Consider the following 55,018-nt stretch of genomic DNA (forward strand, 5'->3'; position numbering starts at 1 on the left):
GACCACGCTCAGCGTGCCGGCGCTGACCGGCGCCATCATGACCATGGGCGTGGCCACCGCCAACTCGATCCTGATGGTGTCGTTCGCGCGGCAGCGCCTCAACGACGGCCTGCCGCCGCTGTCGGCCGCGCTGGAAGCGGGCGCCACGCGTATCCGGCCGGTGCTGATGACGGCGCTGGCCATGATCATCGGCATGGTGCCGATGGCGATCGGCATGGGCGAAGGCGCGGAGCAGAACGCGCCGCTGGGCCGCGCCGTCATCGGCGGACTGCTGTTCGCCACCGTCTCCACTTTGCTGTTCGTGCCTATCGTCTTTGCGGGCGTCCACCGCTATCTGGAACACCGTGCCGCGCGCCGGCTTCCGTCCACGCCTGCCGTCGCAGAAGGGAATACCTGACATGTCCGAAAAACGCCACGCCACGCTTGGCATCCATCACACGCCGGAGGATGGCGCGCACCACCACCCGCATCGCGGGCCTATCCTCAGGCGCGCCAAGCTGGCAGGCCTGATCGCCATCGTCTTGCTGCTGGCGGGCGGCGCCGCCACGCTGGTGCAGCGCGCCGTGCATGCGAACGCGCTGGCGACGGCCACCACCGAATTAAACCAGCAGTATGTACTCGTCACCAGCGCCAAGGCGGCGCCGGGCGGCGAGCCGCTATCCCTCCCCGGCACGCTACAGGGCATCATCGAATCGCCCATCTATGCGCGCAGCAGCGGCTATGTGCTGCGCTGGACCAGGGACATCGGCGCCCGCGTCAACAAGGGCGAGGTGCTCGCGGAGATCGATACGCCGGAAGTGGACCAGCAGCTGTCGCAAGCCGTGGCGGCGCGCCAGCAGGCGGCGGCCAGCCTGGAACTGGCCAAAAGCTCGGCCGAACGCTGGGAAGCCTTGCGCAGGAAGGACGCCGTCACGCAACAGGAGCTCAATGAACGCAACAGCGCCTACACACAGGCGCAGGCCAACCTGGCGGCTGCCGACGCCAATGTGCGCCGCTTGCAGAAAACGGGGGACTTCAAGCGCGTGGTCGCGCCGTTTTCCGGCGTGATCACCAGCCGCACCGTGGATGTCGGCGATTTGATCAACGGCGGCAACGGCGGCGCGGACCGGGCGCTGTTCCGGCTGGCGCAGGTCGATCCGCTGCGTGTGTACGTGTATGTACCGCAGGCCTACGCCCAGCGCATCAAGATCGGCGACCGCGTCACGGTCACGCAGGCCGAGCTGACCGGCCAGAAGTTCAGCGGCACGGTGGTGCGCACGGCGGGCGCCATCGACGCGGCCACGCGCACCATGCAGGTCGAGATCAACCTGCCGAACAAGGACAACGCGCTGCTGACCGGCTCCTACGTGCAGGTGGCCTTGCCGCTCAGCGGCAGTTCGAATGCGCTGCTGGTGCCGTCCAACGTGCTGTTGTTCCGGCCGGAGGGGCCGCGTGTGGCGATGGTCGGCGGCGACGGCAAGGTCAAGCTGCAGGCCATCACGCTTGGGCATGACCTCGGCAACAGGATGGAAGTGCTGGGCGGACTGACCACGGCCGAGCGGCTGGTGCTCAATCCGGCGGATTCGCTGGCCGACGGCGATGTGGTGCAGGTCAAGCAGGCCAAGGCCGATGCCGGCGCCGGCGCGGCCGGGAAAGCATCGCAATGAACCAGCGCCGCACACTCGGAGCGCTGACCGCCGCGCTGCTGCTGGCAGGCTGCGCCAGCGCGCCGGTCTACGAAAAGCCATCCATCGACCTGCCGGCCATGTGGCAATCATCCGCCCCCTTCCGCACCGCCATGCCCGACGACGCGGGATTGAAGGGCAACTGGTGGGAGGTTTTCGGCGATGCGCAGTTGAACCAGCTGGCGCAACAGGCGCTGGCGCATAACCAGGGCCTGGCCGGCGCTGCGGCGCGGCTGGCGCAGGCGCGTTCACAGGTGACGGTCAGTTCGGCCGGCCTGTTCCCGCAAGCCGGCCTGCAAGCCGGGGCGGCGCGCCAGAAGACGTCGGCCAACCGTCCGCTGGCCGCTTACAACGCCACCAGTCAATCGGTCGTGCAAGACAATTACCAGCTGGGTTTTGCCGTCAACTACGAAGCCGATTTGTTCGGCCGCGTGCACAGCGGCGTGCAAGGCGCGCGCGCCTCCGCCGAACAGGCGGCGGCCGACTTTGAGAACGTGCGGCTGGTGCTGACCTCCGAACTGGCGGCCGACTATTTCAACCTGCGCGAGCTGGATGCGGAAATCGATGTGCTCAAGCAAGGCATCGTCTTGCAGCAGAAGGCCTACGATTTCATCCAGGCCCGGCACGAACTGGGCGCGGCCACCGGCCTCGATCTGGCGCAACAACAGTCGCTGCTGGACGCCAGCCAGACCCAGCTGGAGCTGCTGCACAGCCAGCGCTCGCAGTACGAGCACGCCATCGCCACGCTGACCGGCACGCCGGCGCCCTCCTTCGCGCTGCCGTCCGCCGTGGTGGCGCTGAGGCCGCCGTCGCTGCCGGTCGGCCTGCCGTCGGACGTGCTGCAACGACGGCCGGACGTGGCCGCCGCCGAGCGCGCGGTGGCCGCCGCCAACGCCAACATCGGCGTCGCCCGCGCCGCCTGGTTCCCGTCCGTGACGCTGCAATCGAGCGGTGGCTGGGACAGCAACCAGATGAGCAGGCTGCTGCAAGCACCTAGTCTGCTATGGTCGCTCGGCGCGGCCGTCACCCAAACCCTGTTCGACGCCGGCAAGAGCGACGCCACCGTGGCCATCGCCCAGGCCGGCTATGCGGGGGCGGTCGCCAACTACCGGCAAAGCGTGCTGGTGGCGATGCAGGAAGTCGAGGACGGCATGTCCGCCCTGGCGGCGCTGGGCCGCGCCCTTGCGCTGTCCGAGGCCGGCGTGCGCAGCGCGCAGCGCGTGCTGGAGCTGGCCAACGACCGCTACACCGGCGGCGTTGAAACCTACTTCGACGTCATCACCGCCCAACAGACGCTGCTCAACAACCAGCGCTTGGCCATGCAGATACGCGGCAGGCAGATGGTTGCCTCCGTCTACCTGGTCAAGGCGCTGGGCGGCGGCTGGACTACCAACCGATATCCCTGAGCAGCGGGAAGCTAAGGTCGCGCGGCGGGCTCACCTCGTGCGTCAGGTCGCCGTTGATGGACGGCTCCATCAGCAGGTTGGGGAAGGCGCTGACATCGTAGTGCGACACGGACGATCCCGGCTGATTGGGATTGGGCGCGTACATCAGCACCCGGCCCGCCGCATCGGTGCCCGCGCGGATCGCCAAGTTCACGCCGAGATTGGCAAAGACGCCTGAATGCGTGCGCGAGCGCGTCGCCAGCGCAGCCTTGAGCCGAATGCCATCGTCCAGCGTGATGCGCACGGCAGGGATCACGATGCCGGGATCGGTGCCGCCCAAGCCGGGCGGCGGCGCACCGGCGGCGTTGTCGGCGATGATGACGCCGATGGCGCCGGCATCCTGCGCGTTCCTGACCTTGACCACGAAGGTGCAGCTGCCGCGATCGATCAGGGCGATCTTCCCGTGCACCGCCAACGCGTTGGACGGCGCCAGCGGTGTGCAGGCCAGTCCACGGTCGGGCGATGTGTCGACGACCGGCATCAGCTCGCCGGTCACGCCGGGGCTGGCCAGCGGCGGCCCGAAGCTGGCCGTGCCGACCTGGGTGATGCCGGCGATACCGGCCGGCGCCAGCACCGTCAGCACCGGCGTGCCCTGTTGCAGCACCGTCTGCGCGGCCTGCTTGACGATCGCCCCGTTCCACACCAGCTTGCCGGACTTGACGGCGGACGCCGCACGTTCGGCGTCGCTCATGTCCTTCCACAGCTTGCCGGTGCTGGTGTCCAGCAGGAAGTAGTCCCAGATGCTGGGGACACCGTCCAGTTGCTCGCCGGTTTCGTCGTCGGTGTAGGTCTGGAAGCCGAGGCCATGGCCGAACTCATGCAGCAGCACCGTCACCAGGTCGACCTCGGCGCCATGGCTGTCGTCCAGGCCGAGATAGAACGGCGCGCCGGTCAGGCAGCCCGGCTGGCCCAAGTTGACGTTGAAGCGGGCGCGGATGTCCGGCGTGGTGGGATCGGCGTCCACGCCGAGGTATTTATTGGTCTCCGCCTTGCTGAACCAGGCGTTGGCGACCGGCGCGCCGGGAAAGTCCCTGAATGCTTCCAGCGCGCCGGCCGAGCCCAGCACCGCGCCGCCGTCGTTGCACGGCAGCGCTTCCCAAGTCGCCAGGATGCGGATCGGCACCGTGCTGGTCAACGTGCCGCCCCACTTGCTGGCGGCGGCCTGGAAGGCGTTCAACCGTTGCGCGCCCAGCGTGGTGCCGGCGTTGCCGCCGACCGGAGCGACCGGCGTGGCGTCGTTGAAGCCGACGCCGGCCGGGTCGCCGTTGACGATGATGATGGTCGCGGCGGCCCAGGCCGACGAGGTGCACAGCAGCGCCACTGCTGTCATGAAGGCTGGCAAGATGCGCTTCATTTTTGCTCTCCTTGGGCGGCGGGATTCTTGTGCACCGAATACTGGGTATGCGCTTCATCGAGCACCACGCCGACGCCGCCGTGCGGCGGATGGATCGTCGCCGGTCGGCTGGAACGCGCTCTTGGCCCTGCCGCGCTGGCGCGGATTGCCTTGTCCAGCTCGGCGGCCTGGTCCTGGCTGGGGTCGCCCAGCTTGCCGGTGGCGGGATCTTTGTAGGCCTTGAGCCCGCCGGCGGCGGCTGCCGCCTGCTGTGGTGGCGCCAGCTGCGTGACAACATTCACATGCGGGAACGTCATCAGGCCATTGTCCGGCGCGGCCTGCGCTGCTGTTGCCGCCAACGCCAGGCCGCATATGGCCAACCGTTCCACCGGCCGCCGCGCCCGCAACGCGCCCGCCAGCCCGCACATGCCCAGTGCGATCAACGCCACGGTGCCGGGAACGGGTAGCGCGGTCGCATTCACGCTGACGGAATCGATGCCGATGTAGTCGCCGTGGATGCTGGTGTCATCGACCACGTAACGGAAGGCAAACCGGCCGCTGGCTGGCGCCGTCAAGGCGCCGACCGTGATGGCATGGTCGATCCAGCCGGTATCGGTGGCCGAGTCGAAGCTGCCCAGCAGATTGAAGCCGCCCAGGTTGGTGCTGGCGCCGCCCGTGCTCAGGTACACCTGGACCGTGTCCAGAAAACCTTCCCCCAGCAGGCGCAAAGCGAAGTTCAGCGACTCGCCATTGGACAAGGCCAGCTCCGGCGTCAGCAGCCAATTGCTGACCGCGCCGCCGAAGCCGGCGTTGTTGAGATTGGCCGCGACATAGGCATTGGCCGGGCCGGCGGCCGCCGCGAAGATCGCGGGATCGCCCTGGAACCAGGACGTGCCGCCGGGCGGAGAGCTGTCGTTCACGAATACCCAGCCGTTGGCGGCCAAGGCCGTGATGTCGTTGAAGCTTTCGCTGAGCAAGGGCGCAGCGGAGGCGGAGACGGTACAACCAGCGGCGACTGCAAGCAGTCCCGCCCAGCGTTTAATCAAGTCCATGTCTATCCTCATGATGAGAAGGTGGAATCGGAAACCCCATTGGTACGGCTCAACTTGCCTTGATTAGATCGATTCAATACTCATCAGTTCCCGCCTCGGCAAAAAAAATCCGGCGCGGTGGCCGGATAATTTGGGGAATCTTTTCGTTCAGATGGTCGCGGCAACTCCGTACTTTTTCCGCACTTTCGGCTGCCATTAGAAAAAAGGCCCGCGTCAATTGACGCAGGCCTTTGATTTTCTTGATAAATTCTGGTGGGAAGTGCAAGTTTCGAACTTGCGCCCCTGCAGTGTAAAGGCTCAAATACGAGACAGCGGGAGCCTTCCAAAGCCCGTATTCATAGCGAACACCCGCGTTAGCTGGCTCCCGCCAGCTCTCGGAAACTTCCGCAGGACTCCGTACCGACTCCGTACTCAGCCTCCAAATTTTTGTTGGCAAAGCCTTGATTGTTGCCGCTGACCGGAACTTGACACACCGGGGGTCAATATTCGATCAGCGCCAACAGGCCCTGCTCAGCGCGCCTTTCTGACCGCGTCGAAATAGAATCCATCCCAATGGACGACGATGCGGCCGGGGGCTTTGAGATAGACGCGGGTGCAGCCGGCATCGATGGACGTCACAGGATCGGGCAGCCCCATGTTCACCGAGCTGACATGGCCCTCCTCCCGGAAGGACTTGGCGAGGTCGTCCACGCTACGCTCGTAGGATGGCCCATCGCATGTCCGTTTTCCGATTTTGAAGCGGTCCTTGGCGATCAGCACCTCCTCGCCGAGCATGGCCTTGGCTTGGCGGTCCGACATCGCGGCGATGTCGGCCGAGTCGAGCACCTTCGCGAGGCGCCATCGCCCGTAGATGTCCGCGTTGTCCTGGTCGGGCCGCCCCGCCGCGTCGGCGGACCACGCCCCCGCCGGCCCGAGCAGCAGCGCCGCCAACGCGAGACGGCCAGCGGCTTGGCGCGCGTTCAAAAACAAGTCGGAGAATCGCATGTCGATCCCTTCATTGGCTGGATGGTTGGGGAGCAGCCGCGCACGCGGCCGCTCGGGCAAGGCTACTGCGAAGGCGCCCGGAACGGCGCGCTCTCCTCGGCGCGCCGTCCGATGAGGCCATGGGCGACGACCTTCTTCCGGCCCTTCTTCGTCCGCACCGTCATGTAGATCGTTCGGGAGATCGCGCTCGCGGCGCCTTTGAAATCGCCATGGTCGACCAGCCAGAGCGCGTTGTCGGCGCCGCTCACGCCCGCGTTGTAGACGAAGCTGACCAGCGCGTCGAACTGCTCCTGGCTCAGCGCCTGGTGGGACACTTTCCGGTGGACGACCCTCTCCGCATCGGCGATCCGAGACGCAAAGGCCGCCTCGACCTCGGCCGGCCCCACCTTCGTCTTGAGCTCGGCATCGGAGCAAGGCCCCTTGTGCGCGAGCGTGCCGGCGCCCCAAGTGCAATTGCCGCGACCGGGCCTTCCGCCATCGTCGTAGTAATAGTATTTGGGGTCTTCGGTCTTGCGCAGGCGCGCCTTGCCGGCGGAGCTCATCCGCAGCTTGGAGTTGTCGGCTTTGGGGGGATTCGAGGCGTCCGGCATGGCTTCCTCACTGGTGGTTGGCGGGTCGTTTGAATCGGCTAGGCCGCCTTCCAAGGCCGCCTAGCCAAACTCTACGCTCGCCAAGCCGCGCCTGCCCTGACGCCGCTCAAGGGTCCGCGCGGCGCCTCGCCAGCCCCTCGGGCGGGCCGCCGCGCGGGACACCGGCGCGCAGGCTTGGCCCGCCGCGAGGAGGTCCTTTGAGCGACCTCAACGGCGGCCGCCCTGGGAGGCGAATAATGGCATGGCGCTCGGCGCCGCCGCGCGCGCACCGACCAGGAGAAGGCCATGGCGATCGACGTCTATCTGCGCATCGACGGCATCAAGGGCGAGTCCAACGACGACCGCCACAAGGATTGGATCGAGTGCAAGTCCGTCCGCTGGGAGCTCTCGCAGCCCAAGTCGGCGACGGCTTCGACCGGCGGCGGGCACACGGCCGAGCGGAGCGAGCACGGCGACATCGTGGTCTGCAAGCTCTCGGACCTCTCCACGCCATTGCTCTTGCAGACCTGCTCGTCGGGCAAGACTATTCCGAAGGCCACCATCGAGTTCATGCGCGCCGACGCGATGGGCGAGCGGGTCATGTATTTCGAGATCGCATTGGAGAACGTGCTGATCGGCGGGGTGTCGCCGGCAATCCGGGAGGGCGACATCCTCGGGGAGCACGTCGCGTTGAAATATTCAAAGATCAAGTGGCGCTACACGCGGCAGACCATCTCCGGCGGATCGGCCGGCAACACAGCCGGGGGCTGGGATCTTTCGACCAATCGAATCGCTTGACTAGCTTGCCATAACGCGCCCAGCTAAGATCGCCGAAGCGCAGGGTAGCCGACGCAAGCCGGAGCTGCACTGTTCACGTCCCGCTTAGAGGGGGGCATCTCGCGCCCATGTCGAGGTCAGCGACACCGCTTGGCCTTCGCCGATGCCCAGAGCGCGCCTCAAGAATTGGTGGGGAGGCCAAGCGTCAAGCAGGCGTGGCCGACAAAGTGACAAGCCTTTTCACGAGGCGCAAACGAGCCATCTGTTGGTCGATCGTCCCCAAATCCGTCGCGGTGGACATGAAATCCCTCCACTCGCTCGCCTTGGAAAATTTGAAGTGATTGATGATGATGAAGCCGAGCAGAGCTTCAACGAATACGCACATTTGAAAATTCTTGACATCGATCCCGCCGGGCTTCACCCCCGCATGAACGTGGGAATTCCTAGCTGCCCTCAGCGACCGCAACTGAGCCTTGGCGACATCGCCCTCCGCGAAAAAAAACGCGGTCCGCCTGATGATTTCCTTCGCGTCGTCCGCTCCGGTTATCAGTTCCAAGCAAAGCCACAGGGCCACAAAGCGCGCCTCTTGGTCCACCTTGTCTATGGCGGCGACATAGCTGAGGAGCGCCTTTCCGCAAAAATTGTGATATTGATTCGTCGCCTTGTTGAGCTTGGCGATCAATGCTCCAACCTTTTTTTCAATCACGTCAAAGCCCTTGATTTCAATGGGCTTCTCATGATTCGACGCGTCCTCGTGCCAATGCGCGCTCCTGGTCATGCTTCCATCGGGAAGGTGAACCGTGTGGATGTTGCCAACCTTCACGACCGCCCCGGAGCTGTGCGTCTCATCCGATATCATCGAAAACAACGCGATTTTCTTCTGAATGTGAAGCTGCCAGAGGCCTCGATAGATCGACAAAGAGTCCATGGCCTCGGTGAAGGCCGTGAGGTCATTGATCGCCCGGACCCGAATGACCACACTGGCGGACGCGCAGGCGCTGAGGGCGGGGTACTTGAGATGGCAGGCGGCCATGTCCGGCCGCATATGGAATATCCGGAGTTCGATTGTATTCGTGCGAATGTCAGGTGATGAACTGGTGGCCGCCTTGCCTGATGGCCGTCAAGTATGTCATACGGGTGCCGACGAGCTGGCCAACATGTTGCTGGCCGAAGGCGTCGCGGCTGAGGATGTTCGAATGCCAGACTGGCACGAGGGAGGGATTGCACTATCCACCGTACAAAAGCTGGCAATCTGGAGCCGGATGCGCGCTGCGGGGCAAAGGTGAAGGTTTATGGGGGCGACCGGATAGGTTGCATGTGTACCATGACAAAAGGCGTGTTGGCCCCCTTTGGCATGGCATCATAACTTGAACGAGCTCTAGGCGCGCCAAGCGACGCGGCCACCATTTAGCGAGGTGGCCATGCAGCCCACGATGTGAGTGACACACTTAGGTGGCGACCAGCTCGGCGATTTTTGCCGCAACTACCGCCATTGAGTCTTCCGCAGTGCTCAAGCCGCTCCGTGAGGCGAGCATAGGACTGACATTGAGGAGAGCGTCATACGTCGTGTTGTGCACGATTGGGACGAGTTGATTGCGCATCAGCAGTACTGCAAGCTCTTTGTCGGCGACGCCCTCTCTCGGAAGGCTGGCCAGCAACTCAGGGGTCACCAGCACAAGTCCGATTCGCGAGTTCGCTAAGCCCTTGTCGATGGCGCGCATCATCGGCACCCCAAGCGCGAGGTCATTCTCGCTGAACCAAACTTTTACGCCGGCTGCCACGAGCAAGTCTCGCAGCTCCTTGGCCGCCCCTTGTCGGCCCACGCGTGGCACAGGAAGACGTCACGAAGGTCAGGTTGCTGCGCTGCGCGCGTTTCAACTGTTTCGCGGATTGGTGTAAGTGACTGCACTTGGGCAGTCGTGTATGACAAGGACGAACCCGCCCCCGACCAGCGCGGCCTTGAGCTGCTGGATCTACCGCCGCCGCTGCTGCTGCCATAACTGGACCCGCTGCTGCTCGGCGAGGAATAGGGCGAGCTGTAGCCGCTATAGCCATAGCTACTGCGGTAACGGCACGCAGGGCACTGGGCAGCCGCGGCCGCTGAGCTATGACCGCGAACTGGTGCTGTGCATCTAGCCATGTCGTAATCCTTCCATTTGTAATCACTACTTTAAGTTGAGGTTAAGCAGCCGCCGACGATAGCGGGCAGTCGAAATGGTTCAGCGTACGAACCAGCTGATTTTTAGCCGGACAGTGATTCGCTATGCTCTTGGCCGCGTTGTTTCTATTAGAGTCCACGATCTTCATCTTCAAGATCCAGCGGAATGGTCTTTCCAAAGCGCGGATGAATCCGATTCATCTTAGAAATAAAATCTGGATAGTCATTCGACAATTTCATGGCGGTGACAACCGACGCCAAATGCTCTTTCAGCTTTGGGTGACCGACCTCTGCGGTAAGACGACGGTGCAGATGCGCCTTTTTTTCATCTTTTTTCGCCTGCTTCTTCAGCTCATCGAGAAGGCCTGGAGCCAAACGCTCGTAGACGATATCGTTGGTCAGTAAGCCAAAATACTTCGGGCGGAATTTTGGGTTTTCCGGCGGATATGGAAGACCACGCAGACGGAACATTTGTTCGTAGAAGTCAGCAGGGAACGTTTGCATATACGGCTGAAGCGCCTTCGCAACAAAGGCTTCCAAAATCTTGGCCAACGAATCTTTTGCACGGTCACGCTGATATCCCGTTGCTTCGTCAACCAGCGCGATGATGCCAACCCTGGCAAAACCACGCACCAGTATCTCTGCCTGGTCGGCAATATGCATTTGGTGTGGGCGTAAAGCGCCAGCCTTTCGGGCCTCTAGAACTGCATCGCAGATCTCAGGCAGCACGTCAGCTTCGTAGCCAGTTGCCGCAGTACCTCCATGGGGAGCCTGGAAGCGAATCGACGTTGACATCCTGTTCAAAAGCTCAGGAGATATGAACGGACTAATGTACTTCCCGTTCACAAATTGGACTAGTCGATCTCCTTCGCCACCGCCTGCGCCACCAATCGACATTCCCATTGCACGGACCATCCCGCCCAGGGAAAGTACACGACGTCCATCATCAAGAACGTAGCATGAAATCTCCAGATCACCGATTCGAAGGGGATGATCAGCTGAGCCGTGCGTCGCTTTGGGCAAAGATGCCAGCTCTTTTTTCGCGGCGTTCGCTTTTGCGGATATTTCTTTTCGTTGTTCCGGCGTAAGTGCCGACGCGCGAGCCTTCCCGCCCGCAGCTTTACCCTTCGGTGGTGCGACCTCCGATTGCGCAAACAAGTCGGACGTAGCAGTTTTCGGTTTTTTCGTGGCTGCCATGATGGCTCCCAGGGAATTAATGTATCTGCATAAAATATGCCCCTAGAACAAAATGCAAGGAACTCCTTGCATTTATATGAAAATTTAGCTTTTTCGTTAAAAACCACAATCGCGATATCAATGCAAGGTATCTCCCGTCATGCGCATCCTGCTGGCGGGATTGCACTGCAATTAGAAAACGGATTCGCGGCACCTTCCCCTGATCGCGCCTCGCGGCCGTAGAAAGCCGGTGCCGGCGATTTGAGTCAGGGCGAAGGCCCTGATGCCCGAAGGGCACCGGCACGCGTCATGGGCGCATGTAGGAGCGTTTTGGCCGGTCGTCCCGGCCAGCGACGATGCGATCCAGTCACATGCGGGGGCGCACCTGGTGCTGATCGTCGCGCCCCAGCTCCTCAAGGTGACGCTGCAGTCGTCCCCATGCTGCAGGTAAGTACGATTGATTCAAGGGCGCAAGGAATAGCGGACCATCCATCCAAGACGCTACGCCGTCAGCATCCCACCCTGACTCGAATAATCTGAAATCCAAGTCCTCACCGATGCCCTTTTCGTCAATGAGTTCGGAATATGAATCGAGGTTGTAAAATGAAACGTCATCTGCCGGGCAACCGTACAACGCTCCAATCAGGCGCGAAATCTTGACCGCAGCACTTTGGCGATCACTAGCTTCAACAAACACGGCCGTCTCGTATGGCCAGAAGCAATAGGCTCGGAAAAGCGAGGTCTTATTCATTTACTCACCCCAGCTTCCGAGCCAGGTCCTTGGCGCGCGGATGGTAATATCGCTTCAGCATGGACAATGTCTTGTGCCCGGTGACTGCGGAGAGCTCAAGCACATTGTCGAGCTTCTCAGCCAAACGGCTAGTCCCCTCGTGCCGAAGGTCGTGAAAATGCAGGTTCTTGATTTCTGCTCGTTCCGCAGCACGCACGAATGACTTTTTGACGGCGTCGGCAGTGGTGGGAAATACCTGGCCTGAGATATGACGCGGAAGGGACTGCAGGATGCCGTGCGCCTTGGTGGTGAGCGGCACATCACGCGACTCGCCGTTTTTCGTGTCATGCAGCCGCACGTAGCGGTCAGCGAGAAACACGTCGCCCCCACCGCAGCGACAATATTTCACTTCGGCGCATCGCGGTCTCGATCGCCAACACGACAAGCGGATAGATCCAGGGATTTCGGGTTCCGCCTTCGTCGTAGTAGCCCTTAACCGTGCGGACGCTCGGCATCAGCTCCGCTAACAGCCGCTGAACTTCATCGGGCGACAAGCGACGGTTCCGCCCTCTGCTCTCTGGTGGACGTCGAATCATCGCCACAGGATTTTCGATGTGGATTCCCCACTCTTTCCGAGCGACGTTTATCACATGGGAGATCAGGCCTAGGTCTCGGTTAGTGGTCGAGCCCGAAACCTCCTTGAGCCGACGGTCACGCCATTCGGCCAAGACTTTGCCCGACAGCCCAGCGACCTTGTACTGGGCGATTGGGTCACGCTGCAAGGACGCAATTCGATAGCGCTCAGAGTTCGCACCCTTCTTGCTCTCGGATACCTCAATAAGGTATCGGCCGAGTAGATCGCCCAGGGTATTTTTCTCAGCCTCGCTGCGGTCGATAAAAATTCCGCGCACCATCTCGGATTCGATGACCGAAACCCAAGCGCGAGCTGCAGCTTTATCAGGGAATGTTTTAGAGAGTTTAGGCCAGCCCTTACGTCGGATCTGGACCTCAAATTGACTACCACGTTGACGAATCGTTGCCACCACTAGCTCCTTGCCACTAAGTTGTGGCAATTTTGTGGCAAGTGGTCCGATTCAACGGAGGACAGATATTGAGGGTGTTTAGAAAAACACTTTGAAATCAATACCTTGAAACTGGTGGGAAGTGCAAGTTTCGAACTTGCGACCCCTGCAGTGTGAATGCTCAACCGAGAGACCGCCGGAGCTTCCCGAAGACAGTTTTCATAGGAAACGCCTGCATTTGACGGCTCCTCGCGACTCCCGAAAAGCCCGACCGGACTCCGTACTGACTCCGTACTCGCCCTCCGAATTTACTTTGGCAAGGCGCATACCACCCTCGGCCATACTGAGCAGCAGCGGCTGTCACATCACTCCAATCGACTATATCTCGCCCCTTGGCTTACCAAGTTCAACGAAAGCGCGTTGGCCTTCGCCTCAGGAAGGCGGAAATGCCATCAATGAAATCTTCGCATTGGGTCGCAACGGCGAATACGGCGTGGCTGTCGCTGGTTTCGCGCGAACGGCGTCCCTACCCGAGTTTGCCCAATATCTTTTTCGAGCGCTGCAAGTTGACCTACACACCAGCTTGGCCTCCGCATCATGTACTGGCTGCCGGGCTGGCGCTACGCGAAGGGTATCTAACGTGACAGGTCGCCACTACTGGCTGCGTATCGAATAAATGAAGCGCTAACTCGCAGCCTCACAAAACTTCGTCTACGCATTCATCGAGCTGTATCATTAGCACTTCCCCGGCCACCAAGCAATAATGCAAGTCATAGTGTGAGCATCCATGTTCGACAAACACGATCTTCGTGTACCCATCCCCTTCCTCTGGCTGCGGCCCTGGTAAAGCATGGCGCAACGAAAACCGTAGCACTGTTTCCCTGAGAATGGATTAATTCGGCCGCGCGTCTCCATCAGCCTCGGCCGGACCCACTGCTCATACCACGCCGCGTAGCGGCTACCCTTCGCGACGCCATCGGGTGCCCCCAGCCCGCCCGCGATATCTGGAATGGTCAATGCGCTCATCAGCGCCAAGTAGTACAGCTCGGAATCAACAGCTTTTCGTGTCTGGGCAATAAGTGTACGCATGTCAGTCGGCGATCAGCGTCTGAATGATCGGGCAGCCGTCGTTACGTTCTTCGCTGCCGCACCGAGCGACCATTCCTTCGAGCGCGATTTTCATCGCCTGCAGATCGGTTAGTTTTGACTCCACCATCGCACGCTTCCTGGCCGCCAGGTCGCGCGTGCTGCTACAGGCCAGCGAACCTTCCAGCCTAAGCAAACTCGAAATTTCGTCGAGCGCAAATCCCAGTAGCTGTGCCCGTTTGATGAACCGGATCCTGCGGATATCTCCGTCACTATAGGTGCGGTAGCCGCCATGCGGACGTATTGGTTCGTCGATCAGCCCGCTGCGTTGGTAGAACCTGACCGTCTCCACATTCACCTTGGCGGCGGCGGCCAGACGCCCGATCGTCATTTTTTCATCCATTCGCTTGACTCCGTATATATGTACGGAGTTTATCCTATTCTTGTTTCAAACCAATGGGGAGTCGGTATGGCAATAGGAACGAAAAGCACCTTGGCCGCAGGGATATTGACGGCCCTTGGCGCGTCGGCTTGCTGCGCCGGCCCGCTCGTTCTTCTGCTGCTCGGCGTCGGCGGCGGTTGGGCAGCGCTCCTGATGGCATTCGAACCTTATAGTTCCCATTTGACAGGGTTGACGCTGCTTTTGCTCGGGACGGCTTTCTACAATTTATACGTGCGCCGTCGCGCTTGCGCGCCGGGAGACGCGTGTGCGTCCGATCGCGTCATCAGGAACCAGCGCATCGCGTTCTGGCTTGTTACCTTGCCGGTGTTACTACTGCTGGCATTTCCCTTGTATGCCTCGTTGTTCTATTGAAAAGGATGTCCTCATGCGTATTTACTCATTCCTCGTCGGGGTTCTGCTGGCTGGATCGGCCTTTGCAGGTGTGCCACAGACCATTACCCTCAACGTGCAAAACATGACCTGTCCGGCGTGCCCGATCACCGTCAAGAAAGCGCTGGAACAGCTCCCCGGTGTAAGCGATGTGAAGGTGGATTTCGAGCACAAGACCGCGACGGTGCGTCTTGATATGGACCGCGCAACTATCGCCTCACTGACCAAAGCGACCGCCGATGCAGGCTTCCCATCGACGCAAGGGAAGTAACGCGATGGCCGAGGCGATTCTAGAATCCACGCTGACCTGCCCACATTGCGGGTTGAGCAAACAGGAGCGCATGCCGACGGACGCGTGCCAGTTTTATTACGAGTGCACCGGTTGTGCCGTCGTGCTACGGCCAAAGGCGGGCGACTGCTGCGTGTTCTGCTCCTACGGGACAGTGAAGTGCCCGCCGATCCAGCTGCAGCGCGGATGCTGCGGCTAAAAGCGGCACAGGAATCTCCTTGAGAGCGGACCAAGATCGACGTAGCTCACGCAAAAACAGTTATTTGGACTCAAAAACGATTACAAATCTGCTTTTGTGATATCAGGCAAGGAATGGTCACTTGCCTGCCTGGGGAGCGGTAGACGTAGCTGCGATCTTGTCGAGATAAGCCCAAAACTGCTCTCCAATTTGCTCCTTTGCCTGCACCTTCGCGTTAGCCTGGGCCAGCAAGAGCTCCGACTCACGGACCTGTGCCTTGATCGGCGCGATCTGGTCGTTGGTATCCTTCAGCTGTTCGGTCAGTAGTTCAGTTTCGGCGATTTTACTGATCAGTTGGCGCTCGGTATCCGAGGCGCGCACCTGCAGCCGTTTGCCAACGTCGTCATCCATCCGATTTCTCTAGTTAAATTCCGGAAGCGCGAACAGTGATCTGGTGCCTTGGTGCGGCCACGAGGCCACGGCGATGACCTCATTACCACGTGCATTAGTACCAATCACCACGTTAGGGCCGAGGACAGTTTCACCGGCCACATGAAAAAGCGTGCCTACCTGTTCGCCATCGCGTAGCTTTCCAACAACCGTCTCAACAGGCACTATTTGCTCGGGACCAATCCAAGTTGGCTGCGGTACGGCCGTATTGTCAGGCACCGCCACCACGCCCGGCACGCTGAGCGCCAACATCGCCCAGCAGCAGTGGTTCGCTGACCTGTTCAGCAAAGTTGCCCAATCATTCAGGCGCTGATCGACGACTGACACACCCCTTCTCCGGACAGGTCTGCGACTTACTATCCGATGCTATTCAAGCTTGCAGTAACAGTAAACAAATTGCTGCGTGGTGCCGAACGGCGTCTGATGCGTTTCCCGTTGACTTTCGATCAGATGAAAACTTGCCCCGAACTGATCGTGGAGGGATGCGGCGTCATATCGAACTACCTCAAGCCCACTGCATTGCTCAGGCCCCTCGGGCGCGAAGGTAGCGACGATCACGTGCCCGCCCGGCTTGACAGCCTTCGCCACCTGGCGCACGTACATGGCACGCTGTTCAGGTTGTGTAAGGAAGTGGAAAACGGCGCGGTCATGCCACACATCGTAGCGATGAACGGGCATGTCGGCCCGCGTGATGTCGCCCGCGCCCCATTGGACGGCATTGGACAAGGCCCCCAGCCTTTGCTGAGTAACGTGAAGGGCCGTGGCCGATAGATCAAACACGGTGAGGTCCCGGTAACCCAAACTTAACAGGTCATCAACCAGGGTCGATTCGCCGCCGCCGACATCGATGATCGCGGCCTGCTTGTCGCTGGTGGCTTTCTGAATCAATGCCAGAGACCTGTCCAGATGGGCGCTATACCAGCTTACCGCATCCGGCTCTTTCGTCTGATAGACCCGTTCCCAATGACTCTGGTTAGCATTCATACTTCCCTCATTTTTTGCGTAGTCTTTATGATTTATTGCTTACTTCAAGCCGGATTCGGATTTAGACGTAACGCGCTTTAGCTGCTCAAGTTTAATCGCGACCGGCTTTGTGATCGGAACTACCGGATCCGGCTCTCGCAGCGCCACAAACGCCTGTTTCAGGATATCTATTGCAGAACTAAGAAATAGCCCTGCAATGATTAAGCCCACAACAATGTCTGGCCAGTGCGACTCCAGAAAGTAGCTGCCGCCGACGGCCAGCAGGACTCCAATGTTGGCCATCAAGTCATTGCGCGAGCAAAGCCAAGTAGAGCTCATATTCAGGTTGTCGCCACGATGCGAGAAAAGTAAAACAAAGCATAGCAGGTTGGCGGCCAAGGCAATCATGCCGATTGCGCCCATCGTGACAAGAGTTGGCATACTCGGATGCACGATTTTGTATCCGGCCTCACCCAGCACGGCCACGCCAAACACCAGCATGAAACCACCTTTAACAGCGGCGGCACGGGCATGCCACCGCGCCGACTTCGCCAACACAAATAGACTGAACCCGTAGACTAACGCGTCGCCCAGCATATCGAGTGAATCGGCCAGCAGCGAGGTCGAGTTGGCCACCATTCCACCCACGCCCTCCACGCAAAACATCAACGCATTGACTACAAGAACTATCCATAGCACCATGCCGTGACGCTCTCGCATCGCGTCGATCTCACAAATTTTATCTTCACAACAGTTAGCCATTTCGTTACTGTCTCCGTGTTGACAACCGGCTGGTCTCTTGCGTTTGGGCGCGATGGCGCGTGCAGGCACAATTGGGTAGCATCTTCCATCGATTCTACACGCCGTTCTCGATCAGGTGCCCTCTCCCACGATCATAGCAAATAGGTTTCGAGCGAATTGCAACTCAAGTCACACCAGATATGACGGCGGCGTGGCGGTGGGCGCGACGCATGCGGCATGGTTCCCACCCACCGCTGGACCGCCTTAAACATTTGAAGCCAGGTTAAATTGTCGCCAGCAGATTATCTATTGGCGTTCGGGGATGACTTCGCGGCATCTACCTTGGCCTGCTGTTCGGCATGCAGCAGGCGTTGCTGGTTCTGCCATGGCGTCGCTTGCGCGCGGGGGCCATGATCCAGCGGGAGCGCGGTATGTTTCGTCACGCCAGTACTGGCGCAGGCGGTCAGCGCTAGGGCGGTGCCCATGGTCGCCAGTGTGGTTAAGAGCTCGTTCATGATGAATTCCTCAAAAAAGTGATTGATGCTTGGCGCCATCGTTAGGCGCCGTTTGCAAAATTGGATAGCCGTGTTTAGCCAGCTGCCGGCAGCAGATGCCGTGGGCAGAAAGGCGATCTTCATTTCGTTACCGACGATCAAACGTCTTGGCGCCAGCGGGTATCGAAGGTTTTTCAGATGTTCACGGCACAACCGGCAATCCATCTGTCATCGGATCACGCGGGTGCGTACATCGGTCTAGTTGCGCCAGCAGCAGTGCAGCACGCGTAGCGCCACCGTCGGCGGTGATGTCGCCCGCGATGAGGATGGGACAGAACCGTCGGCGGCATCGCGCCGCCAGGCGCACGCCACGCACGTCGGTTCCGGGCCCTCCGGTGTGCTGAATGCGCGCACCGGAACCGGTGGCGCAAGGCAGCAGAAGGCAAAGGTCTGGCAGTCTAAGTCAGGAGTATTGCGCGGTGCCGCAGCCATCGGACGTGCAGCCAGCATCTCCATTTGCAGCGGCAAGTCCTGAGCGGAACTGGATAATGGCACTCCACCCAGCAAGAGCAGCCACTGGAGATACAACACCAGATGTCTTACGCGGCGGGACGTAGCGATGCGCCTCATGGCCGATCGCCCCCTGACGTGGGTGCAACTGCAGAGCGGATTGACCTGCGCCGTATCAGCAGATACACCGCCGGCACGACGAACATCGATAGCAGCGGCGCTGTGATCATGCCGCCGACCATCGGCGCCGCGATACGTTGCATGACCTCGGAGCCTGTGCCTGATCCGATCATGACCGGTACCAGGCCGGCGATGATCACGGCAACCGTCATTGCCTTCGGTCGTACACGCAGCACGGCGCCCTCGCGGATGGCGTCAAGCAGGTCGGCCTCGCCCGAAGTACCTTTCACCAGCCGGGCTTCCCACGCGTGCTTCAGGTACAACAGCATGATGACGCCGAATTCTGCCGACACACCCGCCAGGGCAATAAAGCCGACACCGCTCGCGACCGACAGATTGTGCCCCAGTGCCCACAGTAGCCAGATGCCCCCGGCCAGCGCAAACGGCAACGTTGCCATGATCAGAGCCGCTTCGTCGATGCGCTTGAAGGTCAGATACAGCAGAACGAAGATGATGAGCAAAGTCATCGGTACGACGACCTTGAGCTTGGCTGTCGCGCGCTCAAGGTATTCGAATTGCCCAGACCAGGACACCGAGTAGCCCGCTGGAAGTATTACCTCCTTGGCGACGAGCTGCTGCATCTCATGCACCGCTGAGCTGAGATCACGGCCCCTGATATCGACGTATACCCAGCCCGACAGGCGTGCGTTCTCGCTCTTGAGCATCGGCGGACCGTCGTTGATACGGATCGTTGCAACGTCGCCGAGCCGTATCTGCGCGCCACGCTCGGTCAGCATTGGCAGCTCGCGCAATTTCTCGACAGAGTCGCGCACCTCGCGCGGATAGCGCACATTGATCGGAAAACGCTGCAAGCCCTCGACCGTTTCGCCGATATTGTCACCGCCGATGGCGCTCGACACGACGCTCTGCACGTCGGAGATGTTCAGGCCATAGCGCGCGGCTGCCTCGCGGTCGATATGGATATCGACGTAGCGACCGCCGTTGAGCCGCTCCGCCAAGGCCGACGATACGCCCGGTATGCCCTTGACGACCCGTTCAATTTCCGCAGTGATACGGTCGATCTCCTGCAAGCTCGCGCCGGCTACCTTGACGCCGACCGGGCTCTTGATCCCTGTGGCCAGCATATCAATGCGATTGCGGATCGGCGGGACCCAGATATTGGACAGCCCCGGCACTTTGACAATATGGTCAAGTTCATCGACCAGCTTGTCGGTGGTCATGCCAGGCCGCCATTGGTCACGGGGCTTGAACTGGATCGTCGTCTCGAACATCTCCAGCGGCGCAGGGTCGGTGGCGGACTCGGCCCGGCCGGCCTTGCCGAACACGGTTTGGACTTCCGGCACGGTCTTGATCAGGCGGTCGGTCTGCTGCAGCAGCTGTGCGACTTTGCCGGCGCCGATACCAGGCAGGGCCGACGGCATGTACAGCAGGTCGCCCTCATCCAACGGCGGCATGAATTCACCGCCCAGGCGCGACATCGGCCAGATCGTCACAAACGCAATCAGGCCTGCCACCACCAGCGTGGTTTTTGGACGGCGCAGCACGATTTCCAGCAACGGCCGGTAGAGCGCGATCAGCCACCGGTTCAGCGGGTTTTTCTGTTCGTCCGGGATACGTCCACGAATCAGGTAGCCCATCAAGACAGGGATCAATGTCACGGCCAGGCCAGCCGCTGCCGCCATCGCGTAGGTCTTCGTAAAGGCTAGCGGCGCGAACAACCGTCCCTCTTGTGCTTCCAGCGTAAATACCGGAATGAAAGACAGTACGATGATCAGCAGCGAGAAGAAGAGTGCCGGGCCGACTTCAGCCGCCGCATCGGCGATCACCGTCCAATGGGCGTTGCCGGCTAGCTTTTGGCCCGGGTGGCTGTGATTCCACGTCTCGATATGCTTGTGGGCGTTCTCGATCATCACCACCGCCGCATCGACCATGGCGCCGATGGCGATCGCGATGCCGCCCAACGACATGATGTTGGCATTCACCCCTTGGTAAGACATGACGATGTAGGCGATCAGTATGCCCAGCGGCAGCGACACGATTGCCACCAGCGCCGAGCGGATATGGAACAGGAAGATCGCGCAGACTACCGCGACGACGATGAGTTCCTCGATCAGTTTGTGCTCCAGATTGTCGACCGCGCGTTTGATCAAGTTGGAGCGGTCATACACCGGAACGATTTCAACGCCCGCCGGCAGGCTCGATTTCAGTTTCGCGAGCTTAGCCTTGACGGCTTCGATGGTTTCCAGCGCATTCTTCCCGGAGCGCATGACAATCACGCCGCCGGCGACTTCGCCTTGGCCATCGAGGTCGGCGATTCCTCGCCGCATCTCCGGCCCCAGTTCTATGCGCGCCACGTCGCCCAACCTTACCGAGACCCCCGCGTCCGTCGTCATCAGCGGGATTTTCCGGAAGTCGTCAAGCGACTGCAAATAACCGGACGCGCGCACCATGTACTCAGCCTCACCCAACTCCATGACGGAGCCGCCACTTTCTTGATTGGCTCGCTGTACGGCCTCGATCACCTTACCGTGCGGGATGGAATAGGCACGCAGCTTGCCAGGATCAAGCACGATCTGGTATTGACGCACCATGCCGCCTACGCTGGCCACCTCGGACACATTCGGCACAGATTTTAGCTCGAATTTCAGGAACCAATCCTGGAAGGCGCGCAGCTGCGACAGGTCGAGCTTGCCGCTGCGGTCGACCAGCGCGTACTCGTAGATCCAGCCCACGCCGGTTGCGTCCGGCCCGAGCGCAGTCTTCGCCTGCGCCGGCAGGCGCGATTGCACCTGGTTCAGGTATTCCAGCACGCGGGACCTGGCCCAGTAGGGATCAGTACCGTCCTCGAACAGGATATAAACGAAGGAGTCACCGAAGAACGAATAGCCGCGCACCGTCTTGGCACCGGGTACCGAGAGCATGGTGGTGGTCAGCGGATAGGTCACCTGGTTCTCGACGATTTGTGGCGCCTGACCCGGATAGGTCGTGCGGATGATCACCTGCACATCGGATAAGTCCGGGATCGCGTCGAGCGGCGTGCGCGCCAGCGACCATACTCCCCAACCGGCGATGAACACAGTGGCCAGCAAGACCAGAAATCGGTTGGTGATCGACCAGCGGATCAGTTTTGCGATCATTTCTTCGCTCCCGTCGGCACCGCAGGCATCTTCATGCCGCCCATGGCCTTGTCGTTGACGACGGGCGCGTCCGCGACTGGCGAAATCGCGACGATCTCGAAGGTGCCGTCCTGGCGCGGCTTGATGTCAAACGCTACGCGGTCGCCCACGTCGACGTTGCGCGGCAGGCCCGCCGGTGGCGTCTTGAACCCCATGGTCATCGCTCTCCACTGCAGGGTGGCGATCGGGCCATGGGAAATCGTGACCTCGTCCTTGTCGATCCGTTCGACCTTGCCTTGACCGTGATGAAGTGGCGCGTCCTGGGGCGATCCGGATGACTGGGCGTCGCCCATACGGGTCGTCGTTCCCTTCAGACTGGCCTCGGAATCGAGCAGGAACTGGCCCGACAGGACAATTTTTTGCCCGGCAGTCAGGCCCTTGCGGATTTCGGTCAGGCCATTGCCTTCACCACCGACCTCGACATCGATCGGCTGGAACTTTCCGCCATCCTGCGCCAGGACGACAACGCTACGCGTTCCGGTCTGGATCACAGCCTCCGACGGCACCAGCAGAACGTCGGTGTCTCGGCTGGACGTGAAGGTGATTGTGGCGAACATGCCGGGGACCAGTTGTCCGCCAGTGTTCGCTAGTTCAATCCGTGCTTTGAGCGTTCGCGTCGCGGCGCTTACCTCCGGCAGAACCGCGCCGACCTTGCCCTTGAAGACGCTACCCGGCAGCGCTGGCGACCGCGCCTCGACGGCGTCGCCAGGGTGCACTTTGGCCGCCACGTTCTCTGGCACGTCCGCGTTCACCCAGACAGTGGAGAGGCCGTTGAGGCGAAACAGCTGTGCGCCCGACGCCACAGTCATGCCTTCGCGGGCGCCAAGCTCCGCGACCACGCCACTGACGGGGGCCGAGATAGTGATGCGCGGATGCACCTTACCGCTCGATTCGACCAGCCGGATCTGCCCATCAGTCATCCCAGCTAAGCGCATACGCTGGCGGGCGCCGTCGACCAGCGATGCGGTGTCGCCACCCTGCATGCGGCGAGCCGCCAGGAATTCCTCTTGCGCCGCGATCCAGTCGGGCACATACAATTCGGCCAGCGGCTGTCCCTGCTTGACGGTATCGAGCGCAGCGCGGACATACAGGCGTTCGATAAACCCGTTGCTGCGGGCCTGCACCAGCGCGACGTCGCGGTCGTTGTACGCGACGCTGCCAACCGTGACGACACCGGATGGCAACCTGCCGGCAGTCACAATGGCAGTGCGGATGCCCAGGTTCTGCTGGACACGCGGGCTGACGATGACGGAGCCGTCGTCGCTGTCCGCGCCAGCGTAGACCGGCACCAGCTGCATGTCCATGAACGGTGACTTACCGGGTTTATCAAACTTCTGGCCGGGCACCATCGGGTCGTGCCAGTAGAGCGGCTGCCTGCCGTTGCCGGCGGCGACCGGCGGGGCGTCGCCGCCGGCTGGCATGGTCTGCATGCCCTGGTGTACACCAAGCCGATAGACGCCGTTTCCGCCAGCCGCGATGGCAATGGCGGCGATCGCAGCGAAAGTGTTCTTGTTCTTCATTGGGATTCCTGATGGCTGTTGGCGGCGGAGTGTTGGTTGGTTCCACCGTCGGGAAAGAGGAAGTTCAGTTGTGCCCATAGGCGTGCGGTGTCCAGTTCGATCTCCAGCGCCTGAAGGCGGAGCTCTACCTCACCGCGCCGCGTGGCCAGTACGTCGGCTAGCGTGCCTTTTCCGCCGCGGTAGGCGGCCAGCATCGCCTGGCTGCGCTCAGCCGCCAGCGGCAACGATTCGCGGGTGTAGCGGGCAATCCGCTCCCGGCCGCTATGCCAGGCGATGATCATGGTGCGGGTCTGCGCGACATGCTCGCGCAGCATCTCATCGCGCTCGGCCTTCGTCTGTTCGACCAGGGCAAGCTTGGCGGTGAGCTCACGGTCCTGCCGGTTTTTCCGGTCCCACTGCAGCGGCACCGAAATCCCGATCGACACCATGTTCGAATAGGCAGAGCCGCGCTGCTGGAACGCGACATCGACGCTCCAGTCGATGTGCTGATTTGCCCGTGCCAAATTGGCGTCGGCTTGCGCGATGTCCTCCTGCTTGTTCAAGACCGCAATCTCCGGGTGATGGGCGAGATCGGTATCGAGGGTGGCTGGGTCCAGGCGAATACGCTCGATATCCGGCGCACCGGTCACCGAGGTCTCTTCGCCCGTCCACCGCGCCAGCATGGTGCTGGCGGCGCGCTGGCGGCGCTGGACCTCGCTGGTGCGGTCATCAAGCGCGAGGAGCGCGGACTTGGCCGCCAGGATATCGGCCGAGCTGCCGCGCCCACCACGGTAGGCCGCCTCGGCGGCTTCGATTTCCTGGTGCGACACAGCTGCCTGCGCGGAGACTGCGCCCGCCATTTCGCCCGTGTAGAAAACCTCAAGCCAGGCGATGGCGGTGTCGCGCTGGATAGCGGCCAGCGCCACATCCTTTTGCGCCATCGCCTTGTCGCCTTCGATCTGGTAGCGTGCGGAACGCCAATGCAGCTTGTCAGCGCGCGTCAGCTCCTGCGACAGCCCAATCCGGCGCATGGTCATGAAGTCATTGCCCAGGCTAAGGCGATCGGAACCACTTACGGGAAGATTGTCGATACCAATCTTCAGCACCGGATCGGGGCGTTGGCCGGCGGCGACCGCCATCTCATTGGCGGCCGTGATGGCCTGGTCTTGGGCGCTAAGCTGGCGCGAGCGGGCTGCGGCCCGCTGCTGCGCCTCGCCAAGTGTCAGCGACTGTGGCGCCGCCAGTGCGCTATGGATGGCGGCGAGGAGCGAGAGCGCGAACGCCGCCTTCGGTGCGATTCGAAGACGGGAAGCGCGCGCATTAAATTGCACGGAAAACGGGGATGACATGGTATCTCCAGAATGCGATAGACAACACCGCGCGCCGGGGTGACGACGCGGTGGCGGACTAGGCGGCCTGGAGGGTTAAATGCGGAAACAGCAGTGGCGTATTGCTATTGGGGGAGCTGTGGCATGCGTCAGCGCCACGGGGACGTGGGGGGCGTTGGCAGAAGCGGCAGCGATATTAGAGAGCTGCAAACTCAAAACCAGCGTCGCCGGCACAAAAGGTGGCACGTCCGGCATCGGTGTCTTGTCGAGCGACTGCTTGGAGGTGGCATCATGTCCATGGAGGTGGCAAAGCGCAGGCTGGGTCGCGTCCATGCCTTGGCAGTTGGGCATATCGATCGCCATTGCGCCTGCAGATGCGGTATCACGGAGACCGTCCATCGGCTGGCCCGGACACACGTAGGACGCGACAGCGAACTGCATATACAGCAGGCTGAGTATCGCGACGATGACCGTCAGAAAGCGCGAGAAACGGGAGGTCTTCATTGATAAAAAGCTACTAATCGGATAATTATTTACTTTATGGGTCGGTTCAAGGTACCAATCCTTACAAACAATATAAAGCTTACCACGGGCGGAAGGTCAATGCTTTTTTGAGGTGTATTTGATTGACTGCTTCCGCTTTTTTTGACCTACATAGGCTCATGTGTGATCTTCGGCGGGTCAGATTTGATCTGTATTGGGGTCATGTGTTCTGGCGTACGCATCAATCGGGCAATCGCATAGAAATAGTTATTCGTCAGTTGTTTCTGCATATAAAATTGTCTACGTTTTAAGTTCTGCATTGCTGTGTCTGTACAGCCGCGTCACGACTGTCGCCCGCATGCTGCTGGGCGTGCATAGTGTACGTGGCGCAACCCCATAGGAGCCTGAGCCTTGAGCAGCATTCATGAAACTGCGTACTGCCCCGTATCAAGGGAGTCCGAGAACACAGCGGCACTTATTTCAAGGCCCCGCCACTTGCCGTGCTCTACCCCGTCGAAGCTTACTTGGCATGGATCGAGCTGGCCGCCCTGACTACGCTGCGCTCGATCTTTCAGCAAGCCGGTGTTGCGTTCGTTGAGCAATACAGCAAGCACTCCCTGCGACGAGGTTTTACCAACTTGGCCGCTTCAAATGGCTGGAACATCAAGAATGGAGTATGTCGGATGGAAGGACCTCCGTTCGGCCGTGCGCTATCTTGAGGCGATCGACCCGTTCCTTACTTATCGGGCGGGGAACTTAGAATCTGTTAATAAATTGATCAGGAAGGCATAAACGTCATGCGCCCCTTGCCGCAGCGAATGTTTGATTTTTTCGCGCTATCCCGTTTCCGTGGATTGGCGTTCGGAAATCGGCCGCCGATCGGCGCCTACGTTAGCGACGATGGCCTAGCCTTTGGTGTCCTTACGCGGTGCGACCGTTCTGGCTTCTTTGGTGTGGAATGCATGCGCCGACGAACAGATAACGTGTGGGCCCTGACCAAGTCGGACATCCGTCTGATGCACCACGCCGAAGCGATGGAGATGCTGAAGCGGGAACTGGCCCCGAACCAATCCCCCCTGCCGGTGCCGTCCGGGGAGCCCGTGCGACCGAACCTTGCGAAACTCGGCCGCTCAGGTGCCTGCGAAGCCTTTCGCTTGTTGAGTAGCCGGTCGCACCATCCTGCGGCTTGGGCGTTGAACCAACTTTATCTCGCCTTCCCCCGACCGGATAATAACTGGGCGAGCGATTGCCAGACCAGTAATTTTCATACCCGCCTATGGGAAGCTTATTTGCTAGCCTGCTTTCGCGAGCAGGGCTGCATGGTGAAGCAGGATGTCGTGTCGCCAGATTTTTGGATCGAACGGAAAAATGGCATGGGGGCATGGATTGAAGCAGTCACTGCTAACGATATCCCTTACGAGCATGTGTCTCACGGCCCTCATGGCCTGCCGAAAGAGCCACCCGACGCGGTTGAGCGACAGACGGGGCCAGCTGCGGTGCGATTCGCAAAGACGATAAGAAGCAAATTACAAAAGAACTACACCGACATGGATCATGTCCGTGGAAAGCCATTTGCGATTGGCATTGCCGACTTTCACGCGCACGGCTCCATGATGTGGACCCGCGCGAAGCGTTGCTAGCTTACCTATATGGCGTCTACGGCACCATCGAAGAGAGGGATGGAGAGAAAGTTGGCGTTTTGAACAGCATCACGGAACTGATGGGCGCGGAAAAAATCCCAGCGGGCTTGTTCCGTTCGCCCGAGAGTGCAAAGTTATCTGCGATAGTATTCTCCAATGCAGCGACCATCGCCAAATTCAACCGAATGGGTTATCTGGCCGGGATTCGTCCGGAAGGTCTTCGAATGATACGTGCGGGGGCCATCTTTGATCGCCGTCCAGGAATGCTTGCGCCCATTCCCTTCGCGTTGGATATCGCAAGCGAAGATTACGCGTCGCTTTGGCCCGGAGTCGGCGAAACCTGGTCGCTTGAGCTCGAGATTTTTCACAATCCGCTGGCGGATCATCCGTTGCCGTTTGAATTGCTGCCGGAATGCTCGCATTGGTTCGTTGATGAAAATGGCGACATCAGTACGAAAGCATGTCATAAGAACAATATCATGTCGTCACATACCCAAGTATATGGTGAAGGCGACGGCGACTTTGTGTAGTTATGCGGTGGGTGAAATCTGGCATAGGCGCCGTAGCGCAAGGTGCAGCAGCCCAGGCTCTTGAATGCGCGCCAAACCCGCATGCGGGCCGTCGCGCTGTTGATTGGTAGGCTGACAATCAAGGCCAGCCAGGTGGGAATAGGAGTCTTCATGCGCTTAGCATAGTGCTAAGTCGCGCTTGCTACAAAATTTATCGCTATCTCTGCAAAATTATAGTTTAGTGCTTGTGGCGATGGTGAATGTCCGGATAGTGAGGGTGGCTGTGTCTGAGTGGCGCGTGCTGGTGTGCATGCGCGTGCGGTTCGACACCGTCCCAGTCGAAGTCGTGTTCATGCTGGTGGTGCTCGTCGTGGCTGTGTTTATGCGCGTGCGACATGGGCAGATGTTCGTGCTCGTGCGCATGGGACTCTGTCAGGTGCAGCCAAATGCCACCGCCCATCAGTGCCGCCGCCACCCAGAACAACGCGCCTGGAACCTCCCCCAGCATCAGCAACGACAGCGCGGCGCCGGCAAATGGCGCCGCCGAGAAGTAAGCGCCGGTGCGGGCCGTACCCAGATGGCGTAACGCCAGCACAAACAGCACCAAGCTCAGGCCATAGCCGCAAAAGCCGACGACTCCCGCCAGCAGTATCGTAGGCGCTGCCGGCATGCTCGCTCCCAGCGCCAGTCCGATCGTCAGGTTGACCGATCCGGCCACCAAGCCCTTGGTGCCGGCGATCTGCAGCGGGTCGCTGGCCGATACCTTACGGGTAAGATTGTTGTCGATACCCCAGCACAGGCAGGCGCCGATAATGGCGATAGCCCCCCAAGGCAGCCCGGCGGCTGGCGTTTGATCCCACGACAGCAGGACGCCTGCCGCAACAATGAGCAGCATGCCGATGAAGACGCGCCGGTCGAAGTTTTCTTTGAACACAAACCAGGCCAGCATCGAGGTCAGCACGCCCTCCATGTTGAGCAGCAGCGACGCCGCAGACGCGGAGATACTACTCAGCCCCACCATCAATAACAGCGGTCCCGCGACGCCGCCGGCGGCGATCGCGCCGGCAAACCAGGGCAAATCATGGCAGGTCAGCGCGACCGGCTGGTCTTGGCTGTTGCGCTGGACAACCGCACGCACGGCGTAGCAGACCAGCAGGCCGATGCCGCTGCCAAGGTAAAGCACGCCAGCCAGCGCCACTGGCGGCATCTGCCCCACCAGGGTCTTGGCGAAAGGAGTACTGGCGCCGAACAGGACGGCGGCCAGCAATGCGTAAATCACACCGATATGCATAAGATGATCCAGAACTTGGGAAAATGATATTGTAGGGTCTGCCCAAGGACAGGCCCTGTGCCGTTTATTTATTTTACGGCGACGTCGCCGATGAAGACGCTCTTGTCAGCAAAGGTGATGCTGGCCTGCAGCCTACTGCCTGCGGGCGGCTTGGCACCCTTCGCTTCCATGGCGTTGTCGCGGGTTGGCTGCAATGGGGCTTCACCCTTGGCCGCGCTGCTAAACCAGACCAGCTTGCCAGTCGCGCCTGCAGTGGGGACTTTCGCACCTTTATCCGTCAGGTACACGACTACACCGCTGGCGGAGCTGCTCGCATTCAGTTTGATCGTTTGCTGTGGCTCATCGTCATGGTCGGGATGCGCGAACGCGCCGGTTGACACGCTCAACATCACGGCCAGTACTGCCCTTACAAATTTCATAGGTTTCTCCTTGATGGCGGCGATTGGATATCGGGCTCGCCGCCCTTGGCCCGGGCGCCTGCCTTATTTTCGGAAAATGTCGCTGTAGAAGCCACTGGCCTGGAGCACGATAGTGACCGGCTCCCCGCTCAGGTTCTTCCAATACCAGCCGTGCACGCCGGTGAACGGCGCGATCAGCGAACCCCGCGATTCGCTGATGCCCTTGCTCAGGATGAAACTTTCAAATTCATCCTTGCCGGCGTCAACCGGCTCGCCATGGAAATCTTGATTCACCATCTCGCCGTTCTTGGTTTTCCAGGAGTAGATCAAGGTGGCCCCCTTGGCCAGGTGGGTTTTTACCTCCAGCCCCTTGTTGGGCGGCAGCACGATCTCCATGACGTCGGTACGGTAGGCGGTTTCCTGTGCCGATGCGATCGTCATCTGCCGCACTTCGTCTTTGGCGGGGACGGTCGAGCCTTTAGTCGCCCCTTGCAGGTCCGGCACGGCGGGAGCGACGGCGGCGACAGGCGAAGCGGGCCGATGCAGCTGCGTCAAGCCCAGCGCTTTGCCTGCGCCGGTGGGGTCGATGCCGTATTCGGCCGGCAGCACCGTCGTCACCAGCAGCAGGCCGGCCACACCGGTGGCGATCAGCACGCCGCGCAACAGTTCTTTTTTAGGGGCGACAATGGCGCCGTTCAATGGTTGAGTCATGGTGTTTCCTTATTTGGTTAAGAAGCCGGTAAATTGGAAACCCGCCAGAAGCAGGCCCAGCGTCATCAGTACGAAGTCGCCCTGGACGGCATGTCGCGCGAAGCTGACGGTGCTGCGCCAGTAGCGCATGGCGATCAGGATCATGCTCAGGGCCAGCAACTGGCCGACTTCCACGCCGACATTGAAGGCGACCATATTGGGAATCAGGCCGTCCGGCGACAATGCGAAGTCCTGTAGCTTGGTGGCCAGGCCCAGGCCGTGGAAGAAGCCGAAGATCAGCACCGCCGCCTTCTTGTTTGGCCGCACCCCGAACACCGTGCGGAACCCGCCCAGGTTGTCGAAGGCGCGATACACGATGGACAGACCGATGATCGCATCGACCAGATAGGTGTTGATATGCCAACCGTTGAGCACGCCCATCAGCAGCGTGGTGCTGTGGCCGGCGGCGAACAGCGTCACGTACACGCCGACATCCTTCAGCCGGTACAGGAAGAAGATCACGCCGCACAGGAACAGCAGGTGGTCATAGCCAGTCACCATGTGCTTCGCCCCCAGATACAGGAACGGCAGGATCTGCACCCCACTGCTCCCTTGCAGGAAGCCTTTGTCCGATTCCGATACGCCATGTGCCAGTGCGGCTGCGGCCGCCACGCTCAGCACGGCGCCCATCAGCCAGGAGCGCCAGGCGGTACCCCGTTTAAAAAACGTCATACAAAACTCCTCAAGTTGATAATGGATTGCGGGCCGCCTTGCGGCGGCGCAGCACCATGCCGGTGATCGCCGGGAGGACGAACAGCGTCAGGATGGTGGACGTGACCAGGCCGCCGATGACGACGGTGGCCAGCGGCTTCTGTACCTCGGCGCCGGTGCCGCTGCCGATCGCCATCGGCACGAAGCCCAGCGAGGCAACCAGCGCGGTCATCAGCACCGGACGCAGGCGTTCCATGGCACCCTCGACGACGGCCGTGGCCGCCTCGACGCCGTCAGCCAGACGTTTGTTGATGGCCGAGATCAGCACCAGGCCATTGAGCACCGCAACGCCGGACACGGCGATGAAACCCACCGCCGCCGAGATCGAGAACGGCATACCGCACAGTATCAGCGCGAACACGCCGCCCGCCAAGGCCAGCGGCACGGCGGTGAGCACGGTCGCGGTCAACATCACATTGCCGATCGCCATATACAGCGCGGCAGAAATCAGCACCAGACACACCGGCACGATCAGCGCCAGGCGCGCGGTGGCGGCTCGCAGGTTCTGGAATTGGCCACCCCACTCCATCCAGGAACCCGGCGTCAGTTTGACTTCCTTGGCCAGGCGGGCCTGGGCCTCGTCGACATAGCCGCCCAGGTCGCGGCCGACCACGTTGGCCTCGACGTAGATGCGGCGCTTGCCGTTGTCACGACTGACTTCGTTCAGGCCTTGGGTGAAGCGGAACTGCACCAACTGGCGCAGCGGTACCGAAGCGCGCTGCTGTTCGCCGGTGGCAAGCAACATCACCGGCAAGGAACCCAATACATCCAGGTTGTCGCGCAGCGCGCCGGGCAGGCGCACCACGATGTCGAAACGACGGTCGCCTTCGAAGATCTGGCCGGCCGAACGTCCCGCCAGCGCGGTCGACACCATGTCGGCCACTTCCTTTACCGTCAAACCGTAGCGTGCGATGGCGGCACGGTCGAAGGCGATATCGAAGGTCGGGAAACCTTCCGTTTGCGCCACCCGCACGTCGGCCGCCCCGGGTGTCTTGCGCAGCACTTCGGCCACGCGCCTGGCGCTGTCGGCCAACTGGTCCAGGTCGTCGCCATAGATCTTGACGGCGACATCGCTGCGCACGCCGCCGATCAACTCGTTGAAGCGCATTTCGATCGGTTGGGTGACGTCATAGTTGTTGCCGACGATCGGTTTGGTTTTCTCGCGGATACGCTCGATCACCTGTTCCTTGGTGGTGACGCCAGCCGGCCATTCATCCTTCGGCTTCAGGATGATGTAGTTGTCCGACGCGTTGGGCGGCATTGGATCGGCCGCCAGGCTTGCGGTACCTGCCTTGGAATACACCGTCTTTACTTCCGGCAGCGTCAACACCGCGCGCTCCAGGGGCAGGTCGAGCGCCAGCGACTGGTCGATGCTCGTTGACGGGATGCGCACCGAGGACAGGTTCAAGTTTTGCTCATCGAGCGTCGGCATGAATTCGCGGCCTACGAAGGAGAAGGCGACTCCCGCAAGTGCCAGCACCGCCAGACCCGCGGCGATAAACGGCAGCGGGCGCTCGACCGCGCGGCGCAACCATGGCAAGTAGCGCGTCTTGCTGACGGCGATGAGCTTGACTTCCCGCTCCGCCACCGGTCCGTTCATCAGCACGGCGATCATGGCCGGCACGAATGTCAACGACAGCACGAAGGCGGACGCCAGGGCCAGCATCAGGGTAATGACCATCGGCGAGAACATCTTGCCCTCCACGCCCTGGAAAGTCAGGCACGGCAGGAACACCAGGAAGATCACCAGCTGGCCATAGACGGTCGGGCGCAGCATCTCGCGCGACGACGCCACCACCTCCTCCAGCCGCTCCTTGAGCAGCAGCAGGCGCCCCTCCGTGTGCTGGCGTTCGGCCAGCCGCCGCAATGTGTTTTCCACGATGATGACGGCGCCGTCGATGATCAGGCCGAAGTCCAGCGCACCCAGGCTCATCAGATTGCCGGAGATGCCGAGCGAATTCATACCGATTGCGCTCATCAGCAGCGACAGAGGAATGACCAGCGCCGCGATCAGCGCCGCGCGCCAGTTGCCCAGCAGCCCGAACAGGATGGCGATCACCAGCAACGCCCCTTCGGCCAGGTTCTTGGCCACGGTGGTGATGGTGGCCACCACCAGCTGCGAACGGTCCAGCGTCGGCACGATCGCGATCCCCTCCGGCAGCGTCTTGGACACTTCCTTCAGCTTTGCGCCCACCGCGTGCGCCACCGTGCGGCTGTTCGCACCGACCAGCATCAGCGCACTGCCGACCACCGTTTCGTAGCCGTCGCGGCTGGCCGCCCCGGTGCGCAGTTCACCGCCCACGTTCACCTTTGCCACCTGGTCGACCGTGACCGGCACACCTTTGTGGGTGGCCACCACCGCGCGGGCAATTTCGTCCTGGTTGCGGATGCGGCCATCGGCACGCACCAGATAAGATTCGCCCGAACGGCGGATGTAGTTGGCGCCGACCGACACGTTGGCGTCCTCCAGCGTACGCGCCAGCTCGGCCAGCGCCACCCCATGCGCGGCCATCTTGGCGGAGTCGGGCTCGACCACGTATTGCTTGACATAGCCGCCCAGCGAGTCGACGTCGGCCACGCCTGGCGTGGTGCGCAGTTGCGGCCGGATGATCCAGTCCTGCACCGTGCGCAGATAGGCTTGTCGAGACACATTGTCGGCCAGGTGCTCGCCCTGCTCGGTCAGGAAGCTGCCATCGGACTGCCAGCCTGGCTTGCCGTCATTGCGTGGCGCGCCCTTGCCGTCGGGATGGCTGTACTCGACGCTGTAGTGGAACACCTCGCCCAGGCCGGTGGAAACCGGTCCCATTTGCGGCGAGGCGCCTTCCGGGAGATCCGGTCTGGCCCGCGCGAGGCGTTCGGATACTTGTTGGCGCATGAAATACAAGTCCGCGCTTTCCTTGAACACCGCGGTGACCTGGCTGAAGCCGTTGCGCGAGAACGAACGCACGCTTTCAACGCCGTTCAGGCCGGCCAGTGCGGTCTCGATCGGGAACGTCACGCGTTTCTCGATTTCGACCGGGCTCAGGGTCGGCACCACGGTGTTGATCTGCACCTGCTTGTTGGTGATGTCCGGCGTGACGTCGATCGGCAGCAGGTTCAGCTGCCAGGCGCCGGCCAGCGCGACGACCAGAGTCAGGAACAGGATCAGCCAGCGCGCACGGACCGAACCGGTCAGTATGGAATCAATCATCATTCGTCCTTGGCGCTCTTGATCATGTCGGCCTTGACCAGGAAGGCATTGCGGGTGGCCACCTGCTGCCCGGCGGCAACGCCGGACACGATCTGCGCCACGCCACCGCTGCGGGTGCCCACCAGCACCGGCTGCGCACGGAAACCATCCTTGGTCCGCACGAACAGCACGTCATGGCCGTTCACGTTCTGCACCGCGTCCTCGGGCACGACCAGGCCGGCGGCGCCGTTCTTGACGTGCAGGCGGGCCTGCACGCCCTCTCCCACCACCAGCGCGCGCACCGGCCCGACCGGCGTCAGCACCACGGTCGCGGCGCGCGTGCTTCCGCTGACGGTCGGCGTGACCGAGCGCACGGTCGCTTCCACCGGTGCGCCGCTGGAGGCCACGATGGTGGCCCTGTCGCCGACGGCGACGCGGCCGATATCGGCGACCGGCAGCGAAGCTTCTACCTGCACCTGGCCATCGCCTGCCACCCGGAACAGCTCGGTTTGCGGCTGGACGAAGCCGCCCAGGGTTGCCATCTGGGCGGTGATCTTGCCGTTGATGGGGCTGACCACCGACACCGATTTTCCGTCGGCGGCAACGTGGGCAGCCTTGGCCACGAAGGCAGAGCGCTGCAGCTCAGTCTCGGCCACGGCCAGCTCCGATTGCGCCGCTTCCATTTCCTGGCGTGGCGTCACGCCTTGCGCGAACAGGCTGGACTCCCGCGCGTAGTTTTTGCGGGCCAGTTCGGCCTTGGCGTTGGCCACGCTGCGCTCGGCCGCCATGGTGGCAGCTTCCAGCGAAGCGACCTGGGCCAAGGTGTCGCCGGCACGTATGGTGTCACCCAATTGCCGGTTGACACGCGAGATAGTGCCGGAGGCACGCGCCACGATCACCGCTTCACTGTTCGGTGGCGCAGCCACAGTGCCGGCGGTAAGGATCTCGGCTTGCAGCCCGCCATTACCTACCGGTTCCACGGCGATCTTAGCGATCGCAAGGTATTCGGACGGAATCTTGACCTCGACGCCGTTGTCGGTTGGGGCGGCGGCCGCCGGCGCTGCGGCGCCGCTTGTGCTGGCGGCGGGGGCCACCGGCGCATTACGTGATGCCAGCCAGTGTGAAGCGCCGAAGCCAAGCGCGGCGGCGAGCGCCACCAAACCCGCGACAAGAGGCCTGCTCAGCGGTTCGCGTTGTTGTTCCATCATGGTGTTTCTCCAAATACGTTGCGGCCTTCGGCCAGAGAGAGGGTGGCAAGCGCGCGCACCCGGGCCAGGCGGGCTTCGATGGTGAGCGAGGTCGCTTCGGACAGGGCGCGGCGTATGGCCAGCAGCTCGACCAGCGCGGTCTTGCCGGCGTCGTAGCCGACCCGTCCCAGACGATAGGCTTCGGTAGCGGCGGCCTCCCCTTGCTGGGCGGCCACCAAACGGCGTTCGGCGGCCTGTACCTGGGCCGAGGCTGAACGGTGCGACGAGACGGCGTCGAGGCGGGCCGCTTCCAGCCGCATGCTCGCGCTGGTGGCGCGTTCCCTGGCGGCGTCGATGCCCGCCTGGTTGCGGTCGAACAGCGGAATGTTGGCGGTCAGCGCCACAGTCGCGGCCTTGTCGTCGGACCAGCCGAACTTGCGCATGCCGACGCTCACGCCCAAGTCCGGTAGCCAGCGCTTTTGCTCCACTTGCACCTGTGCCGCGACGGCGTCGCGTTCGGCGGCGGCACTGGCGAGGGCCGGCGCGTCCTCCGGGGTCCATTCCGGCCGGGTGGGCCGCGTCGCGAGCGAGGCCAGGAATGACTGGCCAATGCTGGTGTAGGGCTCCGCAGCGCCGGCCAGTGCCGATAGCCGCTCCAGTGCCTCGATGGCGTCGGCCGATGCCGATTGCACGGCGGCCTGCGCGGCGGCGACGCCGGCTCGCGCCAGCGCCAGGCGAAGCTCGGCCTCGCGGCCTGCCTTGACCAGTGCCTGCGCCGCGCGCAGGTCGTCGTCGGCCCGCCCCAGTTCGGCGTCGGCCACCTGCCTGCGCTGCTGCATTGCTTCGGCCGTGGCATAGGCCACCGCCAGTTCGCCGGCGAACGCCAGCCGGACTTGCCGCTCGCGTGCCCCGGCAGCTGCGAACTTGCGCTGTTCGGCTTCGACGCGCGCCCCGCGTTTGCCGCCAAGTTCAAACACTTGCGTAACGGTATAGGTGTCTTGGCGCTGGGATACACCGCCGGAGCGTGGTGCGCCCAGATTCTCAGCGGTGGCGCTGATGGTCGGATTGAGCCAGGCGCCGGCTTGGCGGGCGTCGGCGCCCGCAGCGCGCACATTGGCCGCCTGCTCCAGCAATTGCGGCGCGCTGGCCTGCGACTGCTGGAGCAACATGGCGAAAGATGGCGCCTCTGCCGCCTGACTCAGCGAAGCGGCCGTGCCCAAGACGAAAGATAAAACGGTTCGGCGGACGACGAAGTCCGCCGAACGGCCACGCGCCAACGCGCGTGAGCGTACAGATATTTTTTGCATGAAAAGCCCCTGCTGGATTGAACTGGATGCAGTCAAGCGGGCGGGGTCTGGCAGCGGCCGTCAAAAGCCGTGCATAGGAACGCCCGCGCTCAGGCGAGCGCGCGAGGAGGTCGAAGTAGCGGTATGGTGGTGCGATCAGAGAAGCCGTCAGAACGGAATATCGGCACAACGCGCGGTGTCACCGGCAAACACGGTTCATCGAAAGCGGAAAGCAGGATGTTCATGCCGCAGCCTTGCTCATAGTCGGCAAGATGCTGAATGGATTTATGGGAACTGTCGACGTGAATGCCGCCATCATCAGCATCGTCATCATCATCGTGATGGTGCAAGACGTGTTCAGCATGCTCTGCCATATGTTGGGCAATAAACGCCAGACCTTGTCCACTGCCGCTGCCCAATACGTGCGTAAGATTGCGCTCCGCCGCTGCAATCGCTTGCAGAGGAAGGACCAGCATCAGCAGTATCAAGAGGGCATTTTTCATTTCCGGGCGATTATAGCAGCCGCTGACTATTCCACACCGCACCAGGCACGAAAAGCGTTGACGATGGGGGAGTTGAGAAACGACCGAATAATCTCTTGGATTATCTACAGAACGCCAAAGTATTCAGAGCGGAAAAATCATCCAGACTCCGTACTTCCCCAGAAAAAAAGCCTGCGTCAGATTGACGCAGGCCTTTGATTTCAAACGTATTCTGGTGGGAAGTGCAAGTTTCGAACTTGCGACCCCTGCAGTGTGAATGCTCTCGGACGAGACTAGGGGAGTTCCCCGAAGACAGCCTTCATAGGGGGCGCCGCCGAGTGATGGCTCCCGCCGGCTCCCGGAAAATCCCTCAGGACTCCGTACTGCCTCCGTACCCGCTCTCCGTATTTTCTTTGGCCACGCGCTGGAAAGTGGAAATGCTCTACAAGTCTGCCAGCGGTATGTCAGCGCCTGCGGTGCCCGCTTCAAGCGCCGCAATCAGGATGCTCAAATCGTGCTCCATACGCACCAAAGTCCGCGCGTCCAACGTCGCCAACGCATCGGGCAATACACCGGCAAAGGGTCCGGGGGCGCTGCCCAGACGTACCTCCCCCGCAGGCAGCAAGGTAACGGTGGCGGCGCGCCGATCGCTGCCGTTCCTGTCCAAGGCAATCAATCCCTGGGCCGCCAGGCTCTTGAGCAGATTGCTGGCCGTGGTCTGGTGCACGTCCAGCGCGCGGGCCAGTTCGCCGACGCCGATGCCGGGCCGTTGCTGGACCACGCTGAGCGCCCACAACTGCGAGCCGCCGATGCCGGCGGCTTTCTCGACATTGCGGAAATGGGTTTTGACGGCGTTGAAGACGACCCGAAACTGCCTCAGTACTCTGGTGGGCGATGGCAGTTCAGCGGCGCCGGCGTGGCCGGCAATTTTATTTTCGGTTGGATTGGTCGATGACATGCCGGAATGATAGTCGAAAACCGCCCATCCGCCATCCCGCACGGTGAAGTATGGCTCAATCGCCGGCACCGCGCTGCGGCCAGTTTTTTTCCAGAATGGCCCACAGGATGAGGCCATAGGAAAGCAGCCGCACCAGATAATGGTAAGGCGAATCCTCGTTCACTGCGCCATCCCAGGCCGAATAGATCCGGTGCGCGCCCTCCACCAGGAACGAGAGGGCGAAATACAGGAAAAAACGTTGCCCGGAACTGCGCCAGAAACGCAAGAAGAACAAGGCAATCACACAGGAGGCCATGGCGATGGCGCCGGTCAGGAAATTGATCATGCTTGCCTCACTTGTCTTCGTAGATTAGGCCATACAGCAACAACAACAGCGCCACCAGGGCGCTGGCCAGACGCAAGGGCAGCAGGTCCACCTGCGGGAACACCAGCTTGTCGAGCACCAGCAACACATTGTTGACCGACATGCCGATGAAGCACAGGCCGCTCCAGAACAGCAGGCGCACGCCGTTGCGCCGGTACCTGGTGAGCAACATCCATGCGCAGGCCAGCGAGGTGAGCGTGCAAAGTCCATAAATGGTCTGCGCCATGTCAAACGTCCTTTCGCCAGGTGAAGGCATCGGCAAATTGCTGTGCTTGCCTATCGGTTTTGGAGTGTATCAGCCCCGCGATGGCGACCAGGTTCGACGCGTAGGCCTGCGCCAGGAGGTCGATCATGGCTGCCAGCTCGGGGTGGCGCGGCCAGTAACGATACGTGACACGCTGGTGCGTCCTGCTGCCGGCCAGGGCGCCCATGGTGCACAGTTCCTCCAGCAGCCGGCGCGCCGCCCGCTCGGCAACGTAGAGCCGCTGGGCGACGGCGGCGCTGTCCCACTCTTGCTCGGGCCAGGAACGCAGCAGCAGCAAGGCCTCCAGGTGCGGCACCGACGCCACGCTGGTCAGGATGAAACGCCGCAGATCGTCCGGCAGCGGCGGCGACGTCATCGGCCGGCTCCCGGGAAGCCGTGCAAAGCCGTCGCCTTCTGACTGAACAGCTCGCTCGCATGACGGGCCAGGTCGTTCATCCCATAGCCGGCGGCCAGTTGCCGCGTCAGCCAGCGCGCCTGACCGCCGTCGCGCAGCAGCTGCTCGATCTGGGCGCGCGCGCGGCCGAAGCCGGGATCGTCGGACTTGGGCGCCAGCCGGGACATGTCGGCGTTGATCACGTCGGCGATGGAGCAGGAACGCCCGCTCTCCGGATCGATCCACACGCCGTCGATGCCGTCGCGCGCGGCGCTGAAGCGGTTCCAGGTGTACAGCTCGGGGCCGTCGTCGGCCGGCCAGCGGCCCGGCTGGCGGTAGGCCTCGATGCACAGCGCGCGCGCGTAGCAGGCCAGCGCGGCCGCGTAGGCCGGATGCAGCGGCGTGTCCAGCACGCGCAGCTCGATGGTGCCGAATTCCGGCTTGGGCCGCACGTCCCAATAGAAGTCCTTGATGCTGCCGACGATGCCCAGCCCGGCCAGGCGGGCGAAGTGCTGCTCGAACTGGCCCCAGCTGCGGATGTGGGCCGGCATGGTGCCGCTCATCGGAAAGGCCCCGACCACGTTGCTGCGGGCGCTGCAAAAGCCGGAATTCTCGCCCTGCCAGCACGGCGAATTGGCCGACAGCGCGATGAACAGCGGCGCGCGCTGGGTCAGCCAGGCGCACAGGCGCACCGCCTCGTCGCCGCTCGGCACGCCGACATGGACATGCATGCCGAACACGGTAAACAGCTTGGCCAGGTAACCGAACTTCCGGGCCGAGGCGCGATAGCGGTCCTTCGGGTAGATGCGCTGGTCGCTCCAGCGCTGGAACGGATGGGCGCCGCCGCCGGCGATCACCGCGCCGACCGCGAACGCGGCCCGTTCCACGCTGCGGCGGATTTCCTCGAGTTCGGTCTCGGCCTGCTGGTAGTTTTCCAGCACCGAGCTGGCCACCTCCAGCATCGAGGTGGTGATTTCCGGCGTGGCGATCCAGCGCTTGTCCTGCAGGTCCAGCAGGCGCAGGATATCCGGCGCCGCCGGCAGCAGGTCGAACGTCAGGCGGTCGAGCACCATCAGCTCGAGCTCGATGCCCATCGTGCCCAGGCGCGAGTGGGCGAACGGCGGCAGATAGGCCGGCCCCTGCCCCGCCACCGCCGCCGCCTGCGCGTCGGCCATTGCCCGATCAGTCATGCCCGTCCTCCTCGTGGTGTTCGCCGGCCAGCCGCAGCCCATACCAGGTCAGCGCCGGCGCGACCAGCACGTTGAGCGCCAACAGCGCCGCCATGATCTGGTTGGCGCCCTCGCTCAAGCCGGGGTAGCCGGTCATCGAATTGTCCACCATCAGGGCGCCGAAACTCACCAGCGAACCCATCGATAGCGCCAGGGCGTTCTTCTTCGACCGGCTCCAGGCCAGCGCCGGCGCCAGCGCGACGCGGGTCGCCGCGATACGCGCGGCGAACAGCAGCAGCGCCACGCCCAGCGCCTGCCAGTGCAACAGCTGCTGCAGCTGCACCAGCGACGACGACATCATGAACAACAGCGCGTAGCCGATGTCCTGGCCGGTGCGCAGCTCGGCCTGGAACACATTGTCGCGCTTTTCTGCGTTGCGCAGCAACACCCCCATCAACAACAGCGACAGCAGCGCGCTGGCCGCGCTGACCGAGCACAGGCCCAGGTCCATCAGCAGCGCGGCCAGCAGCATGCCGGGCCGCATGCGCGCGCGCGCCCTGCTGAGCCGCGTCGCCAGCGCGTACAGCCCGTAGCACAACAGCGCGATCGCCAGTCCGCCGCCGAGACGGCCCAGCTGCTGCATCAGTTCGGCGCCGTAGCCGGTCAGGGCGCCGCCGTCGCGCGCCTTCAGCCAGGCCAGCGTCGGCACCAGCACCAGCAAGGCCATGACGTTGCCCAGGCCGACGAAATTGGCGCCTGCGAACACCGTCACGCCGCTGGCGTCGGCGTCGGACACCATCGAGGCGTAGATGATCGGGCTGGCGGCGATCAGCATGGCCGCCATGAAACCGGCCTCGCTCCAGCCGAGCCCGCACAGCACGAGCAAGGCGCAGGCCACCGCGCCCCGCAGCACGCAGGCCAGCAGCAGGCTGGCGCCCTGGCGCCGGCTGCGCCACAGCCAGGCCAGGTCCATCTTGCGGCCGACCTCGAACAGCACCAGGGCGGTGGCCGCATTGAACAATTCCTGGAATTGCGTGGCGACGGCGGTGTCGATCAGGCCCAGGCCGCTCACGCCGAGCGCCAGCCCGGCGATCACCGCTCCGTACAGCCTGGGCAGGCCGCGCGACTCCAGCACCAGGCCTAGCATCTGGGCCAGCAGCAGGCCGGCGCCCAACAGCGCCAACGGCGACGACCACCAGAGCGGCCAGGAGATCAGCTCAGCGCTCATGATCGGCCGTCCACAACGCCGCCAGCGCCGCCATCTCACGGTCCAGCAGCGACACCGCCCGGGCCTCCGCCGCCGACCCGGCGGGCGCCATCAGTGCCACTTCCAGGCGGGCCCGTAGCGGTGCCTGGCCGGTTTTCTGCGGCAGCCACAGTCGCCCCACCAGCAGTTGCCCGCTGCGGGCGATCGCGGCATAGGTGGCGCTGCGCTGTTGCGGCAAGGATGGCAGCATCAGGTGGAACGAGGCCGGCCACGTCGCGCCCGGCGCGGCGCGCGCCAGCTGCACCTGGATCGCGGCCCGCTGCTCAAGCCGGCTATCCTCGCGCGCGAAGGGCAAGGGCATGGGCATGGCCGGATCATCGCGCTGATCGGCCTCCAGCAGGTGCACACATTGATGCTCGCCCTGCCACACCAGCGCCGGCCCGACTCGTTCGGCCGCTCGGCCGCGCACATGGCGCCGCCAGATGTCCAGCAGCGCCGGCGGCGCGGCCAGGTCCTCGTCCGCGTCGCTGGCGGCCAGCACGTCTCGCTGCAGCTGCTGCCACCGCTGCGGCTCCCAGGCGCGCGTCGCGGCGCGCTCGGCCGGCGTCCAGCGCCATTCCGTGGCGAGCCAGCCGCCATCGCCTGACCGGGCCAACAGCACCACGCGCCGGCTGCCGTCGGCATCCTCGCTCGGCTGCGCCCACGCCTGGCGGCGCCAGCGGGCGTTCCAGATCGGCCAGGGCGGCGCGCCGGCGAGCGCGGCCCGCCAATGCCACCACCTCGCAGGCGTGCTGACGCAGGACGACACGCCCAGGCTGTCCACGACCCAGCGCCGCATCACCAGTCTGCCGCGCCAGGCGCATTGGGCGGGCATGGCCAGCCAGGCGGCCGGCGGACTGCTATCCTGTTGCGTGCAAAACACTGGCCGGCTATGCGCCAGCGTGGCGAATGATCGAAGCGACGCCGGCAGTTCGGTGTCGGCCGGTGCCGGGGGCGCCGCCCACAAGCGGCAAGCGAACAGGCCAAGCAACAGCCCAGCGATGCGGCGCCGCTGGCGTGCGCAACGACTTGAAATAATTGATGGGTGCATTTGACAAATTATATTGCAACAAAGTATATTTGTACAAATGTAGTTTTGATCGACATGTCCAATTCTCGCAGCAGCGCCTGTAAAGGCCTTGATCCTCGTACCGGCGAGGATTTTTTTAGATCCCCCCCTATCAGATGATAAACAAGCACAACACCACCGCCGCATTCAACCGGGAATTCCGCAATTGGCGGATCTGGGCCACCCGCGCCCTGGTGGTGGCCGCCGCCGCCGCCGCCGGGTTGGCGGTGACGGGCTTCACCTGGCTGGGCGAACAGGCGCTGTCGCTGTTCATGCAGGGCTTCCACGTCAAACCGTGGCTGGCGCTGCTGTGGACCCCGCTGTGCACGGCCGCCATCGTCTGGATCACCCGGCGCCACTTCAGCGCCGCCGCCGGCTCGGGCATACCGCAGGTGATGGCGGCGCTAGACCCGCTGGCGCCGCCGCACGCGACCGGGCGGCTGGTGTCGTTCAAGCTCAGCCTGGCGAAGGTCGGACTGACCACCTGGGGCTTGCTGGCCGGCCTGTCGCTCGGGCGCGAGGGCCCCTCGGTGCAGGTGGCCGCCGGCATCATGCTGACGGTGCGCCGCTGGCTGCCGGAACGCTCGTCGGTGAGCACCCACGGCCTGTTGGTGGCCGGCGGCGCGGCCGGCATCGCCGCGGCCTTCAACACGCCGCTGGCCGGGGTCATGTTCGCCATCGAGGAGTTGTCGCGCACCCCGGAACAGCGCAGCAGCGGCCTGCTGATGTCGGCCATCGTGCTGGCCGGCCTGATCGCGGTCTCGGTCTACGGCAACGCCACCTACTTCGGCATCATCCACACCAGCGGCATCGACTTGTCGCTGCTGCTGCCCGGCGCGCTGGTCGCGCTGACCAGCGGCTTGGCCGGCGGCCTGTTCTCGCGCCTGCTGCAGGCCTCGCTGGGCGGCCACGGCGGCGACGCCCTGTCGCGCCTGCGCCGTGCCCATCCGGTGGTGTTTGCCGGGCTGTGCGGCCTGCTGGTGGCGGTGATCGGGGTGGTCTCGGCCAGCGCCACCTTCGGCAGCGGCTACAGCCACACGCGCGACATGGTGGCCGGCCGCGAAAGCGTGCCGGCGCAGTTCCTGCTGCTGAAGTTCGTCGCCACTTGGCTCACCACCTGGTCGGGCGTGCCGGCCGGGATCTTCGCCCCCTCGCTGGCGATCGGCGCCGCGCTCGGCAACGATATCGCGCTGCTGCTGCACTCGCCGCAGGCGACCGCCCTGATCGCGCTGGGCATGGTCGGCTTCCTGGCCGCCGCCACCCAGGCGCCGCTGACCTCCTTCATCATCGTCATGGAAATGGTCGACGGCCACGCGATGGTGCTCAGCCTGATGGCGTGCGCGATGGTGGCGCGCACCGTCTCCCATGTGATCAGCGCGCCGCTGTACACCGTGCTGGCGCTACAACAACTGGCCAACGCGACCGCCCTGGCGGCGCCGCCAGGCGACGGGCGCGTTTAGGAACGCCCACTATGTGCTAAAGTGCAACAAGGGTGATCGTGCCAACCGGCGCGACAGGATGTGCGATGGCCGGGCCGCCACGCGGCCGAGTAGCGTCAATGCATGCAAAACATCCCTCTTTCCGCCGTCTCCTCGCTGATCGATATTTCAAACCATGCCCGTTGCCGTAACGGCGCATGCGTGCCTGCTTCAACTCTGGAAAAAAGAAAATGCTCATCTTGCTGATTGTCGTCTTCATCATCGCCTACGCCGCCATCGCGCTGGAACATCCGATCGGCGTCAACAAGTCCGCCTCGGCCCTGGTCGGCGCCGGCCTGCTGTGGACCATCTACGCACTGGGCGTCGATGAACCGCGCCTGGTCGGGGAAAAGCTCGACGAGACGGTGGCCGCCACCGCCCAAATCGTCTTTTTCCTGATGGGCGCGATGGCCATCGTCGAAGTGGTCGACTCCCACCACGGCTTCGAGCTCATTACCTCGCGCATCAAGACCACCAGCCTGACGTCGCTGCTGTGGCTGGTCGGCCTGGTGACCTTCTTCCTCAGCGCCGTCCTCGACAACTTGACCACCACCATCGTCATGATTTCCCTGTCGAAGAAGCTGCTCGACCAGGCCGAAGACCGGCTCTACTTCGCCGGCATGATCGTGCTGGCGGCCAACGCGGGCGGCGCCTGGTCGCCGATCGGCGACGTCACCACCACCATGCTGTGGATCGGCGGCCAGCTGTCGAGCACCGGCATCGTCCAGGCCGTGTTGATGCCGTCGCTGGTGAACCTGCTCGTGCCGTTGGCGATCTCGGCTTTTGTGCTGCGCGGCCGCAGCTTCGTGGCGCCGGCGCCCAACGCCGGCCATGCGTCCGCGACGAGCGCATCGGACCAGGCGCTGATGCTGACGCTGGGTATCGGCATCCTGCTGGCCGTGCCGCTGTTCAAGACGATGACGCACCTGCCGCCCTTCATGGGCATCCTGTTCGGCCTCGGCCTGCTGTGGTTGGTGGGCGAGCTGATACACCGGAACAAGGATGTCGCCCAGAAGGAAGCCTTGTCGCTGACCAGCGCGCTGCAGCGGATCGACATGGGCGCCATCGTCTTCTTCATCGGCATCCTGCTGGCGGTGGCCACGCTGGAACATGCGCATATCCTGAAGTCGCTGGCCGAGTGGCTGGACCGCGCGGTCGGCCGCCAGGAGGTCATCGTCGTCCTGCTGGGCTTGCTGAGCGCGATCGTCGACAACGTCCCGCTGGTGGCTGCCTCGATGGGCATGTACAGCACCGCGCAGTTCCCGATGGATCACCAGTTGTGGGATTTCATCGCCTATTGCGCCGGCACCGGCGGGTCGATGCTGATTATCGGCTCGGCGGCCGGCGTCGCCGCGATGAGCCTGGAAAAGATCCAGTTCATCTGGTACCTGCGCAAGATCAGCGGACTTGCCCTGATCGGCTATCTGGCCGGCGCTGCCACCTATCTGGCGCAGTACAGCATACTGCATTGAACGTCCGCCACACACTCAGCAATACGCCCAGCTGGACCAATTGCAGCTGCTGGTCGCGCTGTTGAGCGCGCTGTCCAGCGCGCGCTCGCTTGGGCAAGCCTCAGGCTGCGGCGTGCCCGTTGTTGCGGTTGTGGCGGAACAGCGCGGCCAGTGTCTCGGCGTCGAAATCAGCCTTGTAAGGCTGGGCGTCCTTCAATGCTTCGGCGCGCACGGCGGCGGGACGGGCATTGATGGCGTCGAACCAGCGTTTCACGTGCGGCAGTCTCTCCCAGATCTGCTCGCCCAAGACGAAGGGCGCCACACGTGCCCAGCCCCACACGGCCATGTCGACGATGGTGTATTGCTCGCCGAGCATGTAGGGGCGTTGCGCCAGCCGGGCTTCGATGATGTCCCAATGGCGCCAGGCTTCAAACGTGTAACGGTTGAGGGCATACTCGCTCGGCTGCGGCGCGAAGTACTTGAAGTGTCCCAGCTGCCCGCACATGGGCGCAAGGCCGGTTGCCAGGAACATCAGCCAGCTGTACATGTCGGCACGCTCGGCTGGCGTGTCGCCGGGCAGGAAACGCCCGGTCTTCTCGGCCAGATACAGCAGGATCGCATTGCTGTCGAAGACGGTGGCCGCGCCGTCGACCAGCGCCGGCGTCTTGGCATTGGGATTGATCGCCAGATAGGCAGGCAAATGTTGTTCGCCGCGGTGGGTGTCGACCAAAATGAGCTCGTAAGGCAAACCGCTCTCCTCGAGAAACAGGGCAATCTTGGCGGGATTCGGCGAGGGGTGGTAGTAGAATTTGAGCATGACAGTCCATATGGGTTTAAGGAGCGCCCACGATAAATTATTCCCCTCATCCCAGTAAGATAGAAATTTCGACTAACATTCATTCCAATTTCGAATGAGTGGAGAGGTCATGGATCGTCTTACTGCGATGCATATGTTTGTCCGGGTGAGCGAAACCGGCTCTTTTTCGGCCGTCGCGCGCGAGCGAGGCACCACCCAGAGTGCGATCAGCAAGCAGGTGGCGGCGCTGGAGCAACACCTCGGCGCGCGTTTGCTCGTGCGCTCGACGCGCGCGCTGGCCTTGACGGAGGAAGGGCAGCGCTATTTTGAGCAGGCGCGCCGCCTGGTGGCCGAGGTGGCCGAGGCCGAGCAGCAAGTGCGCGACAGCGCCCAGCAACTGCAAGGTTGCCTGCGCGTCGCGGCGCCGCTCGGCTTTGGCCTGCGCGTGATGATGCCGCTGGTCAAACGATTCTTGGAACAACATCCGAACTTGCAGATCGACCTGCAATTGCACGACCATTACATCGACCTGGTCGACCAGGGCATCGACCTGGCGGTGCGTATCGGCCAACTGGCCGACAGTACCCTGGTGGCGCGTTGCATCGGTTACAGCAAAGGTACGCTGATGGCCAGCGCGGCCTATCTGGACACGCATGGCACGCCGGCTTCGCCGGAGGAACTGCCGGCGCATCGCTGCATCGTCTACACCGAGCTCAGCACCCGCAATGTGTGGCATTTCACCCATGCCGACGGACGCACCTTAGGTGTGGCGGTCCACGGCGCGCTTCAGAGCAACAGTTCCGAGGCCGTACGCGCCGCCCTGCTCGACGGCATGGGCATCGCCTATGCGCCCAGCTGGATGGCGAGCGCCGAACTCGACAACGGGCAGGTGCGGTCGTTGTTGCCGCAGTGGTCGATCGCCCCTTTGCCCATCAACCTCGTCTGGCCGGGCCACCGCCAGCGCGCCGCCAAGGTGGTCGCCTTTGCCGACATGCTGTCCCATTGCCTCGGTGAACGCACGAAATAGCGACGCTTGTATGGCTGTTTGCCGCAAGACTGAATTGTGCTGCGGGATGGTATTTCCCGATTTAAAAGTTTGCTATTGTCTAGTTGAGCAGTGCCGCTGCCCCTTTCTGGAATCCCTTATGCAAAAATTGAAATCGAGCATGTTGCTGCTCCCATGCGCGCGCGCCACCCTGGCGGCGAGCCTTTGGCTGAGTGCCTCACTGGCAGTACCACCGGCACTGGCCGCGGAAACGCCCCCGCCGCAAACGCATATATTGCCATCCATGTTCCACAAAGGCTTTGTCTACCTCAAGGTCTCGGTCAACCAGCTGCCGGAGGCCTGGATGATCCTCGACAGCGGCACCACCGAGTCGATCGTCGACCAGGCCTACGCCAGGCAGATCGGACTGACGCTCACGCCGAGCCTGGTCCCACAAGCGACCTTCGGCACCACCCAGCCGCAAAACTACAATACCGACACAGTGCGCCTGCGCGTCGGACAGGAAGCGGAAGGGGTGGTGGCGTTTGAGTCGATCGCCTTGGGCATGACGGGTCCGGACGGCGCGCCGGCCGCAGGCATGCTGGGTCGCACCTACCTGGAAGGCAAGGCCATCGTCATCGACTATCCGCACTCGCTGGTCTACCTGGAAACGCTGCCGCAGCCGGCAGATCCGCGCGACGTGCCCATGTCGCTCAAGACAGGAATACCCGTCATTGCGCTCAACATCGGTGGCAAGACGGTGCCTGCCCTGATCGACACCGGCGGCACCTATGACATGATCATTACACCGGCCACGGCAAAGGAGCTCGGCATCGAAAAGCTGATGGCCGAAGCAAAGCCGGCGCAGACCATGGGCCATGGCGGCGCACAAGCAATAGTCGTTGGCAAGGCGCCGGAGTTTACGGTCGGCGCGCTGACGGTGCGGGATCAACGCGCCGCCTACACCGACTTCGGCACCGCCACCGACAGCGTTGGCGCCGGCGTTTCGCTCGGCATCGGTTTCCTGAAGAAGTACAAGATCACGCTGAACTACGTCGCCCAGACGGTGCGCTTCGAACGCTGAGCCGTCCGGCGTGGAGGTCCGCCGGGCCGCCGGATGCAAAAGCGGGCAAGGCATGGCACGGGGTATTGTTCTAAATGGCGGAATATTAAATTGCAGATAAGAGCCATTCTTCTTTTCAACGCCGTGTAATACGATGACTTCCGTCGTAGCACTGCATGTGTGCGCCCCCTGACACAACTACCTGACTGGAGAAATTATGAACCGCATTAGCATCCCAACCGTAGACCAAGCCCCGGCCGCGTCGCACCCCCTGCTCGCCGCTGTCAACAAGCAGCTCGGCGTCGTACCCAATTTGATGAAATTGGTCGGCAACAGTCCGGCCGCGCTGGAAGGCTATCTGTCGCTCAGCGGTGCCCTGTCCAACGGCAGCCTCGGTGGTCCGCTGCGCGAGCGCATCGCGCTGGCGGTGGCCGAATTCAACGACTGCGAATACTGCCTGGCGGCCCATACCTATCTGGGCAAGAACCTGGCAAAGCTGAGCGATGAAGAAATCAATGCGGCGCGCAACGCGGACTCGAGCGACGCCCGCGCCAAGGCGGCCTTGCATTTCGCCCGCCGCGTTGCGGCCGAACAGGGACGTGTCACCGATGCCGACCTCGCAGCCCTGAAGGCGGCTGGCTACGGCGACGCTGCAACCGTGGAGATTGTGGCCGAGGTGGCGTTGAACATCCTGACCAACTACATCAACAATGTCGCCCGCACCACGCTGGACTTCCCCGCGGCCGGTCCGAAGCGCGTCGCCTGAACCATCATCAACCCTTGCGCCCGGCAATGCCGGGCGTTTTTCTGGCTACTACGCCACGCCCCGCTCGCCCTGGCGACACAATCATCAAACCCTGAACCCAACCATTACAATGACGCCCCTCTTCTCGATTAGTCTAGCGACCGCTCTATGGACTGCGGTTGCCGTACCCGCGCTGGCCCATGGTGGTGCTGAAATTGCCGTGCCCGCCAATTTGCAATCGTCGGCGACTCACGGCCAAGCCCTGGAACTGCACGCCCGTGGCGTGCAGATTTACGTTTGCACGGAAAGCCCGGCCACGCCCGGAAAATTCGAATGGACTTTCAGCGCGCCAGAGGCGGCTTTGTTTGACGCCAGTGGTACCTTGGTAGGCAAACATTTTTCCGGTCCAACCTGGCAATCGCTTGATGGCAGCACTGTGGTCGCCGCCGTCACGGCGCGCCACGACGCTCCCGCCGCCAGCGACATTCCGTGGTTGCTGCTCGAAGCCAGGAAGCATTCGGGCGGCGGGGTTTTCGGATCGGTCAGCGCGATTCAGCGCGTCGCCACGCAAGCTGGCAAGGCCCCTGCCGAAGGCTGCGACCGTGAACATCCGGGCAGCATGGCGCGGGTGCCCTACCAGGCCATCTATCGAATATATTCGACGATGTAGCCAACGCAGCGGCGTCTCCCCGTTCGCAGGGCGCGCGCCCTACACCAGCACACCAACCGACCGGAGAAACAAACATGGGACACGCCTACTACGACATCGCCTTCACCGACAGCGTCAAGTCCATGCAGGAGAAGCGAGGCAGCCGGCGCCTGTATGCCGGCGCCGGCCAGGAAAATCTCGGCGATGTGCGCCTCGGTACGCGCGAAACAGAATTCATCGCCCAGGCCGACCATTTTTTCCAGTCCACCATCGGCGAGACCGGCTGGCCCTACGTCCAGCATCGTGGCGGCCCGCCGGGCTTCCTGAAGGTGATCGACCGCTACACCATCGGGTTCGCCGACCTCGGCGGGAACCGCCAGTACATCAGCCTGGGAAACTTGTCCGGGGATGGGCGGATAGCGCTGATCATCATGGACTGGAGCGCCAGGCGGCGGCTGAAGATCATGGGCCGCGTGACACTGGTCGACGCGGCCAGCGATCGCGGCTTGGTCGCCAGTCTGGCGATGCCGGGCTACGGCGTGCCGGAACGCGCCTACGTGATCAAGATCGCCGGCTACGACTGGAACTGTCCGCAACATATCACCGAGCGCATCACCCGCGCAAGCGTGGAGCCGGAATTGCGCGCGCTGCGCGATCAGGTGGCGCAACTGCGGTGCGCCGCGCAACAAGCCAGCGGCGGCCCGCAAATCATCGCTGGCGATGGTCCGCTGCATCTCGTCGTGCGCGCAGTCAGACAGGCGACGCCGCAGATCCGCGTCCACGAATTGACCAGCATCGACGGCCTGCCCCTGCCCGACGACCTGTCGGCCGGCGCCCACCTCGAGATCGCCTTGAGCGAGGAGAACGGCGCTCGCGTGCCGGCGCATTACGCGATCACCGCCTTGGTCGGCCGCAACGAGGCATTTGAAATCAGCTTGCGCAGCAGCGAACCCGCCGAGGCGACCGCACGCCAACGCCAAGCCGCGTGGGGCTTGGGAACGGTGGTGCGCGGCGCCCGCGTGCGCCACGACCTGGCCGGCGGCGGCCCCTGACGGAAAGCGCGGCAAGCGCTACATCGCCGTGGGCCAGCACCACCATCGGTGAACGCGCTTGGACAGCCATGGCCGATGACCTTACATAAATAATTGAATGCCGAGAATCCTGCACGCGATACTTTTGTGATCAGAGGTTGGGACAGTCGAGGCCACAAGAAAACCTTCTCGCTCCAAGAACCGGCATGAGCCCACCTGCAGCAGCCTACGACAGTCCCTACACGCCGGACTTCATGAAGCGTCTGCTCTATACCTACGCGTTCCGCAGTCTGGGCAGCGAGGCCTCGGCCATGGATGCCGTGCAGTCCACGCTGGAAGCATTGGTCACGGGTGAGCGGCGATTCCGCGGTGACAGTGCCTACTCGACGTTTATTTTCGCGATCCTGCGCAACAAGATCTCCGACGAATTGCGCGCCCGCATGCGCTACGACGACGACTCCGAAACCGCGCAACTGGAGTCCGACGAACTGGCGCGCGGCCAGTCCGCCTCGGACGAGCTCACTGAACCGGAACAACAGGCGCACACGTCCAGACTGATGGACGCGCTCAGCACCGGCTTGGGCAAGATGTCGTGTCAAGGGCGGCAGGTGTTCCTATTGACGGAGCTTTGCGGCTACGGCGGCGCGGAAATCGGCGCGCAGCTTGGGCTGACGACAAGTCATGTCTGGGTGCTGTTGCACCGGGCACGAAAGTTTGCGCGGGCGGCCTTGGACGACCTCGTTCAGTCCGCTGAAAAAATGGAAGCCATCGCGGCCGCCCAGCGTGCTGGGGAGGCAGCGCCATAAAAAAGCCACCCAAGATTGCCGCGCCTGTTAAGGTTTAACCTTCGGCAAGTCCCGTCGCCCTACTTTGCATAACTCCGGAGCACGCATGGATCGTCTATATCTGATGGAAGTATTTGTCGCCGTGACCGAAGAGAGCAGCTTCGCCGGCGCCGCGCGCCGCCTGGGCACCTCCCCGCCTGCCGTGACCAGGGCGGTGGCGGCGCTCGAAGCACACCTGGGCGTGAAACTGCTCGACCGCACCACGCGCTACGTGCGCGTCACAGAGGCGGTACAACGCTACTTCGACGACGCGCGCCGCATCATCGCCGAGGCGGATGCGGCCGACGAAAGCGTCGCCGGAGCGAATGGCATGCCGCGAGGCATGCTGGCGGTCACCGCCCCTGTCCTGTTTGGAAAAATGTTCGTCTTACCCGGCATAACCGACTATCTGCGCCAGTACCCGGACATGGAGGTGACGGCGACCTTTCTCGATCGCGTGGTCAATCTGCTCGAAGAGGGATTCGACGTCGGCGTCCGGATCGGCGAACTACCCGACTCGGGCATGCGTGCGCTGCGCGTCGGCGAGGTCTATCCGGTCATTTGCGCGGCACCGCAGTATCTGGCGGCGCACGGCACCCCGGGGTCGCCCGATGCGCTCCATGAACACACAGTCGTTTCAGCGATCGCGGTGACGCCTTTGGTGGAGTGGAAGTTCACCGACCAGGAACGGCGCCTGACGATACGCGTGCGTCCACGCCTGACGATCAGTTCCAACGATTGCGCCATCGACGCGGCGCGTTCGGGCTTTGGCCTGACGCGGGTGATGTCCTATCAGGCGGCGCCCTACCTCGCCAGCGGCGAACTGGTCGAAGTCCTGCCGGCGTTTCGTCCCGCCACGCTGCCAGTGCACGTGCTTCACCGTGAAGGCCGCTATGCATCGGCGAAAATCCGGAGCTTCGTGGATCTGATCGCCGCGCGCTTGCGCAAAGAGATCGCGTCCGCCGCCATGAAATGGGAGGGAACGGGGGGGCAGGACAATGTCCGGCAATAGCCGGGCGCGATCACAGCACGACGGCATTGCAACGCCTGCGGCCTCGTTCGAGTCGGCGGCGCCCGCTTAAAACCGCCATCGAACCGACGCGGCCAGGCTGCGCTCGATCTGCCGCCGCCCCTCCCCCAGCAAGGCGCGCGCGTCTCGCAAGCTGTCGATGGCCAACAGCTCGGCCACCACCGCCACCGCGTCCGACACGTTGAGGCTGTAGGCCAGCGCCAGCGCGCGGCCGCGCTCCGCATTGGGGTCCTCCGGCAAAAGGTCGTGCTCAACTGTGCGTAAGCGGTCATAGCGCAACGCCAACGTGCCCGGCCCAAGCTGCCGGCTAACGAGCGCATACCACGCCTGGAAATCGAGCGCGGCCGCATTCGGCCCCATCGTGATATCGCCGCGCATCAGCTGCGCCCGCGCTTCCCAGCCGTGGCCCGGCCGCAGCACCATGCTGGGATGATCGAACCGCGTGCGCCATCCATACTGGCCGTGCCTGACTTTCAACGGATCGGCGCGGTTGTCATAGCGCAGCCATGCGAGCTCGGCCACCTCGCCGTAGCGGTAGTTCGCCCCGACGTAGTAGCCGGCGCGGCCATCGATCGCCCGGAGCGGATGAATGACACGATCCTGCCTCGGCATCGGGCCGTCAGCACGGTACACCGGCAAATCGGGCAGGCGCACGGCTTCATCGCGTCCGGCGATCCAGTCCCCTACTGACCAGCCGCGCCAGGCCAACAAAGTACCGGCCGGATCGTTGCCTTGAAAAATGGCGAAGGTCATGCCGTAGTCGTGCGGCGAGCGCTCATAGCGTCCGCTATGGGATAGTTGCGCTTCGATCCCGCCGGTGCGCAATTCTTCGCCGATTCAGCTATTGATCGTGGAGCTGGAGATGGTGCGTGTCGGCGTCCACGCCATGTCGCCGTAATCGATTTCGACACTGCTGGGCGCGAAAAAGAACCCCGCCTTGGCGCGCCATTTCCAGGCGCTGGTCGGCACAGGACGCCATTCGATCCATGCTTCGCGGACATCCACCACGCCGGCGTGGCGAGCGCGGACAACTCGGCGGGCAGGTCCATCTCCCCCCCCCGCACGACCGCCTGGCCGACACTCAGGCCCGGCCCGCTAGCGTCGTAGCGCGACTTAGCCGAGCCGGCCCGGGTCCAACTGCCTGCGGTGTCCGCCGACACCGCCTGCAGATCGACCAGGCCGTGCCATTCATCGGCGTCCGCGACGCCACACCACGCAAACAGGGCCATGCAGCCGGCTGAGCCAGGCGACGTCGCCCTCAACAGCGTAGCTCCATCGCCGGCCTGCTGACTAGCCAGGAGGCGCATCGATACCTGCCGGAAACCTTGAAATCGCACCAAGGGATAGCCCAGGCCGGGAAGCCAAGGCCCCGCCAGCACCTGTTGTCGACAGCGAAATAGTCAATTGTGCCGTACGCGCATTCCCCCGGCGCGCCGCCGCATTTATATTGACGTCTTTCCCCCAACCACAGGAGCACCACATGAACATTCTGAAATCCTTGCTGAGCGCGGCCGCGCTTGTACTGGCCTGCGCCGGCATGACTGCGGCCAACGCCGAGACACCACACGACAACGTGGTCGGCGCAGCCGGCTATGACCTGACCTCCTACTTCACCCAGGAGAAGCCACAGCGCGGCAACGGCCACCATGTGGCCGTGGTGGCCGGCGTGACCTATCTGTTTGCCAGCGACGACAACAAGAAGATGTTCGAAGCCGCCCCTTCCAAGTTCCTGCCCCAGTACGGCGGCTACTGCGCGTTCGGCGCCTCGATCGGCAAGAAATTCGTGGCAGATCCGGATGTGTACGACATCGTTGACGGCAAGCTGTACCTGAATCTGGACAGCAAGATCCGCGGCCTGTGGTCGGCCGACATCCCCGGCCGCATCAAGACGGCCGATGCGAACTGGAAGACCATCGCCGGCAAGCAGCCTGCCGACCTGTAAGACTATCCCTGTGCGGAGCGCCTGCAGTCGCGCCCCGCCCAGGGGCCAAGAGGAGTAACGACGATGAAACTGAACGCCCCGGCGCTGTGCGCCTGCCTGTCCCTGCTGCTGTCGCCGGTCCGAGCCGTGGGCGTCGACCCGGCCGATGATTTCGCGCGCCTGCCCCTGTCGCAGGCGATCCGCACCCAGGTCGGGGCCGGCACCCGTGCCGTGGTGGTGTTTGAAGACGCCTATTGTCCGTACTGCCGGGCGCTGCACCAGACGCTGCGCCAGTCCGACGACGTGGTGGTCTTCACCTTTCTGCTGGATGTGCTGGATCCCGACTCGCGGGCCAAGGCAGACCGGATCTGGTGCTCGCCCGACCGCGCCCGCGCGCTGGCCCGCTGGTTCGGCGCGCATGAAGTGCCCGCCACAGTAGCGGGCTGCAGCGCGCCGGTAGCGTCCTTGCGCGCCCTGGCCGATCGCTTGCATGTGCAGGCGACGCCTACGCTCTTGTTCGCCGATGGCAGCATGCACGCGGGAGCGATTTCGGCGGCGGCATTGGAACAGCGCCTGAGGGCGGCCCAGGTCGAGCACCGCCCGCAATCGATCGCCCCCGTCGGCGCGAACGATCGGTGATTTGGCAGCCACGGCCAGCCGGGACAGCGGTGCTTCAAGGCACCCATCATCAGCATTTTCGATCTCCCCGGCTCGACGGCAAAGGCCGCGCTGCTGGCGGCACTGGGACGGGCCGCCTCACCTTGTCGTCGCGCACGCGCCGCCCCAGCTGCTCGGCGTCGAGCCGGGCGCGGGTGATGCGCTGCAGACAATAGGTGCAGCGGACCGGCGGGTAGCGCGATGGCGGATTCTGTTGCTGCGGCTGTTGCTGTGGCCCACTGCGCACCGGCGAGCGCCGCAGCGCGTCGGTCTGGGTCCGGATGCAGACGTGGCTGCGTCCAGCCGGGCTCGCCCTACTTGAGCTGCAGCTCATTCGCACCGACCTTATAAAGAAGGCTTTAATAGGATAGGCCGAATTAAAGGAATCTTTCAGTGCGGAGGTTTAGACGCGAAAAGCGTAGATGATTGGTGGTTGAGAAT

General features: G+C 62.8%; 58 protein-coding genes and 1 pseudogene (1 of these 59 running past the window's edge). 21 read left to right on the forward strand and 38 right to left on the reverse strand.

All coding sequences use genetic code 11. The features are described 5' to 3' along the window. The 3 genes in view from KVP70_RS22585 to KVP70_RS22595 are tightly spaced (at most 1 nt apart) and all read left to right on the forward strand, a layout consistent with a single transcriptional unit that may run on beyond the window. A protein-coding gene (locus KVP70_RS22585; protein WP_217944545.1) for an efflux RND transporter permease subunit crosses the window boundary here: on the forward strand, positions 1 to 397 show its end. 2,810 nt of this gene lie to the left of the window's left edge; 397 of the gene's 3,207 nt are visible here — the last part of the coding sequence; its start codon lies off the left edge, out of view; it ends in the stop codon at positions 395 to 397. A 1-nt stretch (position 398) separates the two neighbouring features. Continuing rightward, on the forward strand, positions 399 to 1,646 hold the full coding sequence (locus KVP70_RS22590) for an efflux RND transporter periplasmic adaptor subunit (RefSeq protein ID WP_217944546.1): 1,248 nt from the start codon (positions 399 to 401) through the stop codon (positions 1,644 to 1,646). Then, on the forward strand, positions 1,643 to 3,070 hold the full coding sequence (locus KVP70_RS22595) for an efflux transporter outer membrane subunit (RefSeq protein ID WP_217944548.1): 1,428 nt from the start codon (positions 1,643 to 1,645) through the stop codon (positions 3,068 to 3,070). The genes KVP70_RS22590 and KVP70_RS22595 overlap by 4 nt, the downstream gene beginning before the upstream one ends. On the opposite strand, the gene KVP70_RS22600 is transcribed toward KVP70_RS22595, so the two are convergent. The 4 genes from KVP70_RS22600 to KVP70_RS22615 all read right to left on the reverse strand — a co-directional run bounded on the left by KVP70_RS22600 (position 3,051) and on the right by KVP70_RS22615 (position 7,068). Further along, positions 3,051 to 4,463: a PA domain-containing protein gene (locus KVP70_RS22600; protein WP_217944550.1), complete on the reverse strand. Its 1,413-nt coding sequence runs from the start codon at positions 4,461 to 4,463 to the stop codon at positions 3,051 to 3,053. The two genes, KVP70_RS22595 and KVP70_RS22600, sit on opposite strands and share 20 nt — an antisense overlap. Further along, the gene (locus KVP70_RS22605) at positions 4,460 to 5,494 is read right to left on the reverse strand and encodes a choice-of-anchor J domain-containing protein (RefSeq protein ID WP_217944551.1); all 1,035 of its coding nucleotides are present in this window, start codon (positions 5,492 to 5,494) and stop codon (positions 4,460 to 4,462) included. The genes KVP70_RS22600 and KVP70_RS22605 overlap by 4 nt, the downstream gene beginning before the upstream one ends. Positions 5,495 to 6,004: 510 nt before the next feature. After that, positions 6,005 to 6,478: a hypothetical protein gene (locus tag KVP70_RS22610; protein WP_217944553.1), complete on the reverse strand. Its 474-nt coding sequence runs from the start codon at positions 6,476 to 6,478 to the stop codon at positions 6,005 to 6,007. Between the two features lie 62 nt (positions 6,479 to 6,540). After that, complete coding sequence (locus KVP70_RS22615) at positions 6,541 to 7,068, reverse strand: glycoside hydrolase family protein (protein ID WP_217944554.1); 528 nt, start codon at positions 7,066 to 7,068, stop codon at positions 6,541 to 6,543. Between the two features lie 285 nt (positions 7,069 to 7,353). Between KVP70_RS22615 and KVP70_RS22620 the strand changes: the two genes are divergently transcribed. Continuing rightward, positions 7,354 to 7,845, forward strand: coding sequence for an Hcp family type VI secretion system effector (locus tag KVP70_RS22620; RefSeq protein ID WP_217944556.1), 492 nt, complete (start codon positions 7,354 to 7,356; stop codon positions 7,843 to 7,845). A gap of 184 nt (positions 7,846 to 8,029) precedes the next feature. On the opposite strand, the gene KVP70_RS22625 is transcribed toward KVP70_RS22620, so the two are convergent. Then, positions 8,030 to 8,857, reverse strand: a complete 828-nt coding sequence (locus KVP70_RS22625) for a hypothetical protein (protein WP_217944558.1) — start codon at positions 8,855 to 8,857, stop codon at positions 8,030 to 8,032. Here KVP70_RS22625 and KVP70_RS22630 point away from each other — a divergent pair. Beyond that, positions 8,856 to 9,110, forward strand: coding sequence for a hypothetical protein (locus tag KVP70_RS22630; protein ID WP_217944559.1), 255 nt, complete (start codon positions 8,856 to 8,858; stop codon positions 9,108 to 9,110). The two genes, KVP70_RS22625 and KVP70_RS22630, sit on opposite strands and share 2 nt — an antisense overlap. Positions 9,111 to 9,272: 162 nt before the next feature. Here KVP70_RS22630 and KVP70_RS34385 read toward each other — a convergent pair whose 3' ends face one another. From KVP70_RS34385 to KVP70_RS22655, 6 genes are all read right to left on the reverse strand, one after another. Next, positions 9,273 to 9,605 carry a TIR domain-containing protein gene (locus KVP70_RS34385; RefSeq protein ID WP_262311714.1) on the reverse strand — a complete coding sequence of 111 codons (333 nt, stop codon included), beginning with the start codon at positions 9,603 to 9,605 and terminating at the stop codon, positions 9,273 to 9,275. Between the two features lie 506 nt (positions 9,606 to 10,111). After that, positions 10,112 to 11,179: a P63C domain-containing protein gene (locus tag KVP70_RS22640; protein WP_217944560.1), complete on the reverse strand. Its 1,068-nt coding sequence runs from the start codon at positions 11,177 to 11,179 to the stop codon at positions 10,112 to 10,114. Positions 11,180 to 11,525: 346 nt separating this feature from the next. Further along, positions 11,526 to 11,909: a hypothetical protein gene (locus KVP70_RS22645; protein ID WP_217944561.1), complete on the reverse strand. Its 384-nt coding sequence runs from the start codon at positions 11,907 to 11,909 to the stop codon at positions 11,526 to 11,528. A 4-nt stretch (positions 11,910 to 11,913) separates the two neighbouring features. After that, on the reverse strand, positions 11,914 to 12,267 hold the full coding sequence (locus KVP70_RS34390; RefSeq protein WP_332844084.1) for a site-specific integrase: 354 nt from the start codon (positions 12,265 to 12,267) through the stop codon (positions 11,914 to 11,916). Next, positions 12,254 to 12,931 (reverse strand): site-specific integrase, encoded by a 678-nt coding sequence (locus KVP70_RS22650; protein ID WP_229225031.1) that lies wholly within the window; start codon positions 12,929 to 12,931, stop codon positions 12,254 to 12,256. Before KVP70_RS22650 ends, KVP70_RS34390 begins: the two co-directional genes overlap by 14 nt. A gap of 1,069 nt (positions 12,932 to 14,000) precedes the next feature. Next, on the reverse strand, positions 14,001 to 14,399 hold the full coding sequence (locus KVP70_RS22655; protein WP_217944563.1) for a MerR family transcriptional regulator: 399 nt from the start codon (positions 14,397 to 14,399) through the stop codon (positions 14,001 to 14,003). 66 nt (positions 14,400 to 14,465) lie between these two features. Here KVP70_RS22655 and KVP70_RS22660 point away from each other — a divergent pair, with 66 nt between their 5' ends. Genes KVP70_RS22660 through KVP70_RS34395 form a run of 3 tightly spaced genes read left to right on the forward strand, consistent with a single transcriptional unit; the run spans position 14,466 to position 15,316 of the window. After that, positions 14,466 to 14,810: a mercuric transporter MerT family protein gene (locus tag KVP70_RS22660; protein WP_217944565.1), complete on the forward strand. Its 345-nt coding sequence runs from the start codon at positions 14,466 to 14,468 to the stop codon at positions 14,808 to 14,810. A 13-nt stretch (positions 14,811 to 14,823) separates the two neighbouring features. Then, a complete protein-coding gene (locus KVP70_RS22665; RefSeq protein ID WP_217944566.1) occupies positions 14,824 to 15,099 on the forward strand; it encodes a heavy-metal-associated domain-containing protein in 276 nt (91 codons plus the stop codon). A gap of 4 nt (positions 15,100 to 15,103) precedes the next feature. Further along, a complete protein-coding gene (locus KVP70_RS34395) occupies positions 15,104 to 15,316 on the forward strand; it encodes a GDCCVxC domain-containing (seleno)protein (RefSeq protein WP_229225032.1) in 213 nt (70 codons plus the stop codon). Between the two features lie 117 nt (positions 15,317 to 15,433). Here KVP70_RS34395 and KVP70_RS22670 read toward each other — a convergent pair whose 3' ends face one another. From KVP70_RS22670 to KVP70_RS22710, 9 genes are all read right to left on the reverse strand, one after another. Next, entirely contained in the window at positions 15,434 to 15,706 is a 273-nt protein-coding gene (locus tag KVP70_RS22670; protein WP_217944567.1) for a hypothetical protein, read from the reverse strand. 9 nt (positions 15,707 to 15,715) lie between these two features. Further along, positions 15,716 to 16,072 (reverse strand): hypothetical protein, encoded by a 357-nt coding sequence (locus KVP70_RS22675; RefSeq protein ID WP_217944568.1) that lies wholly within the window; start codon positions 16,070 to 16,072, stop codon positions 15,716 to 15,718. Positions 16,073 to 16,111: 39 nt separating this feature from the next. Further along, entirely contained in the window at positions 16,112 to 16,729 is a 618-nt protein-coding gene (locus tag KVP70_RS22680) for a class I SAM-dependent methyltransferase (protein WP_217944570.1), read from the reverse strand. 39 nt (positions 16,730 to 16,768) lie between these two features. Beyond that, entirely contained in the window at positions 16,769 to 17,470 is a 702-nt protein-coding gene (locus KVP70_RS22685; protein ID WP_217944571.1) for a cation diffusion facilitator family transporter, read from the reverse strand. A 281-nt stretch (positions 17,471 to 17,751) separates the two neighbouring features. Then, complete coding sequence (locus tag KVP70_RS22690) at positions 17,752 to 18,087, reverse strand: hypothetical protein (RefSeq protein WP_217944573.1); 336 nt, start codon at positions 18,085 to 18,087, stop codon at positions 17,752 to 17,754. A gap of 482 nt (positions 18,088 to 18,569) precedes the next feature. Beyond that, a complete protein-coding gene (locus KVP70_RS22695; protein ID WP_217944574.1) occupies positions 18,570 to 21,731 on the reverse strand; it encodes an efflux RND transporter permease subunit in 3,162 nt (1,053 codons plus the stop codon). Beyond that, positions 21,728 to 23,290 (reverse strand): efflux RND transporter periplasmic adaptor subunit, encoded by a 1,563-nt coding sequence (locus KVP70_RS22700; RefSeq protein ID WP_217944575.1) that lies wholly within the window; start codon positions 23,288 to 23,290, stop codon positions 21,728 to 21,730. Before KVP70_RS22700 ends, KVP70_RS22695 begins: the two co-directional genes overlap by 4 nt. Then, entirely contained in the window at positions 23,287 to 24,618 is a 1,332-nt protein-coding gene (locus tag KVP70_RS22705) for a TolC family protein (protein WP_217944576.1), read from the reverse strand. Before KVP70_RS22705 ends, KVP70_RS22700 begins: the two co-directional genes overlap by 4 nt. 75 nt (positions 24,619 to 24,693) lie before the next feature. Next, complete coding sequence (locus tag KVP70_RS22710; RefSeq protein WP_217944579.1) at positions 24,694 to 25,101, reverse strand: hypothetical protein; 408 nt, start codon at positions 25,099 to 25,101, stop codon at positions 24,694 to 24,696. A gap of 797 nt (positions 25,102 to 25,898) precedes the next feature. Between KVP70_RS22710 and KVP70_RS22715 the strand changes: the two genes are divergently transcribed. Then, positions 25,899 to 26,720 carry a hypothetical protein gene (locus tag KVP70_RS22715; protein ID WP_217944580.1) on the forward strand — a complete coding sequence of 274 codons (822 nt, stop codon included), beginning with the start codon at positions 25,899 to 25,901 and terminating at the stop codon, positions 26,718 to 26,720. After that, entirely contained in the window at positions 26,696 to 27,250 is a 555-nt protein-coding gene (locus KVP70_RS22720; protein ID WP_217944582.1) for a hypothetical protein, read from the forward strand. The genes KVP70_RS22715 and KVP70_RS22720 overlap by 25 nt, the downstream gene beginning before the upstream one ends. Before the next feature lie 23 nt (positions 27,251 to 27,273). Here KVP70_RS22720 and KVP70_RS35675 read toward each other — a convergent pair. The 16 genes and pseudogenes from KVP70_RS35675 to KVP70_RS22795 form a co-directional block, all read right to left on the reverse strand. Next, positions 27,274 to 27,402 (reverse strand): annotated as a pseudogene (locus tag KVP70_RS35675) (chromate resistance protein ChrB domain-containing protein); the annotation flags it as partial. 65 nt (positions 27,403 to 27,467) lie between these two features. Further along, positions 27,468 to 28,520 carry a DMT family transporter gene (locus tag KVP70_RS22725; protein WP_217944584.1) on the reverse strand — a complete coding sequence of 351 codons (1,053 nt, stop codon included), beginning with the start codon at positions 28,518 to 28,520 and terminating at the stop codon, positions 27,468 to 27,470. A 68-nt stretch (positions 28,521 to 28,588) separates the two neighbouring features. Then, entirely contained in the window at positions 28,589 to 28,939 is a 351-nt protein-coding gene (locus tag KVP70_RS22730; RefSeq protein ID WP_217944585.1) for a hypothetical protein, read from the reverse strand. Positions 28,940 to 29,002: 63 nt separating this feature from the next. After that, positions 29,003 to 29,629 carry a hypothetical protein gene (locus KVP70_RS22735; protein WP_217944586.1) on the reverse strand — a complete coding sequence of 209 codons (627 nt, stop codon included), beginning with the start codon at positions 29,627 to 29,629 and terminating at the stop codon, positions 29,003 to 29,005. Positions 29,630 to 29,638: 9 nt separating this feature from the next. Then, complete coding sequence (locus KVP70_RS22740; RefSeq protein ID WP_217944587.1) at positions 29,639 to 30,340, reverse strand: HupE/UreJ family protein; 702 nt, start codon at positions 30,338 to 30,340, stop codon at positions 29,639 to 29,641. Positions 30,341 to 30,350: 10 nt separating this feature from the next. Next, complete coding sequence (locus KVP70_RS22745; RefSeq protein WP_217944588.1) at positions 30,351 to 33,569, reverse strand: CusA/CzcA family heavy metal efflux RND transporter; 3,219 nt, start codon at positions 33,567 to 33,569, stop codon at positions 30,351 to 30,353. Then, complete coding sequence (locus tag KVP70_RS22750; RefSeq protein ID WP_217944589.1) at positions 33,569 to 34,756, reverse strand: efflux RND transporter periplasmic adaptor subunit; 1,188 nt, start codon at positions 34,754 to 34,756, stop codon at positions 33,569 to 33,571. The genes KVP70_RS22745 and KVP70_RS22750 overlap by 1 nt, the downstream gene beginning before the upstream one ends. After that, positions 34,753 to 35,904: a TolC family protein gene (locus KVP70_RS22755; RefSeq protein ID WP_229225033.1), complete on the reverse strand. Its 1,152-nt coding sequence runs from the start codon at positions 35,902 to 35,904 to the stop codon at positions 34,753 to 34,755. The genes KVP70_RS22750 and KVP70_RS22755 overlap by 4 nt, the downstream gene beginning before the upstream one ends. A gap of 227 nt (positions 35,905 to 36,131) precedes the next feature. After that, positions 36,132 to 36,524, reverse strand: coding sequence for a hypothetical protein (locus KVP70_RS22760; protein ID WP_217944593.1), 393 nt, complete (start codon positions 36,522 to 36,524; stop codon positions 36,132 to 36,134). A gap of 421 nt (positions 36,525 to 36,945) precedes the next feature. Continuing rightward, the gene (locus tag KVP70_RS22765; RefSeq protein WP_217944595.1) at positions 36,946 to 37,461 is read right to left on the reverse strand and encodes a MarR family winged helix-turn-helix transcriptional regulator; all 516 of its coding nucleotides are present in this window, start codon (positions 37,459 to 37,461) and stop codon (positions 36,946 to 36,948) included. Positions 37,462 to 37,516: 55 nt separating this feature from the next. After that, complete coding sequence (locus KVP70_RS22770; RefSeq protein WP_217944596.1) at positions 37,517 to 37,786, reverse strand: DUF5985 family protein; 270 nt, start codon at positions 37,784 to 37,786, stop codon at positions 37,517 to 37,519. A 7-nt stretch (positions 37,787 to 37,793) separates the two neighbouring features. Beyond that, complete coding sequence (locus tag KVP70_RS22775) at positions 37,794 to 38,051, reverse strand: DUF5985 family protein (protein WP_217944598.1); 258 nt, start codon at positions 38,049 to 38,051, stop codon at positions 37,794 to 37,796. A 1-nt stretch (position 38,052) separates the two neighbouring features. After that, on the reverse strand, positions 38,053 to 38,445 hold the full coding sequence (locus KVP70_RS22780) for a hypothetical protein (protein ID WP_217944600.1): 393 nt from the start codon (positions 38,443 to 38,445) through the stop codon (positions 38,053 to 38,055). Beyond that, positions 38,442 to 39,653: a YbdK family carboxylate-amine ligase gene (locus KVP70_RS22785; RefSeq protein WP_229225034.1), complete on the reverse strand. Its 1,212-nt coding sequence runs from the start codon at positions 39,651 to 39,653 to the stop codon at positions 38,442 to 38,444. The genes KVP70_RS22780 and KVP70_RS22785 overlap by 4 nt, the downstream gene beginning before the upstream one ends. Beyond that, the gene (locus KVP70_RS22790) at positions 39,646 to 40,860 is read right to left on the reverse strand and encodes a cation:proton antiporter domain-containing protein (protein WP_217944602.1); all 1,215 of its coding nucleotides are present in this window, start codon (positions 40,858 to 40,860) and stop codon (positions 39,646 to 39,648) included. The genes KVP70_RS22785 and KVP70_RS22790 overlap by 8 nt, the downstream gene beginning before the upstream one ends. After that, entirely contained in the window at positions 40,850 to 41,662 is an 813-nt protein-coding gene (locus KVP70_RS22795) for a hypothetical protein (RefSeq protein ID WP_217944604.1), read from the reverse strand. The genes KVP70_RS22790 and KVP70_RS22795 overlap by 11 nt, the downstream gene beginning before the upstream one ends. A gap of 401 nt (positions 41,663 to 42,063) precedes the next feature. Between KVP70_RS22795 and KVP70_RS22800 the strand changes: the two genes are divergently transcribed. Together KVP70_RS22800 and nhaD are read left to right on the forward strand one after the other, a co-directional pair. Continuing rightward, positions 42,064 to 43,407: a chloride channel protein gene (locus tag KVP70_RS22800; protein WP_217944605.1), complete on the forward strand. Its 1,344-nt coding sequence runs from the start codon at positions 42,064 to 42,066 to the stop codon at positions 43,405 to 43,407. Positions 43,408 to 43,616: 209 nt separating this feature from the next. Further along, complete coding sequence (gene nhaD, locus KVP70_RS22805) at positions 43,617 to 44,897, forward strand: sodium:proton antiporter NhaD (RefSeq protein ID WP_217944606.1); 1,281 nt, start codon at positions 43,617 to 43,619, stop codon at positions 44,895 to 44,897. A gap of 100 nt (positions 44,898 to 44,997) precedes the next feature. Here nhaD and KVP70_RS22810 read toward each other — a convergent pair whose 3' ends face one another. Next, entirely contained in the window at positions 44,998 to 45,693 is a 696-nt protein-coding gene (locus KVP70_RS22810; protein WP_217944607.1) for a glutathione S-transferase family protein, read from the reverse strand. 109 nt (positions 45,694 to 45,802) lie between these two features. On the opposite strand from KVP70_RS22810, the gene KVP70_RS22815 reads away from it, so the two are divergent. The 7 genes from KVP70_RS22815 to KVP70_RS22845 all read left to right on the forward strand — a co-directional run bounded on the left by KVP70_RS22815 (position 45,803) and on the right by KVP70_RS22845 (position 51,981). Beyond that, positions 45,803 to 46,699: a LysR family transcriptional regulator gene (locus KVP70_RS22815; RefSeq protein ID WP_217944609.1), complete on the forward strand. Its 897-nt coding sequence runs from the start codon at positions 45,803 to 45,805 to the stop codon at positions 46,697 to 46,699. Positions 46,700 to 46,961: 262 nt separating this feature from the next. After that, positions 46,962 to 47,741, forward strand: a complete 780-nt coding sequence (locus KVP70_RS22820; protein WP_217944611.1) for a retropepsin-like aspartic protease — start codon at positions 46,962 to 46,964, stop codon at positions 47,739 to 47,741. 196 nt (positions 47,742 to 47,937) lie between these two features. Then, the gene (locus KVP70_RS22825) at positions 47,938 to 48,486 is read left to right on the forward strand and encodes a carboxymuconolactone decarboxylase family protein (RefSeq protein ID WP_217944613.1); all 549 of its coding nucleotides are present in this window, start codon (positions 47,938 to 47,940) and stop codon (positions 48,484 to 48,486) included. A gap of 199 nt (positions 48,487 to 48,685) precedes the next feature. Beyond that, positions 48,686 to 49,135, forward strand: a complete 450-nt coding sequence (locus KVP70_RS22830) for a DUF3455 domain-containing protein (RefSeq protein WP_217944615.1) — start codon at positions 48,686 to 48,688, stop codon at positions 49,133 to 49,135. A gap of 74 nt (positions 49,136 to 49,209) precedes the next feature. After that, positions 49,210 to 50,166, forward strand: coding sequence for a pyridoxamine 5'-phosphate oxidase family protein (locus tag KVP70_RS22835; protein WP_217944616.1), 957 nt, complete (start codon positions 49,210 to 49,212; stop codon positions 50,164 to 50,166). Positions 50,167 to 50,351: 185 nt separating this feature from the next. After that, positions 50,352 to 50,951 (forward strand): RNA polymerase sigma factor, encoded by a 600-nt coding sequence (locus KVP70_RS22840; RefSeq protein ID WP_217944618.1) that lies wholly within the window; start codon positions 50,352 to 50,354, stop codon positions 50,949 to 50,951. Between the two features lie 85 nt (positions 50,952 to 51,036). Further along, a complete protein-coding gene (locus tag KVP70_RS22845; RefSeq protein WP_217944619.1) occupies positions 51,037 to 51,981 on the forward strand; it encodes a LysR family transcriptional regulator in 945 nt (314 codons plus the stop codon). A 66-nt stretch (positions 51,982 to 52,047) separates the two neighbouring features. Here the strand turns inward: KVP70_RS22845 and KVP70_RS22850 are convergent, their stop codons facing one another. Beyond that, entirely contained in the window at positions 52,048 to 52,752 is a 705-nt protein-coding gene (locus KVP70_RS22850; RefSeq protein ID WP_217944620.1) for a hypothetical protein, read from the reverse strand. 727 nt (positions 52,753 to 53,479) lie between these two features. Between KVP70_RS22850 and KVP70_RS22855 the strand changes: the two genes are divergently transcribed. Then, complete coding sequence (locus KVP70_RS22855; RefSeq protein WP_217944622.1) at positions 53,480 to 53,941, forward strand: YHS domain-containing (seleno)protein; 462 nt, start codon at positions 53,480 to 53,482, stop codon at positions 53,939 to 53,941. A 63-nt stretch (positions 53,942 to 54,004) separates the two neighbouring features. Further along, a complete protein-coding gene (locus KVP70_RS22860; protein WP_217944624.1) occupies positions 54,005 to 54,559 on the forward strand; it encodes a DsbC family protein in 555 nt (184 codons plus the stop codon). The last annotated feature ends 459 nt before the right edge of the window (positions 54,560 to 55,018 follow it).

The sequence above is a fragment of the Duganella violaceipulchra genome (genome assembly GCF_019166075.1).
GTDB classification, from domain to species: Bacteria; Pseudomonadota; Gammaproteobacteria; order Burkholderiales; family Burkholderiaceae_D; genus Rugamonas; species Rugamonas violaceipulchra.

Excerpts from the sequence above, each read along its gene's own strand:
- KVP70_RS22590 (WP_217944546.1), top strand. The coding sequence starts at position 399 with ATGTCCGAAAAACGCCACGCCACGCTTGGCATCCATCACACGCCGGAG.
- KVP70_RS22595 (WP_217944548.1), top strand. The coding sequence starts at position 1,643 with ATGAACCAGCGCCGCACACTCGGAGCGCTGACCGCCGCGCTGCTGCTG.
- KVP70_RS22600 (WP_217944550.1), bottom strand. The coding sequence starts at position 4,463 with ATGAAGCGCATCTTGCCAGCCTTCATGACAGCAGTGGCGCTGCTGTGC.
- KVP70_RS22605 (WP_217944551.1), bottom strand. The coding sequence starts at position 5,494 with ATGGACTTGATTAAACGCTGGGCGGGACTGCTTGCAGTCGCCGCTGGT.
- KVP70_RS22610 (WP_217944553.1), bottom strand. The coding sequence starts at position 6,478 with ATGCGATTCTCCGACTTGTTTTTGAACGCGCGCCAAGCCGCTGGCCGT.
- KVP70_RS22615 (WP_217944554.1), bottom strand. The coding sequence starts at position 7,068 with ATGCCGGACGCCTCGAATCCCCCCAAAGCCGACAACTCCAAGCTGCGG.
- KVP70_RS22620 (WP_217944556.1), top strand. The coding sequence starts at position 7,354 with ATGGCGATCGACGTCTATCTGCGCATCGACGGCATCAAGGGCGAGTCC.
- KVP70_RS22630 (WP_217944559.1), top strand. The coding sequence starts at position 8,856 with ATGTCCGGCCGCATATGGAATATCCGGAGTTCGATTGTATTCGTGCGA.
- KVP70_RS22625 (WP_217944558.1), bottom strand. The coding sequence starts at position 8,857 with ATGGCCGCCTGCCATCTCAAGTACCCCGCCCTCAGCGCCTGCGCGTCC.
- KVP70_RS22640 (WP_217944560.1), bottom strand. The coding sequence starts at position 11,179 with ATGGCAGCCACGAAAAAACCGAAAACTGCTACGTCCGACTTGTTTGCG.
- KVP70_RS22645 (WP_217944561.1), bottom strand. The coding sequence starts at position 11,909 with ATGAATAAGACCTCGCTTTTCCGAGCCTATTGCTTCTGGCCATACGAG.
- KVP70_RS22655 (WP_217944563.1), bottom strand. The coding sequence starts at position 14,399 with ATGGATGAAAAAATGACGATCGGGCGTCTGGCCGCCGCCGCCAAGGTG.
- KVP70_RS22660 (WP_217944565.1), top strand. The coding sequence starts at position 14,466 with ATGGCAATAGGAACGAAAAGCACCTTGGCCGCAGGGATATTGACGGCC.
- KVP70_RS22665 (WP_217944566.1), top strand. The coding sequence starts at position 14,824 with ATGCGTATTTACTCATTCCTCGTCGGGGTTCTGCTGGCTGGATCGGCC.
- KVP70_RS34395 (WP_229225032.1), top strand. The coding sequence starts at position 15,104 with ATGGCCGAGGCGATTCTAGAATCCACGCTGACCTGCCCACATTGCGGG.
- KVP70_RS22670 (WP_217944567.1), bottom strand. The coding sequence starts at position 15,706 with ATGGATGACGACGTTGGCAAACGGCTGCAGGTGCGCGCCTCGGATACC.
- KVP70_RS22680 (WP_217944570.1), bottom strand. The coding sequence starts at position 16,729 with ATGAATGCTAACCAGAGTCATTGGGAACGGGTCTATCAGACGAAAGAG.
- KVP70_RS22685 (WP_217944571.1), bottom strand. The coding sequence starts at position 17,470 with ATGGCTAACTGTTGTGAAGATAAAATTTGTGAGATCGACGCGATGCGA.
- KVP70_RS22690 (WP_217944573.1), bottom strand. The coding sequence starts at position 18,087 with ATGAAGATCGCCTTTCTGCCCACGGCATCTGCTGCCGGCAGCTGGCTA.
- KVP70_RS22695 (WP_217944574.1), bottom strand. The coding sequence starts at position 21,731 with ATGATCGCAAAACTGATCCGCTGGTCGATCACCAACCGATTTCTGGTC.
- KVP70_RS22700 (WP_217944575.1), bottom strand. The coding sequence starts at position 23,290 with ATGAAGAACAAGAACACTTTCGCTGCGATCGCCGCCATTGCCATCGCG.
- KVP70_RS22705 (WP_217944576.1), bottom strand. The coding sequence starts at position 24,618 with ATGTCATCCCCGTTTTCCGTGCAATTTAATGCGCGCGCTTCCCGTCTT.
- KVP70_RS22710 (WP_217944579.1), bottom strand. The coding sequence starts at position 25,101 with ATGAAGACCTCCCGTTTCTCGCGCTTTCTGACGGTCATCGTCGCGATA.
- KVP70_RS22715 (WP_217944580.1), top strand. The coding sequence starts at position 25,899 with ATGTTTGATTTTTTCGCGCTATCCCGTTTCCGTGGATTGGCGTTCGGA.
- KVP70_RS22725 (WP_217944584.1), bottom strand. The coding sequence starts at position 28,520 with ATGCATATCGGTGTGATTTACGCATTGCTGGCCGCCGTCCTGTTCGGC.
- KVP70_RS22730 (WP_217944585.1), bottom strand. The coding sequence starts at position 28,939 with ATGAAATTTGTAAGGGCAGTACTGGCCGTGATGTTGAGCGTGTCAACC.
- KVP70_RS22735 (WP_217944586.1), bottom strand. The coding sequence starts at position 29,629 with ATGACTCAACCATTGAACGGCGCCATTGTCGCCCCTAAAAAAGAACTG.
- KVP70_RS22740 (WP_217944587.1), bottom strand. The coding sequence starts at position 30,340 with ATGACGTTTTTTAAACGGGGTACCGCCTGGCGCTCCTGGCTGATGGGC.
- KVP70_RS22745 (WP_217944588.1), bottom strand. The coding sequence starts at position 33,569 with ATGATTGATTCCATACTGACCGGTTCGGTCCGTGCGCGCTGGCTGATC.
- KVP70_RS22750 (WP_217944589.1), bottom strand. The coding sequence starts at position 34,756 with ATGATGGAACAACAACGCGAACCGCTGAGCAGGCCTCTTGTCGCGGGT.
- KVP70_RS22755 (WP_229225033.1), bottom strand. The coding sequence starts at position 35,904 with ATGTTGCTCCAGCAGTCGCAGGCCAGCGCGCCGCAATTGCTGGAGCAG.
- KVP70_RS22760 (WP_217944593.1), bottom strand. The coding sequence starts at position 36,524 with ATGAAAAATGCCCTCTTGATACTGCTGATGCTGGTCCTTCCTCTGCAA.
- KVP70_RS22765 (WP_217944595.1), bottom strand. The coding sequence starts at position 37,461 with ATGTCATCGACCAATCCAACCGAAAATAAAATTGCCGGCCACGCCGGC.
- KVP70_RS22770 (WP_217944596.1), bottom strand. The coding sequence starts at position 37,786 with ATGATCAATTTCCTGACCGGCGCCATCGCCATGGCCTCCTGTGTGATT.
- KVP70_RS22775 (WP_217944598.1), bottom strand. The coding sequence starts at position 38,051 with ATGGCGCAGACCATTTATGGACTTTGCACGCTCACCTCGCTGGCCTGC.
- KVP70_RS22780 (WP_217944600.1), bottom strand. The coding sequence starts at position 38,445 with ATGACGTCGCCGCCGCTGCCGGACGATCTGCGGCGTTTCATCCTGACC.
- KVP70_RS22785 (WP_229225034.1), bottom strand. The coding sequence starts at position 39,653 with ATGACTGATCGGGCAATGGCCGACGCGCAGGCGGCGGCGGTGGCGGGG.
- KVP70_RS22790 (WP_217944602.1), bottom strand. The coding sequence starts at position 40,860 with ATGAGCGCTGAGCTGATCTCCTGGCCGCTCTGGTGGTCGTCGCCGTTG.
- KVP70_RS22800 (WP_217944605.1), top strand. The coding sequence starts at position 42,064 with ATGATAAACAAGCACAACACCACCGCCGCATTCAACCGGGAATTCCGC.
- nhaD (WP_217944606.1), top strand. The coding sequence starts at position 43,617 with ATGCTCATCTTGCTGATTGTCGTCTTCATCATCGCCTACGCCGCCATC.
- KVP70_RS22810 (WP_217944607.1), bottom strand. The coding sequence starts at position 45,693 with ATGCTCAAATTCTACTACCACCCCTCGCCGAATCCCGCCAAGATTGCC.
- KVP70_RS22815 (WP_217944609.1), top strand. The coding sequence starts at position 45,803 with ATGGATCGTCTTACTGCGATGCATATGTTTGTCCGGGTGAGCGAAACC.
- KVP70_RS22820 (WP_217944611.1), top strand. The coding sequence starts at position 46,962 with ATGTTCCACAAAGGCTTTGTCTACCTCAAGGTCTCGGTCAACCAGCTG.
- KVP70_RS22825 (WP_217944613.1), top strand. The coding sequence starts at position 47,938 with ATGAACCGCATTAGCATCCCAACCGTAGACCAAGCCCCGGCCGCGTCG.
- KVP70_RS22835 (WP_217944616.1), top strand. The coding sequence starts at position 49,210 with ATGGGACACGCCTACTACGACATCGCCTTCACCGACAGCGTCAAGTCC.
- KVP70_RS22840 (WP_217944618.1), top strand. The coding sequence starts at position 50,352 with ATGAGCCCACCTGCAGCAGCCTACGACAGTCCCTACACGCCGGACTTC.
- KVP70_RS22845 (WP_217944619.1), top strand. The coding sequence starts at position 51,037 with ATGGATCGTCTATATCTGATGGAAGTATTTGTCGCCGTGACCGAAGAG.
- KVP70_RS22850 (WP_217944620.1), bottom strand. The coding sequence starts at position 52,752 with ATGACCTTCGCCATTTTTCAAGGCAACGATCCGGCCGGTACTTTGTTG.
- KVP70_RS22855 (WP_217944622.1), top strand. The coding sequence starts at position 53,480 with ATGAACATTCTGAAATCCTTGCTGAGCGCGGCCGCGCTTGTACTGGCC.
- KVP70_RS22860 (WP_217944624.1), top strand. The coding sequence starts at position 54,005 with ATGAAACTGAACGCCCCGGCGCTGTGCGCCTGCCTGTCCCTGCTGCTG.